We start from the raw sequence: 57,671 nt of genomic DNA on the forward strand, positions 1-57,671 counted from the left end.
ATGCGCCGTTTCCTAGAAGATCAAGAAAACTTTATGGAAATTGAAACCCCCGTATTAACCAAATCTACCCCCGAAGGAGCAAGGGATTATCTCGTACCTTCTAGGGTAAACGAAGGACAATGGTATGCTCTTCCCCAGTCTCCCCAATTATTTAAGCAGTTGTTGATGGTGTCAGGATTTGACCGTTACTATCAAATCGCCCGTTGTTTCCGTGACGAGGATTTAAGAGCCGATAGACAACCCGAATTTACTCAGCTTGACATGGAAATGAGTTTTATGACCGAAAATGAGATAATTGAGCTTAACGAGGCTTTAATTTGTCATATCTTCAAAACTGTCAAAAATATTGATTTACCCCGTCCCTTCCCCCGTCTAACCTACGCACAGTCCATGGATAAGTATGGGTGCGATCGCCCTGATACCCGCTTTGGTTTAGAATTAGTGGATGTATCCGACATCATGAAAGATTCAGGATTCAAAGTCTTTTCTGGCGCTATCAAAAACGGCGGTATCGTCAAAGTATTACCCATCCCCGAAGGTAACGACAAAATTTCTAACGTCAGAATTAAACCGGGTGGAGACTTATTCACCGAAGCCACCATTGCAGGGGCAAAAGGTATCGCTTACATTAGAGTCAGAGATAACGGCGAAATCGACACCATTGGCGCCATCAAAGATAACCTCAGTGACGAACAAAAACAAGAATTGTTGACTCGCACAGGGGCAAAACCGGGGCATCTTCTCCTCTTTGGGGCAGGGGATATTCCCACAGTAAATAAATCCTTAGATCGTTTACGCTTAGTAATAGGGGAACAATTGGGCTTAATTGATGAGGATAAAATGAATCTCGTCTGGATTACCGAATTTCCCATGGTGGAATGGAATGCTGACGAAAATCGTTATGAAGCCCTTCACCATCCCTTTACTGCCCCTAATCCCGAAGATTTGGACGACTTAGCCACCGCTAGGGCTTTGGCTTATGACTTAGTGTTAAATGGTATTGAAATCGGCGGGGGTAGTCTGAGGATTTATCAGCGAGAGGTACAGGAGAAGGTATTTAAAACCATTGGTTTATCGATGGAAGAAGCCCAAGAAAAATTCGGTTTTCTCCTCGAAGCCTTTGAATATGGTACTCCTCCCCATGGTGGTATTGCCTACGGTTTAGATCGTCTGGTAATGTTATTGGCAAAAGAGGATTCTATTCGGGATGTCATCGCCTTCCCCAAAACTCAACAGGCTAGTTGTTTGTTAACCGAAGCACCTTCCATGGTTGATAATAAGCAACTTAAAGAGTTACACGTTGCTTCTACCTATAAGCCTAAATCTTCAAAAGGAGAATAAAAATTAATTTTCCCTCACCCCCAACCCCTCTCCCAAAAGGCGAGGGGCTAATTTTTTACCCTAAATCATTAGTTTTCATGTAATTTAATAACCAATTCGCCATGGTGGCGCGACGGGTTTCGAGGGGGCTAAATTCCCCTATTTTGTAACCTTGAAATCCTAAGTCTTCTTTGAGGAGTTGTTTATTTTCTTTGGGAATAGAGCGAGTTAATTTTACATTGGGGGGGCGATGGGCGATAAAGTCTGGGGGTTGAGGGTATTCGGTGCGCCAAGATTCTTCTACTTCTGAGTTATCCCATGTGTCGGTTTCTTCGTCATATTTATAACCTAGATAATGCCATATTAATTGGTTACAGGTGCGATCGTCTATTTTTTTGTTTAAAATATCCCAGATGGTTTCTTTTGTTAATGGTGGCAACATAAATAATTACTTTTTTTACCCACAGGTTTAGTATTCTGCAAATTAATTATACAGCTATGGAGTAAGGGCGATCGCCTTTAACAGACAGTACAAATATACTTTTCATATTCTGAAATTTATTTATTCCTTTACCGATATTCTTAAGCTATTCATTCGTATATATAATTAAATGATGCGATGATATATATTTTTTGTAAAGAAGTAGAAATAATAGTGGGTAAATTTTGGAGAGTAAAAAAATTAACCATCGTGCCGTTTTACTTCAGTTTATGACCTGGATTACCAGGGGGATGCCGATGTTTCTGTATTCGTTTCCGAGTACATGCTCGGTTTACTGCAACGAGAACTCAATCAGTATCCAAATTTTTCAAGTTATAGATCAAAAAACTTGATAAGCAGTCACCAACACGATAGCTAATTCTCTCACCATGATAATCAATTATCTTCAGAATCTCAACCTCAATCAATTATTCATGGGGTTAGTGAAAAATATTTTATTATATTTAACCATTGAGACTCACCCCAATTTTACTAATATCCACGGCATAACCTGCTACTACTAAAAAAACTTCATCAGCACGGTGTCCTATTTGACGGGTTAAACTACCAAGACGATTACGAAATAAACGACCCAATTCATAGGCTGGAATTATTCCCCATCCCGTTTCTTCTGCTACTAAAATAATCTTATTATTACTATTAATTAAACTGTCTAATAATTGCTCTACTTGTTGTTCCCAAATAATGTCATTTTTTTCGATAAAATTTGCTACCCAAGTTCCCAGAGAATCTATTAAAATTAATTGATTACTATGACATTTATCAAGAGCTTTTGGTAAATCAAAAGGTACTTCTAAACATTGCCATGATTTAGGTCTTCTTTGCTGATGAATTTGAATTTTTGTCATCCATTCAGTATCAGATTCTATTTTTTGAGCGGTGGCGATATAAACAACTTGTTGGGCTTGTTTTTTGGCGATAGATTCTGCCCATTCACTTTTTCCGCTACTGGCTGCCCCTGTTACTAAAGTAATTTTTGTCATATTACTATAAAAATTTATCTTGAATTAATATAGTCTCGCCTTCTTTTTTATTTAAACTTTCTTCTAATAGTGAATTAATCAAACTATTTATACTCATACTATTTTTTCGTGCTAATTTTTCTAAACCAGGACTTACGTATTTTGACGAATTTTGATTGTTTTAGCGATCGACGTTTAACAAAAACTAAAGGTTTTTGAGGATGCCTGCATAAGTTCTGTAAACGTTGGTATCAATTTTCTGATATTTCTGAAGCAATCTTATTTTTACTTTTACTTCCACTGAAAGGCTCAGGAATGGAAAAACCTTTATTATATAAAGCATCAATGGTTTCTTGTAAAGCATCAAAACCATTTTTTATGGCTTCTTCAGGGGTTTCTCCATCAGAGATACATTCATTAAAATCAGGAAAAGAGATTAAATACCCACCACCTTCTTCCTTGCTTAAAAGTCTAATTTTAAAGGGGTATGAAAACAAATTATTCATAATACTAACTATCTAAAAAATCAATAAATTTCTTAATATAAATGGGTTTGATTGGACGATGTGCAGGGATGGGTAATGTTTTACCATCATTCCTGATAAAAACCACATGAGAAGTTCCTTTCTGTCTCCATTCTACACCATAGTTTTGTGCAACAATTTTGACATTTTCAATACGCCAATCACGAGGATTGATTTTCATTTTTGCCAGAATTTTGTCTGCTTTACTCATTATTTGTCTTTGTTAAAATATGTAAAGAGATTGTTTTAAATTTTATCCATCATCAATTCTTAACATGGTTGCACATTGTCTCTTGCCAAAATTAAAGGATTTGCCCTCGGATGCGGGGGTTTATTTTATGCACGATCGCACTGGGGAGATATTATATATAGGTAAGGCAAAAAATTTACGCAAAAGGGTATCATCCTATTTTGCCCCTTCCCAACGCCATAGTAACCGTATTGCCTTAATGGTGTCTCAGATACGGGATATTGATTTTATCGTCACCGACACAGAAGCCGAGGCATTGGCGCTTGAGGCGAATTTAATTAAGCAACACCAACCCCATTTTAATGTGTTGCTCAAGGATGATAAGAAGTATCCTTATGTGTGTATCACATGGTCAGAAAAATATCCTCGTATTTTTATCACCCGTAAAAGAAGGATAAAAAATAAGAGCGATCGCTACTATGGGCCCTATACTGATACAAGGGGATTACGCCACACCCTCGATTTAATTAAAGGTAACTTTCCCCTACGACAACGCCCCAAGCCATTACATAAAGATAGACCCTGTTTAAACTATGATTTGGGAAAATGCCCTGGAGTATGTCAAAACCTTATTTCTCCCCAAGATTATCACCAAATTATCGAAAAAATTGCCCTTATTTTTCAAGGTAGAACAAACGAACTAGTTAGTCAATTAAAACAACAGATGGAAAGGGCGGCAGAAAATCTTGATTTTGAAAAAGCAGCTAAATATCGAGATCAAATCAACAGTTTGGAGCAATTATTTGCCACTCAAAAGGTAGCTTTACCCGATGATACCATATCCCAAGATGCGATCGCCCTTGCCCAAGATGAACAACATACCTGTATTCAATTATTCCAGATTAGGGCGGGGCGTTTGGTAGGTAGATTAGGCTTTTATACCGACAACGGCATGGAAACCGAAGCAGGGGAGATATTACAAAGGGTATTAGAGCAACATTATCAACAAATTGAACCCTTAGAGATTCCTAACGAAATTTTGGTACAACATCCCCTAAAGGATGGAGAAATGTTGATGGAATGGTTAGGGGAAAAGACAGGGAAAAAAATCACCATTACCAATCCCCAAAGGCAAATAAAAGCCGAATTGATCAATATGGTGGAAAAAAATGCTTACATTGAACTAGAAAAAACTCAAAAATCAGCCCTAGCTAATCTGGAAGCTATGGAGGATTTAAGCCATATTTTGCATCTACACCACTTTCCCAAACACATCGAAGGGTATGATATATCCCATCTCCAAGGCTCTAATGCAGTGGCATCTAGGGTGGTATTCATCGATGGGCAACCTGCCAAACAATATTATCGTCATTACAAAATTAAAAACCCCACCATCACCATCGGACATTCCGATGATTTTTTATCGTTGCAGGAGGTGATTAGACGACGTTTTTCGGGTAACGACCCCCATCCTGACTTAGTTATGATAGATGGAGGAAAAGGGCAACTCTCGGCGGTGTGTGAGGTATTGGAGGAGTTGAAACTGATGGAAAAGGTGAAGGTAATTAGTTTAGCAAAAAAAAGGGAAGAAATATTTTTACCCCGACAATCCCAGCCTTTGCCCACGGATGCGGAACAAGCAGGGGTACAATTATTAAGAAGGTTAAGGGATGAAGCCCACCGTTTCGCTGTCACTTTCCACCGACAACAACGATTAAAGGCCTCTAGGCGATCGCAACTTGACCAAATCTCAGGTTTAGGATTTGAACGCCAAAAACGTCTTCTCGCCCATTTTCACTCGGTGGATTACATCAGAGAAGCCAGTGTAAAACAGATTCAAGGGGTGGATGGTATCGGGGCTAGTTTAGCTCAAAATATTTATGATTACTTTCATCCTAGCTAGGGGGATGGGTAATGAGTCGTAAATAGTGATGGAATAGGATAAACAGAACAAAATAAATTAGAGTAGGATTATCCATTATCAATGGTTCCAGAGAATTTTAAAAGAAAGTAAAAAAAAATTGCCTATTTCCTTGACACTACAAAATAGATTCGTTATATTAATATATGTGCGTTAAACGAGAGTTAAGAAAACTTAAGTTAAATGTAAAACCTAAGCCCCCATCGTCTAGAGGCCTAGGACACCTCCCTTTCACGGAGGCGACAGGGATTCGAATTCCCTTGGGGGTATGTAAAAAACGGGAACTAACTCAGTGAGTTGGTTCCTATTTTGCTTTTGTGCAAAATTAAAGGCGATCGCAAAGTAGTAGACTATGTTTGATCGCACTTTAAACGCTTTAAATCTTTGAACATACTTTTATCTTTATATTGGGCAGTATACAATAAAATTGGTACAGCTAAAGCGAATTTATTTGGCTTATTATGGCTATGTATTTACAAAAATTATTACAAGAAAAGCGACAACAAATTTTGCAGTTAGCGGATAAGCACGGGGCTTTTAATGTTAGAGTGTTTGGTTCGGTGGTAAGGGGAGAGGATACCCCAGAAAGTGATATTGATTTTTTGGTTGACTATGACCCAGACAAAACAACTCCTTGGTTTCCAGGGGGATTATTGATGGATTTGCAAGAATTATTAGGGCGTAAGGTAGATGTTTTAACGGAAGATGGAATTAGTGTTTTTATTAAAGAACAAATTTTGACGGAGGCTCAACTTCTATGAGTACCGATAAAAATTTAGTTTATTTGCACCATATATTAGAATGCATTGAGGCGATCCAAACATATACATATCAAGGACGAGAAGACTTTCTGAGCAATAGTTTGATACAGGATGCGGTGTTACGGCGTTTACAAATTATGGCGGAATCAACTCAACGACTTTCAGATGAATTAAAAGCTCAAGTGCCAAATGTGGACTGGAAAGCTTTATCGGGTTTTCGAAATATTTTAGTTCATGATTATCTCGGTGGAATTAGTTTAAATAGAGTTTGGAATGCGATTGAAAAGGATTTACCCATTTTAAAGCAACAGGTGAAATTAATATTACAAAGATTTCATTAAAACAACTTAAGAAGATGAAAAACGATCGCACTTAGACACACTTCACATCCTTATTATGACTAAAATATATCCGCAGGATCAGCATCTTTTAATTTTCTAACGGCGATCGCCCCTGAAATAAAACACATAATAATAGTTAAAATCAAAACTGTCGTCAGCCGAGAAAGTTTCATTGCCAAAGGTAAAGCCGTAGCTGCCCTGGTTAAACTATACAAACCAGAAGAGATTAGAAAACCAGGAATAAAACCCAAAATTGCTAAAATTATAGCCTCCTGAAACACCAACACCAAAAAATAATTATCCCCATAACCCATCGCCTTGAGGGTAGCATATTCAGGTAAATGATCCGACACATCCGCATATAGGATTTGATACACTATCACCGTACCCACCACAAAACCCATACCAGCCCCCAAGAGAAAAATAAAACCAATGGGGGTACTATTGGACCAGTAACCCTGCTCAAAATCCATAAATTCCTCGTGGGTGAGTACCCGAACATCAGCCCCCAAAAATGAATCTAACTTACTTTTTACCGCCAAAGGATCTGCATTTTCTTTTAACTCAATTAAACCAATCTCAATATTACCGCTTCGGCGCTCAGGAAAAGCCCGTAAAATATTAGTATCACTGGTAATCACCGTACCATCTACTGCGAAGGATGGGCCAAGGGAAAATAACCCATGTACCTTAATATTACGATTATTTATCTCCGTTTTTACCTCCCCTTGAGTCTCATATAAATCCCTAACCCTGCCAAACTCTGGACGAGAAGCCACATCAAATAGAAAAGTATCCGCCAACTTGATTTGATCTAAATTTTCATTGACCAAGGGTAAATCTAAAATAGAATGGGAAGGATTAAAACCCATGGCCATAATTGTTCTCACTTGACCAGTTTCAGGGTTTTTCCAATCACCCAAGCTAATATAAATCGGTGAAACAAATTCTACTTCCTCTAGTTGCAGTGTCTGATATAAACCTCGACGGGAAAAAGGTTTCATTAAGTGTATGGCTTCGGATTGGGGGCTAATAAGTACCAAATCTGCTTCTATTTTTTCATGGATAAGAGTAGCACTATCCAACAAAGCCCCTCGAAAACCTAACTGCATAAACATTAATATATCTGCAAAGCCAATTCCTGCCAAGGCAATCAGCAATCGCATTCTTTCATGGCTTAGTTGTAACCAAGCTAGGGGAGTTTTCACTATTTCACACTATTATTTTTTTCAAAAGATGTCGGTCATAATTATTTATCGTTAGATTGCACCTTAGACTACCTACGAATTGATAATTAATGGTTGATATTTATGATATATCATCACTATCTATTGTCCACCCGTAATGTTGGAATATTTCGATAAAATCCCTGTGGGCGATCGCTTCAGGGTCTATGGGTACATACGTAGGAATATTTGACAGTTTTTTCTATTTATGGAGGATTGATAGAAGACGTGACCTTAGTAAACATGATGTACGAAAATATACTTAATAAAAAATTAAGATTCTCATACTAATTACTATTTCAATAACGGGACTAAATATTAGTAACAAGCTAGTTAAGATGTTCCCCTCGGTTACTACCCAAAAAAAGATAGAAAAAGAAAGCTATATGGCAATAAATCTTAAAAAATCTTGCTTAAGTCGCAATTTAATTGGTTTTTGTTTGCAAAATGTCTAATATTAGCTAATTTAGTTAAATGCACTACTATTTGACTTTAAATACAATTACAACAATCAATATTATTGTTAAGTATTGTTAAATAATGATTTTGTTATTTTTAATAAACTTTATCTTAGCCTCATAAATCCTTCAAAACTTTATCTCATCTTTACAAAATCGAGTTGACATTTTGTTTTCTACCTGTTAAATTTGTACATAAATACACTTAAGTACACGCAAGTAAGAAGTAGGTACTAATTAAATTTATCACTTAAGCGATTACTGAAAGGGTAGAACGAATTTTTTAAATATACATACAAGGACATAAAAGATAATGATTAATAATAATTTAGGCAAGTATCTAGCGGTAGGCTCTCTAGCGATTGGTAGTACATTTATGGTTACTAACACAGTAAATGCCGCGGCACTAGAAGGAACTGTTTCAATACAACCTTTCACCTTGGGCGGCATAACTGTTGGTGGAGTTGCAGCAAATGCTAGTCCTGGAGGGGTTTTACTAACATATACAGGTGTTGATGATCCCTTTGGTAAACCTATTACAGGGTTTGAATTTTTACCATCAACAACTCCTACTGGATTCGGTACTGCCCTTCAGTTTAATGGAAGTGGCGATTTTGCTAGTTTTTTCAATCACAGAGGCTTAATTAGAAATGTAACCACTGCTGATTCTCTTGCGTTTCTTGCTGAAGAAACAGGTGGACCAGACTTTGAAATTTCTGACTTTTTAAGAATATATAGTGAAACTACTGATGACAATTGGAATACTTTGGAATATACGTTTGCCCTAGATTCAATTTCTTTACCTGAATACACTTCAGTAGGTGTAGGCGGACAAGATACAACAATCAGCTTGAATTTTAATGGCAGATTTATAAATGCTGATGATAATAGTGAAAGTTTCGGCTCTTTTACCACTGCTTTAACCTTTAATGGTGACAACCAAGCGGAAGTTATTGCATTACTTTCTGATGTTAACAATCCATACGAAGCTCCTAGTTGGACTGCTGATGCTGTGGTGTCTGCTGCTACCGTTCCTGAACCCTCTGCCGTTGGTGGTTTGATGGTCTTTGGTCTTCTAGGCTCCATGGTGGGTTTGAAAAAAAGAAGAGAAAAAGTTTTAAATTAACAAAAATAAAAACCCTCCTGACAAAGGAGGGCAAAGCCATCATCTATTCTGGGGAATAACGCCCCGGAGAAAGAATATTATTAGGATCGAGGGTACTTTTTAACTGTCGGAGCAGTTGATTGTAACTATCTTCCCCCTTCGCCATGGTTTTCATGGAATGGATACCTAAACGATAGGGGTAATAACCGCTACTGGTGAGTTTATCCATCAACTCGTCATAACATTCCAAAGCTCGTTGATCTTCTCCTTGTATGTCTCGATCATAACCAATGGAAATGACACAATCGAGTACCCTTTCCGTTAACAAGGTGATGGACTGTTGAGGCTCGAACCCGTATTTGAGTAGAGTTTCTCTTACTATCTGGTTAATTTTTGCCCCGTGCTTTCCTAACAAGGGAGCTACAGGGGCGCACCAGATTAAACCGCAACCATCCCTATCAGGATCTGGATTTTCTGGGATAGGTGTTTTTTTGCGCCAATAGGTACTAGCTAACTGGGTACTGGTAGGCACACCTTTCATTAGGCCATAAACAGGGTGCATCAGGTCTAATAGTTCTGGTAAATGAGAACCTGTTATTTTTTGGAAGGGTTTGGCAATGCCATCGGCAATTTTTATGGTGCGGTCATCCAAAAACTGGATTCGGCGGACTTTTCCCTTGAGGGCATTATTAATTAATCTTTTCGCTTCCGCAACTTGTTTTTTCGTTCCGTAAATACCCCCCGAACCATTCCACGCCCCAAAATCCCAATCCTTGGCAAACTGATTTAACACTTCATCAGGTAAAGGGGTAACGCCCTTGGCTTCCTCCCAAGGATATTGTCGCAAAGCACACAAGACCTTGTAATTATTGCCGATATGTACCGCACTTTTAATGGTGCCATCTAGTCTGAGAGGGCGTAGAGCATCAATCAAATCCGCCAATTGATCATCCCTTTCGACACTAAAGAAAAACGCTTCAAAATATTCTGGGGCAGGCATTAACCAAAAAGTCATCTGCGTAACAATACCAAAGTTAGACTGGGTAAAAAGTCCATCTAAATAAGGACCTAATCCCCAACGATATACAGGGGCTGCTGTGGCGTTCTCAAACTTCCCAAATCCCGTATGAATAATTTCCCCCGTAGGTAGTACCACTTCCATGCCACAAACTTGGGCAAAATGATCACCGTAGGGAGTATGCCCAAATCCCCGTTCCATGGTATTCCCAATGAGACTACTTTCCACGGAAGAAGCGTTGCAGTCTAGCCAAAGATTAGATTTTTTTTCCTGTAAAAATTCATATAGTTGTTGTTGAGTAACCCCTGGCTCAATGGTTACATAGCCTAATTCCTCATTAAAGTCGATGATTTTGTTCATCTTTTTCAGTTCCATTAAGGCACAACCATCTCCCGTAGGTACTTTTGATCCATAGCCCCAATTTTTGCCAGTGCTAACAGGATAAATAGGAATTTTATGCTCATTTGCGATGTGTAAACATTTTTTTATTTCTTGACTATTACTAGGGCGTAATACAGCACAAATTTTATTGTCAGTTAAATATGTGGCGGTTTCTTTTTTTTCTAAAACTGTGTCGGTCGTGATAATATTTTCTTCACTTAAAATGCTTGTCCAAGAGGCGATCGCTTGTTTTTTATCCATAAAATTCTCCATTTAAAATATTAGTGCAATCATCCATTTTTATATTAGCTTGTATTCTTTGAAATAAATTATAAAGATAAATATCTTTGCTAATGTTATTAATTGCTTCGGAAGTATTTAATAGAAAAAGTCTTCTTTTTCCTTTAAACTCCATAATTTCTCCACAAAAATAAGAATTTAAGCCATACAATTTTAACTGACGAGATAATCTTGGCTCCATAAGACTAATGGCATATTGCAAATTCAAATCAGAAACAATACTCGTCACAGCTAAATAAAGTGTGAGAGGAATAATTGATAAACTGCGCCTAGTAAATTTATTATCATACTGATTAAAGTCACCAGAATAAATAGTTTGTTTTTGGTTCCACTGGCGAAAATGACTAAGTACGGCTAAACGGGAAACTTCTCCAAAATAAGATCTAGGAATACAGTTAAAGTCAAGAAAGTGTTCATCACAAATGCGTTCAAAGGGAAATCGTTGCTGAAAACCATCTGAAGACAGAACCAAGCGCACACAACCAATGTAAATGTTTTTGGGTTTATACCTAAGTAATAAATGGATTGAACAGGAGTCATAAGCATCTTGTTCTAATTTATCAGGAAATTTACTTAGGGGTTCATACTTTAATTCTTGGCAGTAAACTTGATAACGAATACGGAACACTTCTTCTCTCAGTTTAGGTGTATTTGCAATGCAAATATCAAATTGTTGAGAACTATATACGAATCTATGATCTAATAATAGAGGTTGATTTGGCTTTATAGCTTTTATATTTAGACTCATACTAAGTTTACGAATTTATTGTTAAGCTGAACAAAACTGATAACAGATATTGTCTTTTATAGTAGCTTGTATTTTTTTAAATAAACAATAAATCTCCGTATTTTCACTGAAGCCATTCAAAACTTCTTGTCTTTCCAGGGTGTATGGACCTCTTTTACCATGAAAGTCAACAACAGTACCAATGGGACGAGCAATTAAGCCACTCATGCGTAAATGCCTAGCCAGTCGAGGTTCCATTAAGGTGACAGCATGACTAAGCCCCAAGTCCATGCCAAGGCTTGTGGCGGCTAAGTAAAGTCCTAAAGCGATTACGGAAGAACGTCGTCTTTGCTCTCTAATCTCTTCTTTACTTCTATTTTCAAAAACAATTAAACCACTGGGGGTATTTTGTTCCCCTGACCTTTTTCTAAATTGGGAGATTACTGCTAGTCGAGAAATCTCAGCAACATTTGTCCTCGATATATTTTCAAAATCAAAGGTATGGTTATGACAAATACTTTCAAAAGGAAAACGATGATCTATATCATTGGTATTAGATAAAACCAGACGTACACATCCTGCATAAATTCCCGTTGATTTATGTTGCAAAATACAATGAATAGAGCGATTATCGTAAGAATCTTTTTCCATAAAATCAGGAAAATTTTCTACGGGTTCATAGCCAAGTTCTTGACAATATACTTGATACCTAATTCTGAATACTTCTTCTTTTAATTCTTGGGTATTTGCTACAAATATATCAAAATACTTAAAAAAATGTTCTCCTAAGCCAATGCCGTCCATAATTTATTTTAGGTGATTAACATTTTTGATTATATCTTTTTTTCCGTACTAAGTAAGTATTTTTATTTTTTTTTCTCAGTAATACATATTAATTTTGAATAAAAATAAGTGATAATACTTAATAAAAATAGATAAAGACTAGAAGAAATAATTTTTCACTCAAAGATAACAATAAAAAATTGTTTTATATGAAAAGTTGCATTAAGTTTTTGAATTTTAGGACAGTTTTTCATTCAATAAATTTGTAATGACATACCACTTCACATTTGCATTTTATGCACCATGATAAATTTTGAACGATCGCCCTGAGTCCATTAAGTAATACAATGTAAATAGAAACAATCCCACACAAGGCGAGGTTGTACATAACTTTTCAGCGCTCTTTTAACCTTTTCTAACCCTTCTACTATTTCTTTATTCCGTTGTTTATCCCAGTAAAGACATTGTAGATAGTCCGCTAACCATAGCTGAGTTTCTAATTCCAAACTGTCACTAATTTCCTTGGCCAGATGAAATCCCTCAATCGCCCCTAAGGGTAATTGTGATAACCTAGAAAGTAGATCTGATGGTATTTCTAACAGCTTAGTGCGATCGCCCATCGCTTTCCCCGGAGAGCCTTGAGCCAACTTTACTAACTGAGGATATTCCAACACATCCGCCGCATTTTGCCTCTGCAATACATAAGCCAAATCATCCTCACTGAGGCGAGAAAAAGGAATCATCTGACAACGGGATACAAGGGTAGAAAGAATGGCATCCACACTGGGGGCTATTAAGATAATGGTAGCTCTCCCCGGCTCCTCAAGGGTTTTTAATAAAGCATTCCCCGCCGACTCTGCCATCAATTCCGTATCCTCGATTACCACCACCGAGCGAGGGGCTTTGAGAGGGGGACGACCTAAAAACTCACTGATCGCCCTTATTTGCTCAATTCTGATTTGTGGAGCATTTTTTCTTTTTAAACCCTGCTCCTGAGCTTGGGAGGCGGTAATAAGTTCACCTTTTTCGGTGTATGTAGGCTCTACCCAAAGGAAATCGGGGTGGTTTCCTGCCTGTATTTTTTGCACCATGGCGGCATAATCATCTTCGGGGCGAATCATCAGCATCTCCGCAAAACACCTCGCCCCATATCCTTTACCTACACCCTTCGCCCCTACAAACAAGTAAGCAGGGGCAATACGATTAATGGCGATCGCCCTTTCTAACAATTCTACAGCTAAAGGTTGTCCAATTAATTTTGCAAGGGGTTTCATAAATAATTGATAATTAATAGTTGATAATTGATAATTAATTTAAAGTGAGAGGGTAATTTTGCAAATGATTATAAAATATTAACCATTGCCCATTCCCTATTCCCCATTAAAATGTCTTCACTCACAGAGTCTCTAAAAAAATACTTCGGTTATGACAGTTTTCGCCCAGGGCAGGAAAAAATTGTCCAAGATGCGATCACCCATAAAGACCTTTTAGTTATCATGCCCACGGGGGGCGGAAAATCGCTCTGTTTTCAGCTTCCTGCCCTCTTGAAGCAGGGTATAACCATCGTCATATCCCCCCTCATATCCTTGATGCAAGACCAAGTCACAGCCCTACAAGACAACGGCATCGGGGCAACCTACATCAACAGCACCCTCAATTATGAAGAAACCAGAATCCGTCAAAGGGACATTTTAGCAGGAAAAATCAAACTCCTTTACCTCGCCCCCGAAAGGCTTGTTAGCGATACATTTCAACCTTTTTTAGACACAGTAGTTCAAAAAATAGGTATCTCCGCCTTTGCCATCGATGAAGCCCATTGTATCTCTGAATGGGGTCATGATTTTCGCCAAGAATATCGTCAGATGAAATACTTGCGTAGCCAATATCCCCGAGTGCCAATCATTGCCCTCACCGCTACCGCCACAGTTAGGGTACAACGGGATATAATTCAACAGCTAAACCTGCGCAATCCTCAAATTCATCGCTTCAGTTTCAACCGTCAAAACCTTTACTACGAAGTACAGCCAAAAGAAACCCGTGCTTATAACCAACTACTCCATATTATCCGTTCTCACCAAGGTTCTGGTATAGTTTATTGTATCAGTCGCAAAAGTACCGAAGAAATAGCCGAAAGACTCGCCAGAGATGGGGTTAGCGCCCTTCCTTACCATGCTGGATTAAGTGATAAAGTGCGATCGCAATATCAAACCCGCTTCATCCGAGACGATGTCCGCATCATGGTAGCTACTGTTGCCTTTGGTATGGGTATCAACAAACCCGATGTCCGTTTAGTAGTGCATTACGACTTACCCCGCAACATAGAAAGCTACTATCAAGAATCAGGCAGGGCAGGGAGAGACGGCGAAAAAGCCAGTTGTATTCTTTTATATAGCCGTGGTGATAAACAAAAAATAAACTACTTTATCAGACAAAAAACCAACCCCCAAGAGCAAAAAATTGCCTATGCCCAACTAGCCAAAGTCATTGAATATGCAGACACAAACTATTGTCGGCGCATCCCCCAACTAAGTTATTTTGGTGAAAAATTTAAAGGTAATTGTGGTAACTGTGATAACTGTCTAAATCCAAAACCCATAGAAGATTGGACTATTGAAGCCCAAAAGTTTTTATCCTGTGTTTATCGCACTAATCAACGGTTTGGAACTAAACATATCATAGACGTTTTGAGAGGTTCCAGGGATAAAAGAATTTATGAATATGGACACCATTTATTATCCACTTATGGTATAGGAAAAGATCATACCACCGATGAATGGAAAAATCTTGCCACCTCCCTCGTTTATCAAGGGTTAGTAAGACAAACTAGCGATGGATATAATATTCTTAAAATAAACGATCAAAGTAAGAAAATATTAAAAGGAGAAACAAAAGTATATGTTGCCGTTAAAGGCAAAGCCGTAAAAAAAGCATCGAGAGATTTAAACTCCCAAGCCGTAGAAGTAGAAATTTTACTCAATCAACTCAAAACATTACGTAAAAAATTAGCAGATTTAGAAAATATTGCTCCCTATGTCGTTTTTCACGATTCAACCCTCAAAGTAATGGCACAAATGCAACCCGACACCACCGCAAAATTTGCCCAACTTTCGGGGGTAAACGACTATAAATTGCATAAATATGGCGATATATTTATCTCAGAAATTAGAACATTTATCCAGCAAAAACAATTACCTTTCCAACTGCCTACCAATACCCAAATGAAAACCCTACAACTATATCAACAAGGGCTAGGTATTGCTGACATCGCCAAAGAAAGGGGTTTATCTGTTACTAGCATTGTCTCCCATCTCAGTGAATTAATAGAATTGAATCAACCTGTTATAGTTAATGATTTTGTTAAAACAGAGAAACAAAAGGTTATCCTAGATATCCTCAAGAAAGTAGGTAATCAGAAGTTAAAAGAAATTAAACAACATTTACCTGATGAATATACTTATGATGAGATTAAATTGGTTAGGGCATGGTTTAAAAGAATGGAGAATGGATAATTAAACTTATTTGTAATTAACATCTCTTTAATAAAAGTTTTAAGTAAGTAGGCATAATTAAATCAATTTAGGCAAGGGGTTTAAACCCCTTCTTCATAAGAGTCTTAATAAAATAAGAGCTATGATTAATTTTGCTAACCTACTTAACCCCTTGCTATCAAATTAATTTTTATAAAAATAAACTTAATTTTAAAATTAATCTTTGTAATAAATACTAAAAAATAATTCATAATTTTTGGATATGGAAAATATATTATTAAATAGATACGAAATCATAAATCATCTGGGTACAGGGGGTTTTGGTGAGACTTATCTAGCCAAAGATTTACATAGCCCTACTCAAAAAAGAGTAGTGGTAAAATCCCTTAAGCCAATTCATGACAAAAATAGGTCAGAATTAATCGAAAAACTATTTTTAAAAGAAGCCTCTACCTTAGAAGAATTAGGGGAAAATTCTAAACAAATTCCTACCCTTTATGCTTACTTTCATCATCAAGATAGATATTATCTAGTACAAGAATATATACAAGGAAAAAGCCTTAATCAAATAGGTATTATTTCTCCTGATAAGTGTAAAGAAATTTTGCTTTCTTTTTTAGAAGTATTGAAATATATTCACAGTCAAAATATTATTCATCGAGACATCAAACCAGAAAATATCATCATCAGAGAAAAAGATAACCTGCCCGTGTTAATTGACTTTGGGGCAGTTAAGGAAAAAATGGGCAGTTTTACCACCCCTAATGGCTCTATTGTAAGTTCTGTAATCGTTGGTACAAGAGGCTTTATGGCACCTGAGCAGGGTTTGGGGCGCACGGTTTTTAGTTCCGATTTATTCGCTCTTGGGTTAACCATAATTTACTGTTTGACGGGTAAATCTCCCATGGAGTTTCCTTCTGATACCCTAACGGGGGAGTTACAATGGCAGGATTATATCCCTAATTTAGAGTCTGGTTTTCGAGAAATTTTGGAAAAAGCAACTAAAATAGATATTCCTAGTCGTTATGGTAATGCAGAGGAAATGTATCAGGATGTGTTGACTGTTATGGGGGAAGTTTCTCCCCTGTCGATGGCTATGGCATCCCCTATCATTGCCCCAACCCAGTTATCTTCTCCTTCTGATACGTTACTTAAAACTCAGGTGATAACTCCTCGAGTTGAGGATGATAATTTATCGGATTCTTCTTCCAGCAATTTTCTGATGGTTGTGATGTTTAGTATGGTAGTTTTTTTGGCTTTAATGGGAGGTTTTTTTCTTGCCCAACCTAGGCAGGATAATCAAGTTGTCGTCGAGGAGACGGAGGGAGAAGTTGAGGAGGAAAAAGATTCGCCTATGGATATGGAAAGGAAAAATACAGATACAAATCCAAGGGAGGAAGAAAACACTCCCATCAATCCTATTACAGAGGAAATTCCTGAAGAAGATATTGAGGAAGTAGAATCTCCCCCTGCGGAAATTAATCCTCCTGAAGAAATTAATCCTAATCCCCCCATAGAAGAAACTCCTCCGCCAGATACTACTCCTGTACTATCTGAACAAGAAGCAAAACAGACTTTACAGTCATTGTACTCCTATTTGTCTGCAAAACAGTTTGAAAGTGCGATCGCCCTTTATTCCCCATCCATGCAAAGTCAATTTAGACAGAGTTTTTTTGAACAATTTGATAAGGTAACAGTGGAAGATTTAAGGATAACTTCTCAATCCTCCCAATCCATAACCCTTGTGGGTGATAACACCTATTATTATCCTGATGGTACAACCCAAAGAGAGCAAAGAAACTATACTGTAACTACCATGGATGGAGTGCCTCAAATTACCTCTTCTCAATTTTTACAAGTTACAAAACCAAGAGAATAACCTCAAATATTTTTATAGTTAAAATTCATTATCAAGAAAAATTTTGATGAATACCTACCAAGAAAGGAATCTATAAAAGAATTAACAAGTATTTTGAGAACAAATCCTTTAAACTTAATATATATCAAGTCGTATAGTGGGTACTTTTGCCATGGATATAACTTTCTCTTTTTCTTTTTGGAGTCAACTAAATAAATTAAATGCTCAAGAAAATAATTATTTATTAAATAAAATTAGAGAAACCATCACCACAAATATCTCCCCAGACGACTTATCTTCCCATGTTACCCATGAGCAAAAAGTTATTATAAAAATTGATTTAACCGTAAATTATTCTCTTATTGGTGTTTTCTTACCTTCTGCAAAAAATATTAAATTAATCGGCTTTTTATCTTCACAAACCATTAATTTAGAAAATTATTCCTATCATCACAAAACTATTAAAGTTACCTCAGAAATAAACCAAAAACTAGAAGACAATATTATCGATGCTATCGATTTTGCTTTCAATTTGAGTAATTCTTTAATAGCTAATACAACCTCAGCCATAGATGACTTTTATTTAGATGATTTAAAACTCGATACATCCAAGTTTAATCCCGTAATCTTATCAAAACAACAAAAAGAATTTATAGAAAACAATCATAGTTTACCTATTTTTTTATCAGGAAATAAAGGTACAGGAAAAACAACTCTTTCTTTATACCATGCCCTACAAAAAACTAATGACTATCAACATGATGCTGAATGTAAGATTATTTATCTTACTAGCACCCAAAACGAACAAAAAAAATTAACAAATTTTGTTAAAAACCTAAGTACCCACTCTTCTAAGCAATTACAAATAAAAGATTATCATTCTTTTACCAAAACATTTGCATCCGAGAAAGAATTAAAAAGTAAAAATCAGTTTTTAGCCCAAAGACAAATTACAGAATACAAATTTAAAGAATATTTTTGTAAAGAGCAAACCATTGAATTCATTGACATTAATTTACTCTGGAAAGAAATACATCAATTAATAAAAGGTTCCAGCAAATCATTAAAAAATAGTCAAGGTTTAATTAGTTATAATGATTATTTAGCCCTTAGAAATCAGAGTTTATTCCCCCCAAATAGTAATTTTAATTATATTTATAAATATGCTAATAACTATCAACAATGGCTAGAAAATAACAATTATTGGGATCAAATTGATTTAGTACAATATATTTTAAAAAAATTGCCTGACAACTATTTAGGGGAATATAATGTAATTTATGTGGACGATGTACAAGAATTAAGTGAAATTGAAATTCAACTTATATTTGCATTGTTAAAAATAGAAAATAAACAAGACTACATTCCTCAATTATTTATGACAGGAGAAGATTATTCCTCTTTAATTAGAGGTAGTTTTAATTGGGGTAGAGTCAAAAAAATTGCCATTGAAGAATATTTAAAATCCCCCCAATGGAAAACAATTCGTCCAACCCTTGAGCCTAAGTATATAGATTGTAATTTTTGCACTAGCGATAAAATAAATAATCTTCTCAATTTTATTATGGCATTAGTTGTAAATAATCAAATGGATGAAGATATTAGTTTTCAGAGTAATTCTTCTTGGTTAATAAATAATTTTAAACCTTTAGTTGTTTCAGGTGTAGAGGAAGAAATATTATCTCAGGGTAATCGATTGGGGGCGGCAAATGCTGTGGTAGTAAAAACTTTGGCAGAAAAGGAAAATTTGACTCGTTTATTTCCTCAAGATAGCGAAAGAGTTTTGATGGTAAATGAAATTAATAATTTGCAGTTTGATGGGGTTTTAGTATGGAATTTTTTTGAGGGTAAGGAAAATTTATCTTCTCAAGATTTGTTGGAAGATAAGGAATTTTATCAAGATTTATTTATTGCTCTCAATGGTGCGAAAAAACAACTATATTTTTATGATAAAAGTGATGTTGCTTTTTGGAATCACAGTGAATTAAATAATGTTATTGAGTTGGGCTACCCTACGGAATTAGAGCCTTTTTTCTCGGAATGTGACGAAAATTATATTAATAAGACCATCGAAAATTATTTACAAATAGGTTCTTATAAATCTTATAAAATTTGTAGTCAAATTTATTTTCAAGCTAATGATATTTTAGGGGCGGCAAAAATTGAGGCTTTACTAGAAGAGGTAAAGGGAAATTGGGGCAGGGCAGGGGATATTTGGAATAAGTTACTTATTTTTGATGAGGCTATTCGCTGTTGGAATGAGGTTGATAGCAAGTTGTGGGAGGCGAAATGGGCTACGACTAAGCCAGAAAGTTGGAGTCAGAGGGGGCTATATTTTGAGCAGAAAAGAGATTTTGATTTGGCTAATTTTTGTTATGAAAAGGCCAATGATTTTGCTGGAAAGTTACGCTGTTTTGAGGCTAATGATGATTGGGAGTTGGCAGGGGATAAGTGTAGAGAGAAAAATTTGTTATCTCAGGCGGAAAGTTATTATGGTTTGGCGGATAAATATTATCAGGAAAAAAATCAATTTCAATCTGCTGTAAAAATGTGGACGAGGTTGGAAAGGTTGGATAAGGTTGCCCTTATTTGGGAGAATTTGGGGCAGTGGGAAAAGGCGGGAAATTGTTGGCAGAAACAGGGGGATATTCAACGGGCGGCGGATTGTTGGCAAAAGGCACAAAAATGGTCTGAGGCTCAAAAATGTTGGTTAGAGTTGGAAAAATGGGAAGATTTGGCTTTGTCTTATGAAACTCAAGGGCAGTGGGTATCAGCGGCGGAGGTTTGGCAAAAACAAGGGGGGTTACAAAGGGCTGCTTTTTGTTATCAAAATGCGAGTGAGTGGGCTTTGGCGGAGGGTTTATGGCGAGATTTACAGTGTTGGGGTTATGTGGCGATCGCACTTCAGCAACAAAAAAAATGGTCAGAAGCGGCTTTGATGTGGGAAAAAACCAGCCCTTACGAATTACAAGCCCTCTGTTATGAAAAATTAGAAGAATGGGGTAAAGCTCAAAAATCATGGTTAAAAGCCAATAATTGGAGTAAAAGTATCCTCTGTATCGAAAAACAACAAAAATGGGAAGAAGCAGCCGAAAGTTGGGAAAATTTAGGGGCATGGGAATCCGCAGGAAAATCATGGGAAAAAGCAGGGGAAATGGAAAAAGCTGCGTTATGTTATGAACAAGGTAACTACTGGCATCTGGCCGAAAAATGTTGGCGTATATTAGAAGATGAAAGTGCGATCGCCCTTACCCTAGAAAAACAAGAAAAATGGGCATTAGCAGGAGAAATCTGGCAAGAATTAGCCCAATGGAAATCCGCAGGAAAAGCATGGGAAAAAGCAAAAGAAATACAAAAAGCAGCCCTAGTTTATGAAATGGGAAATCACTGGCGAGAAGCCGAAGAATGTTGGCGCATCCTCGGTAACGACACTAAAATCGAAGCCGCCGTCAAACAACAAGGCACATGGGAAATGGCCGCCCACGATTGGTTAAAATCAAATCAAATTGAACAAGCTGCCCTCTGTTACGAAAAATGCCAAGACTGGGAAAGGGCTGAAAAATACTGGTTTCAAGCCAATAACTACGAAAAATTAGCCGAAGTATGTGAGCAACAACAAAAATGGCAACAGGCTGCCGATGCCTATCTCAAAAATGATAACCCAGAAAAAGCCGCTCTATGTTACGAAAAATTAGGAGACTGGGAAAATGCCGCCCAATGTTGGCAAAAATCATGGAAATGGGAACAATTAGCCCGAGTTTGTGAACAACAAAAGAAATGGAAACAAGCCGCCGATGCTTGGGTAAAAGCCGACAACCTAGAAAAAGCCGTAACCTATTATGAAAAAATCCAAGACTGGGAAAACGCCGAAGAATGTTGGCGAAAACTCTCTAATTGGGAAAAACTAGCCCACGTGTGTGAACATCAAGAAAAATGGGAAGAAGCCGCCCAACTTTGGACATTTCTCAATAATTGGCAAAAAGCAGCCCTTGCTTGTTTAAAAATGGACGACATCCAAACCGCCATCAAATACTATGAAAAAGGCAACTATACCCAAGAAGCCAATCAACTTAGACAAAAACTATAATAGTTTTATTCCTATGACAAAAATCTGATAATGTCCCCCTTGCATAATAAATAACTGTAATTTATCCCTATTCTTTATTCCTTTACTCAACAATAATTCCCCCTCAAAAACCCCTCTAGCCATGAAAAAATCTGTTATTTTCCTAACCCTAATTCTCAGTATTTTCCCCTTTCCAGTGAAAGCAGAAAACATCGCCCATCTTAGTCAACTATTAAGGACAAAACAATGTCAAGAATGTGATTTAAGCCAAGCAGGTTTAGTCATGGCAAACCTTTCTGGGGCAAACCTCGTGGGGGCAAACCTCGTGGGGGCAAACCTCAGCCGTGCCAATTTGACAGGGGCAAACTTGAGTTATGCTAACCTCACAGGGGCTTCTCTCCATGGTGCTAACCTAGCAGGGGTAAACCTCACAGGTGCAATTTTAAATCAAACCGACTTAAGAAATGCAAGGGTTATCGGTGCAACCTTTGAAAATACTGACTTAAATAATGCCCAGATAGATGGTATCGTAGGAATATCAAATGATGCCTTTTCCGCAGAGCAATTTTTTAGTTGGGCTTTAGCAGAAGACCGTCAGGGGAACTATCCCCAAGCCCTAAACCATTATAATACAGCTATCGAACTAGATCCAAACATGGCATCGGCATATCTAGCCAGAGGAATTATTAGGGCTCGTTATGACCGTATGGATATAGCCCTAGAAGACTTTACAAAGGCTCAAACTATTTATACCATAGAAAATAATGAAGAAGGCTTCACCCTTGCCAGTCAGTTTATGGAGTTAAGCCAAGCCAAAATAGAAAACCCCCGTCAACCCCTAGGGGGAAATCAGGGTAGTCCTAGATTTGTTCAAGCCGTGAGTGGTGTATTACCATTCGTATTTAGATTTTTTGGGTTTTAACCTTAATCAATGTACCAACTTTAGGAATAATGCTATATTAATATCAAGTTCGCCCAAATCTTTGGGATAAATATTCTTGTTTATTAACCAACTAATTAATAACAAATTTTCCGAACTTAAATACACTGACAAACTAGCCAAAACAGTCAAAAAAAATGAGTTTTTCAGGTTTAGCCAATCAATTCTTGGGTCATATCAATTGGCAAAAACTTGCGGAAAACTATCAACAACAAAATAGATATAAATTAGCTGAAAAGTCTTATATATATCAAGCAAAAACCGAAAATACAGGAATACCCAAAATTCCCCATGAGTTAAACCTCAGAGACTATCAAAAACAGGCGGTTATTAATTGGTTAAAAAATCAGGGTAGAGGTACATTAAAAATGGCCACAGGTAGCGGTAAAACCATCACAGCCCTTGCTGTTGCCACAGAACTTTATCAGCAAATAGGTTTACAAATTTTACTCGTAATATGTCCATTTCGTCACTTAGTATTACAATGGGCAAAAGAAGCAGAAAAATTTAATTTAATTCCTTTTCTTGCTTTTAATAGTGTCAATAATTGGCATAGCGAACTATCAACAAAACTATATAATATTAATAGTTCAAAGACAAAATTTTTAACCATTATCACTACAAATTCTACTTTTATTAGTCAAGGATTTCAAACCCAGTTGCCCTTTTTTCCTGAAAAAACTTTAATCATTGGAGACGAAGCCCATAATTTAGGTAGTGCGAAATTACAAAGCCTTTTGCCCAAAACCATTGGTTTAAGACTAGCCCTTTCTGCTACCCCCGAAAGGTACTATGATGAACATGGCACCGATGCCCTAATTAGTTACTTTGGAAAAGTATTACAACCAGAATTTACCCTTGGTGATGCCATCAAGAAAAAAGCCCTTGTTAGCTACAATTACTATCCTATCTTTGTGGAATTGACAGAATTTGAGGCAAAAAGATACACCCAACTCACAAAAAAAATCGGTTGGGAATTGTCAAAGGATAATTCGCCCCATAACCGTCATCTTACAGCCTTATTAGTGAGACGATCGCGCTTAATTGGTACAGCAAAAAATAAATTAACCGCCCTCAAAGAATTAATGAAGGAAAGAATAAACACCCATAGCACCATTTTTTATTGTGGTGATGGAAAAGTAGAATATGAAGGAAAAACAGAGAGACAGCTAGAAATTGTTACCCGCATTTTAGGTAAAGAAATAGGCTACCGAGTAAATATCTATAGTGCCAATACTCCCCTCACCGAAAGAGAAACCATTAAACAACAACTGGAAAACAAAGAATTACAAGGTATAGTCTCCATCCGTTGCCTAGACGAAGGTATCGATATACCCAGCATCAAAAATGCAGTCATCCTCGCCAGTAGTAGTAACCCCCGACAATTTATCCAAAGAAGGGGTAGAGTATTACGCCCCCATCACAGTAAAAAAGAAGCCAATATATTCGACATGATAGTTATTCCCCCAATCCTAGATAGAGAAACATGGGAAATAGAAAAAAGCCTCCTCAAAAAAGAAATCAAACGATTTATGGAATTTGCCAACCTAGCCAATAATGCCGACTACGCCAAAGAAAAACTATTCCACCTTCAAAATCACTTTGATGTATATTGAAAATAACCTTTAATCAAAAGCAATCCTTAACACCAGCCTCTTTTTCACTTCTTTTCTTCTTTACGCCTTGGCGAGAAAAAAATCAATGTCACTTGCTACTCCAACCACCTATCAACTATGTCCTTACAAATTTTAGTCTCCGATGATGACTCAACTATTCAGCATTTAATCAAAGATTGCCTTGAGTTACAAGGTTACTCGGTAATTTTAGCTAATGATGGAGAAAAGGCTTTATCCTTGGCCATGAAATACCATCCTCACTTATTAATCTCAGACATCAAGATGCCCCATAAGGATGGTTATCAGTTGGTGCAAGAATTACGCAAACTTCCTCCTTTTCGTTTACTACCTGTTATTTTCCTTACTCATCAGCACACCATGGAGGCAAAAATTAATGGTTATCAGGCGGGGTGTGATGTGTATTTAGCCAAGCCTTTTGAGCCTATGGAATTAATTGCTATTGTAAAACATCTCCTGGAGCGATCGCAAGTTATCCAATCAGAAAGACTATTTACCGAGCATAACAACTCATCTATAGATAATAATAACAATTTCTCCTCTCTTCATCTCACCCACCGAGAAAAAGAAGTTTTAGCCTTGATTATTGAAGGACACTCTAATATACAAATTGCCCAACAATTATATCTTAGCCCCAAAACCATCGAAAAATATGTCGCCAATCTTCTCAAAAAAACAGACTCTCAAAACCGCACCGAATTAGTTTCCTTCGCCTTTAAAAATAACCTTACTCACTTTTAAAAACCCAAAAAAAATCCCCCATCCATAGACAGGGGAAAATTTGAGTTAGTTAATAAAGATTAACGTACACAACCTTGTAAAGTGTCAGCTTCAATAGGCTTAATGAAGTATAAACCAATAAACTGAGCGGCATTAGAAGCAAATAAAGGTATTTTGCGTAAAACCTTGATAGGTGCAATGGCTTTAGAATCATCAATAGCCCTTAGTTTTTCACAATTGCTAAAGCATTTTTCGAGCTTGTCATAAAACTTGGGATTTTTAACATCAAGAGTGATGGGGAAAACTCTACCCGCAGTCTCGTTGGTTTTCTCGATAACAGTTTTGTCATACTCCCTAGCATCCAAGCCAATGGAAGCGTAAAAACCAGAGCGATGTAAATCATTGAGATACATGGTGGCAAACACAGATAACAAGAAGAAACGACACCATAGTTTCGCTTTCCAATCATTCAGAAACTCAGGTTTAGCTTTTAATACCGCGTCAAAGAAATCTCCATGGCGGTTTTCATCTTGACACCAATTTTCAAAGAATTTGAAGATGGGATAGATGCGACTTTCGGGATTTTGCTCTAGGTGACGATAAATAGTAATATAACGCCAGTAACCGATTTTCTCGGATAGATAGGTAGCGTAGAAAATAAACTTAGGTTTGAAGAAAGTATATTTACGACTCTTGGTTAAAAATCCTAAATCGAGGGATAAATTAAAATCAGTTAAGGCTTTGTTGAGAAAACCAGCATGACGGGCTTCGTCACGAGACATTAAGTTAAAACCTTCTGCCAAGAGAGGATTGGTATGTTTTAAACGTCTGCCTAACTCTTTGTATAGTAAAAATCCAGAGAATTCCGCAGTACAAGAGCGCTCTAAAAATTCTACAAATAAACGACGGGTTTCGCCATCAATATGCTCCCATGATTGCTCAAAGTCAGCATTACGCACAAAGTGATGACGGTTATAGTCTTGTTTAAACTCGGCTATGATAGCTCTTAACTCGTCTTCATTAACGCTGATGTCCATCTGGGCCATCTCGTCGAAATCTGTGGTGTAAAAACGAGGAGTCAAGATTGTTTCTTTGGCTGGGGTTTTAATTCCCGGGCGTAGCTCGTCAAATTCTGGTTTTTGAACTGTTGTTACCATAATTTTTTGATTGAGACAGTATTCTTGAATTTATATGTAATATTTTAATTCCTTCCTCAGTTTAACAGACCTAGTACTATATATTTTCGTTAAGTTTATTAATAGTTGTTACAAAAATATTAATTTTTCTATGGTTACTCTTGACGTTTATTAATTTTTGTTGGTAATAATTCATAATCTGGGAAATGGGGAATGTTAATAATGTTTAGGCGTTGCTGAATAAGGGTATGAAATATAATCCAATAAATTAGAATATTAAAATATTATCACTGTTGCCTGTTCCCTGTTCCCCGCCCCAATGAAAAATAAAGTCCAAAATCAGCAATACCTAAACTAAACTTGTTTGATATAGGCGATCGCACTTAACCAAATGAGAGTTTTATCGGTACCATCTTCTAATATACAAATACAGTTTTCATCTTGCCAAAGAATTTTGCCCTCGGTGCTTTGATTAGTAGTCAGTCCAATTTGAACATTAATTTTATCCTTTATAAAGACTTGAATTTGACGTACACTAGGAAGACCAGTATTAAATGTAGGCATCTTTTTTTATCTACTTGAGCGAAAAAATAATTATGCAGTTTAGCAAATATCACGGATTAGGTAATGACTTTATTTTGATCGATAATCGTCAATCTGATCAACCCCTCGTTACCCCCCAAGAAGCAGTACAAATGTGCGATCGCCATTTTGGTATCGGCGCCGATGGAGTCATTTTTGTATTACCCTCCCAAAACCATTGTGATTATACCATGAGAATCTTTAACTCCGATGGTTCTGAGCCTGAGATGTGCGGTAACGGGATTCGTTGTTTTGCCCAGTTTGTGACGGAATTAGAAGGCAAAGAGGAAGTAGGTAGAACATATCCTATTCAAACTTTAGCAGGTACCATTACCCCTACCATCAAGGGTGAAGGCATGATTCGGGTAGATATGGGTGAGCCTGAATTAACCCCTGCCAAAATTCCCACCACATTAAACCAAGGGGGAGAAAAGGTTGTCAGTGAATCCCTAAATGTGGCAGGTAAATCATATGATGTCTCCTGTGTGAGTATGGGAAATCCCCATTGTCTGGTATTTGTCGAAAAAGTAGCAGACATCGAGTTAGAAAAAATTGGCCCTTTATTTGAAACCCACGAGGTTTTTCCCCAGAAAACGAATACGGAATTTATCGAAGTAGTACGCCCTGATTACCTCAAAATGAGAGTCTGGGAAAGGGGTGCAGGAATTACCCTCGCCTGTGGTACGGGGGCTTGTGCCACGGTGGTGGCAGGAGTTTTAAATGGGAAGTGCGATCGCACTTGTACCGTAGAATTACCAGGGGGATGTTTAGAAATCGAGTGGAATCAAGAAGATAACCATGTATATATGACAGGGCCTGCATTGAAGGTTTTTTCAGGCAAATATGTAACCTGAGTTCGGGATAAGATTTTCTGGGTTCGGCAGGGAATGGGCAATAGGCAACAGGCAATATATAAGAGATAATAAAACAATTATCCATTACTCTTCTAGGGTTTTTCGGGCGCGGCGAATCAACTCCTCGGGGCTTAATTCTGCCACAAATTCTCGAAAAGCCTCCATTTCCTGCTCATCAGCTTCCCTATCCACAGGAATAGAAGCATCTAGCACTACTTCCTCCATCACCCAGATGGGGCAACCTTCCCTCACCGCAATAGCAATAGCATCACTAGGACGACAATCGATATTTTTTTCTTTCTTGCCCATTTTTGTACATAGTAGAGCATAAAAAGTGTTATCCTCAAGGGCATTAATTACCACTCGGTCTAGTTTGACATTCCACACATGAAAGATATTTAACATCAAATCATGGGTAAGGGGGCGAGGGGTTGGTTGTTGTTCTAAGGCTGCAATGATTGACCTTGCTTGATCCTGTCCGATGTAGATAGGCAAAGCACGGCGCTCGGTAGCGTCTTTTAGTAGTACGATGGGGCTACGACTTACTGCATCAAGGGCGATCGCCGCTACTTTCATTTCAATCATTATATACTATCTCACTATAATATGGGCTTTTTACCATTACCTCCGAGGGTGAGGTTGTTATTATCTTATCACAGTTTTTTGATTTAATAACCCCATGAGGGCTTTATTTAAAGGATTGAAATTAACTTTTATAATTAGTTTTAATAGATAATTTTATTGGAAAATAAAACAACTATGATTCGCTTAATTAATTGTCGTCTAACGGAATATAAAACCTTAAAAAATATCACCATTAATAATAATATTATTACCCATATATGTGATAGTAATACGAAGGATGAAACAGACAAAACTATTATAAACTCCATTGATTTAAAGGGAGATTATCTTTCTTTGGGAGGAGTAGATTTACAAATAAATGGGGGTCTAGGATTAGCTTTTCCTGATTTAGCATTACCAGATATAGAAAAACTACATCAAATATGTGCTTATTTATGGTCAGTGGGAGTAGATCAATTTATGCCTACTATTGTTACCACTTCTGTAGCTAAAATTCGCCAATCCTTAGAAGTAATTAAGACATTTAAAGAGTGTAATAATAAAGGGAATGAAGCAGAAATTTTAGGGGTTCATTTAGAAGGACCATTTTTAAATGTACAAAAAAAAGGCGCCCATCCTCAAGAACATTTATTACCACTAAATTTAGACAACATAAAAAAAGTTTTTCATAATTACGGAAACATCATCAAAATTATTACCCTTGCCCCAGAATTGGACTCAGAGGGGGATATAATTCCTTATTTGACAGATTTGGGGGTAATAGTTAGTTTTGGTCATTCCATGGCGACGGCAGAGGACGCAAAAAGAGGTTTTGATCAAGGGGCGTCCATGGTTACCCATGCTTTTAACGCTATGCCTAGTTTACACCATAGAGAACCAGGTATGTTAGGAGAGGCGATCGCCCGTACTGATGTTTATTGCGGCTTAATTGCGGACGGAAAGCACGTTTCACCCACCATGTTAAAAGTCATTTTACAGGCCAGTAACTATGAAGAAGGGATATTTTTGGTAAGTGATGCCCTTGCCCCCATAGGCTTGGACGATGGTATTTATCCTTGGGATGAGCGCACCATCGAGGTAAAAAACGGCACTGCTACCCTGCCAGATGGCACATTGTCAGGTACTACCCTACCCCTATTCATAGGCGCTCAAAATTTGATAAGATGGGATATTTGTACTATACAAAAGGCGATCGCCCTTGTCACCGATGCTCCCCGTCGGGCGATGAAAATGCCCACCATAAAAGTAGGACAGAAAGCCAATTTGATAAGATGGCACCATAATCAAGACAAAAAATCATTGACTTGGGAGAGAATTTCCACCAAGTTTGACGAAGTTTAGAAAAACAATAAAAACGCTATGATAAAAATAGATAAAATCATAAAAAAAAGACCATGAAAATTATCAAATCTTTAGGTCTATTGATAGGGATAGGAACAATATTTAACCTTAGTATTGTCAAACCAATGTATGGACAAGAATTAAATCCATCTCTTTCTCATAAGCCCATAAATTCATCCACCATTTTGGATTCTAGTCATCAGGACAAAAACTTAGTAATAGCCCAAAATCATCGTCCTAATAGGGGTTTAAACTCTCAACATCCAACCTCAAGATATAGTTATCCGAATAGAAGACCAGAAACTATAATTATTATTGTTCCCAGTAGCAATGATCGTATTGATTTTTTCAATGGTAATCTAAGAAGAAATAGTAACTATTGGAGAAATAATAATATTAATCAAAATAATAGTTATTATCCCTCCAGAAGCATCGAAAGTAGAAGGGTTAATAATATTAATATTAATTCCGTTAACTTCAATAATAGTGGTTTTAGAAGGGTTGAAACAAAGTGTGTCCATAGACAATTTCAAACGGTATGGGCAAATGTTCATTGCAATATGAATCATCCTTCCTTTAAGTGGAGAAATATTTATGTTGATTAAGATTAGAATAAGTACTATCCATTTATTTTCACCGAGGTTTAATAGAAAAACGGATTTACTATTAACCTTTCCCTTCAAACAAACTTAATATTATTATTTTGATACCTTTATTTTGATTGTGGTCTAGTTTGATATAAATGCGATCGCCCCTACCCCTCACTGCACCATCTCAAACAACAAGTCCCCCGAATTTGCAGGGGATTCAGGGGGATCAAAAACGCCATGAGATCCCCCCTAACCCCCCTTGGTAAGGGGGGGACAAGAGTTATATTAAGCGTAAAGGCGATCGCCATAGGCTAGAGAACAAGATAAAATAGAACAAAAACAGACCATGACAGACTTTTTTCTGCCCTACAACCAAAAACTAATCCCAAGGGCAAAAGAATTAAGAAAAAACATGACCCCTGCCGAAAAAAAGCTATGGTCAGAATACCTCAGAAACGCTCCTCTCAAATTCATGCGCCAGAGCCCCATAGATAACTTTATCGTTGACTTTTACTGCGCCCAAGCCCGACTCATCATCGAAATAGACGGCGAAATTCATCAACAAGATAACGCCATCATCTACGACAAAGAAAGAACAGCTATCCTCGAAAGTTACGGCTTAAAAGTAATCCGATTCACCAACCACCAAGTATTAAACAACTTCCCCCAAGTCTGTAACACTATTCAAAAACACTTAATAAGAAAAAGTCCCCCTTATTAAGGGGGATTTAGGGGGATCAAACCCAGCGCCTCAGCCACCACAAAAGAACCCTTCAGGGGATCCCCTAACGCCACAAGATCCCCCCTAGCCCCCCTTGATAAGGGGGGAACAAGATAACTCCCCTCGCCCTGTGGGAGAGGGGTTGGGGGTGAGGGCAAAAAAAATTTCCCCCAAGGTGATCGATCCATGATCAAAACTGGGTAACTTATGATTAACAGAAAAGAAAAAACTTTTAAAATAACTCTCACAGGAGAAACAGCCATGAAACCAGAAGTAACCTTAAAATATTTATCCTACCTCCGCAACAAAAAAGACCAAAACGAAGGTTTTACCCTCATTGAACTCTTAGTAGTAGTAATCATCATCGGTGTACTAGCCGCCGTAGCTCTCCCCAACCTCCTCGGTCAAGTTGGTAAAGCTAGAGAAACCGAACTCAAAAACGCCGTAGGTACTGTAAACCGTTCTCAACAAGCATACCACTTCGAGCGTCAAGAATTTGCTGATGATATTGCTTTCTTGGGTGTAACAATACCTGATCAATATATTGATGAGACTGGTATGAACATCACTGCTGGTGCAGATACTGCCAGTAACTTCAGCACAAATACCGATTCTGCTGCAGATGGAACCCGTGCTTTCGCAGGTTTTATTAGCCACGGTGGAGGAGAATTTGATCAAGTCCTTTGTCAAAGTAATGAAATTATTGACTCTTTGGGCGCTCTGAGTGCTCTTTCCTGCCCAACTACTGCTGCAGAAATTAAATAGTAGTTTTTGGACTATTGACTTAGTCTGAAATTAAATAAAAATAAATAAGTAAATCTAAAAACCTGAAGTTCAACTACATTGAACCTCGGGTTTATTTTTTTATCGTACACCTACAACCACTAATTTTCCAGAAAGCAGAGGATAAGTTTTAAGCTCAATTTGGGTAAAATAAAAACAAGATAACCCCCAGAAAATGCTTATGTCACAACTACTTTGGAAGATGATGCTCCGTAATCATCACAACCCTGAACAAAAAGGCTTTACCCTCATCGAACTCCTTGTGGTGGTGATTATCATCGGAGTTTTAGCCGCCGTTGCCCTGCCCAACCTTTTGGCGCAGGTGGGTAAGGCCAGAGAAACAGAAATGAAAAATGCCCTCGGCACCGTAACCAGATCCCAAATGGCCTACCATTGGGAAAAACGGGTTTTTTGTTGTGGCAGTGCCACCTCCGACCAAATTTTGGATGCCTTAGGTGCAAACATTAATAGTAACTATATCAATAGCTGGTCTTTTGACACCTCCAACCTTGCCAACCAAATTACCTTCAGCGTCACCAACGATGACTGGGAAACCGATGGCACCAGGGGGCTTTCCGCAGGAGTCTTTTTTGACATCGCCTCCCAAGATACCTATCAATCTATCATTTGCCAAAGTTTTGACCCCAGCGCCACCACCGCCGAACCCGTCACCACCGATCCATTTTGCGGAGCCAATGCCTATCAGTTAAGATAAGTAAAAACAAGGACGTTGCTGATTTTAGATATGATTTCTCGTTAAGGAAGGGAACAGGGAACGGGGAATAGGGAACGGTTATAATATTTAGAAGTCTTAGTTTTTAGCATAATTCAACTATATTTCATACCATAATTAAGCAATGCCAAAACAACCATGAAACGTTTTCGCCATCTTTTATTCCCTACCATATCAATTATCATTTCTTTATCGGTCATTGGCTATCTACAAATCCCCATCGCCACCCAAACCACCCCCACCATCACCGAAGAAGAAGCACGCCGACAAGAAGAAAAAGATCGCCTAACCATCCGTTTCCTGCGCACCCTGCCCGATTTTGGTTTTAATAACCTCGTGGCCAACTGGACATATCTACAATTTGTGCAATATTTCGGCGACATCGCCAGAGACACCACAGGCTACAGCCTCAATCCCGAATACTTTACAACCTTTGTCGAAAAAGATCCTCGTTTCATCGCACCTTATTTTATCTTTGCCCCCGCCACCACCCTCTTTTCAGGCCGCCCCGATGTCAGCGTAGATTTAATGGGCAAAGGCTTAGAAAGCATACAACCCCAACAACCCCAAGCCTACCAAGTTTGGTATTACAAAGGTATCGACGAACTTCTATTCACCAGCCAACCACGACAAGCCAAAATATCCTACCAAATGGCGGCCCAATGGGCAAAATACCACGACACCCCCGAAGCCCAAAATCTAGGGCAACTAGCCCAAGATACCGCCAACTTCCTCGAAGAAAACCCCAACAGCAACAAAGCCCAAGGCGCATCATGGATGAGCATCTACACCAACGCCCGAGAAGATTCCGTCAGAGAATTAGCCCTAGAAAATATTGAACGCTTGGGGGGTGAATTAAGGGTAGAAGGTAATAGGGTAACATTAACTTTTCCCGAAGAAAAATAAACTCCCACTTATCCCCATCAATAAAATATGTATAGTTGGCATCCTTCCATCATTGATTTACTAGAAGAAAAAAAATATTCACAAATAATTGATCATTACCAAGAAATTATCAACACAAAGCCTGATAATGTCATTAACTATTGGTATTTAGGATTAGCTTATTTATTAAATCAAAACTTAGAAAATGCCCAAGCTACTTGGTTATTCTGTTTGTCTAATGTAGAAGAATCTGCATACGATCAAGCCATAGAAACCCTTAAAAATATTCTTGAAACTGAAGCACTCCGACAATTATATTCTAGTAATTATTCCCTAAGTTTATTAATCCGACAACAGATAGAAGATCTTGACGAGACTGATGTTAATAATCAACTACATATTATTAATTTGGAGCTACTATTAGATGATTTTAATATAGAAAATATTTTACATTATGACATTATCAATAAAATAAAAAATAGCGCTCCTGATACTCTAAATTTATTACTACTTTTAACTATTTTAGAAGATATTTTAAAAAAATATACCCATGGTTTAAGTGTATTATTAGCAGAATCAATTTTACACTATTCCCAAGGTAATCAAGAAGTAGTAAATAAAATAAAAGGTGTAGCTATATTCATGGGAGAAGAAAAAAATCATCTTAGTTATGCTATTGATTTGTTAGAAGTTTGTCATTATTTTAATCCTCAAGATAAAAGTATTTTTATTCATCTTAATAAATTTTATGAACGAGTAAAAAACTATGACAAACAACTGGAAATATGTCAAAAATATTACCATCAAGCTAATACTTATATAGATAAACTTAGTAGTATTAATTGCTTATTATCTTATTATCGCACCATGGGAGATAGAGATAATTTTGCCCAGTTAGTCGGGGAACAAAGTCAATTATATGAACAAATAGAAGCAAAAATAGATAGTTTAAAAGACGAACAAAATAAAGAGATTATCATCATAGGAATAATTGACTTTTTTTATTGTCAGGATTTGCCACAATATAACCGTAATTTAATTAATAAAGTTGCTCAAGTTTTTCAAGATATTAATAAACCTTGTTATCCTAATTTTGTTTTTCAATACCAACATCAAGAATGCCTATTACCTCCCAAAATTGAAGCAGATCAAGGGCAATGTTATCCTTTAAAATTAAGAATAATAGAACCCAAAAAAGTTTTAAAAATTGGTTATATCGCCCATACTTTTAATAATCATGCCGTAGGTTATATTTCCCGTTGTTTAATTCGTAATCACGATCGCACCAAGTTTGACATCAATCTTTACATGACTCAGGGCAAAATCGATGAAATAACCACCAAAGACTTTCAACCCTATGTTTCTCAAATATTTAGGGGAAATAGAAATGTCAGGGCGTTAACTGAAAAAATTTATGACGATGACATCGATATTTTAGTAGATTTAGACAGTGTAACTCAAAACTTAACCTGTACTGTTATGGCTGTAAAACCAGCACCAATTCAGGTAACATGGTTAGGTTTAGATGCCAGTGGCATACCCAATATTGATTATTTTATTGTTGATCCCTACGTTTTACCAGAAAATGCCCAAGAATATTATCAAGAAAAACTATGGCGTTTACCCCATAATTATTTAGCCATTGATAACCTTGAAATAGGAGAAAAAACTTTAACCAGAAAACAACTTAATATCCCCGATGATGCAGTTATTTATCTTAATATGCAAAATGCCGCTAAACTTAATTCCCATATTGTTCAAATGCAAATGGAAATTATCCACCATGTTAAAAATAGCTATCTTCTTTTTAATGTGAGAAAAGATGAAAATGTCTTAAAAAAATATCTTTATTCCCTCGCCCATAAGTTTCAAGGGGTGAAAGATAGAATCAGATTTATTCCTAGTTATCCTCCTGCTATTTATCGGGCAAACTTAGCGATCGCAGATATAATCTTAGATACTTACCCTTTTAATGGTGCCGTAACCGTTTTAGATAGTCTGTGGCAAAATATCTCCCTAGTAACAAGGGTAGGGCAACAATATCACGCCCGACAGGGTTATAGTTTTTTAAAAAATTTAGGTATAGAAGAAGGTATTGCTTGGACTGACCAGAAATATATAGAATGGGGTATCAAATTTGGTAATAGTGGCAAATTAAGAGAGAAAATTAGACAACAATTACAACAATCAAAATTTAATTCTAGTCTATGGAATACTGAACAATTTACCAGAGATATGGAAAAAGCCTATCAACAAATGTGGCAAATTTACTTAAAAAGTATAGGGTAATAAAAAAATAAAGATGAAACATCACTATCAGCAATGGTTATCAAAAGTCACCCCAGAGGATTTTAGCCCAAATTATCATAATTTAATAGATTACTATCTAAGGGCGATCGAAACAAATCCCGATATAGTTACTAATTACTGGTATTTAGGATTAGCTTATTTATTAGATGAAAATTTAACCCAAGCCCAAGAAACATGGTTTTTTATCTTCGCCCAAGCAGCAGAAGAGTTACAACCATATTCCCAAGAATTATTAGAAATACTCAATTTAGAAGCCCTCAGACAAGAAAAATTATCCCATACCAAACTCCACTTATTAATTTGCCAACAAATAGCAGAAATTGACCCCGAAAATATTAATAACCTTCTTACAGTTGTTATCCTACAAATAAAATTACAAGAGTTTGAGATTAACCAATTAGAAGAATATAATCTAAAAGAATTAATCGCTACAGCAGATAAAGATAGTATTGATTTTGCCCTCATTCTTGATTTTATTCCTCATATCTTAGAATATCCTTACGAACAAACTGTTTTATTAATCCAATCAATCCTGACATATACCCAAGGCAATGAAACAATAATCACTGAAATTGTTAATCTCGCCACCGACATAGAAAGAAAAAAACAATACACTATTTATGCCATTCGTTTACTAGAAGTTTGTAACCTATTTCCCCATCAACAACTAGATATTTATCGCAACCTATATAGTTTTTATAAAAAAACCAAAGACATCGACAAACTTATCGCTATTTGTGAACAATATCGAGATAGAAGCCATAATTTCTCTGATAAACTAGAAAGCCAGAATTTACTACTTAATACCTATCTCACCGTCGCCCAATGGGATAAAGCCTTAATCTTAGCTGAACAACAGTACCAATTATATGAAGATATAGAAAATCATATCGAAGACTTAAAACAATCTCAGAGTAAAGATAGTTTTATCATTGGTGGCATTAACTTTTGGTATCTCAAAGATGATCTTAGCTATAATCGTAAGCTAATCAATCAAACTGCCAAAATATTTCAACAGGTTAATCAATCAAATTATCCTTCATTTACCTTCCATAAACCTCAAAAAAAAGAAAAGCTAAAAATAGGCTATCTCGCCCATACCCTAAAAAATCATTCCGTTGGTTTTCTCTCAAGATGGTTAATGCTTTATCACGATAAAGAAAACTTCGATATACATTTATACATGAATCAAAATCGTGAAGATGACATCACCGAAAAATGGTTTAAACCCCACGCCTCAAAAATAACTAAAGTTCAAAAAGATACCCGTAGTTTAATTAATGCTATCTACGATGACAAAATCGATATTTTAGTAGATTTAGACAGTTTAACCTTAAATAGCTCTTGTTTGGTAACTGTGGCAAAACCAGCCCCCATTCAAGTGACATGGTTAGGCATGGATGCTACAGGAATACCAAATATAGATTATTTTATTGCCGATGATTATGTAATTCCGCCCCAAAGCGAACAACACTACCAAGAAAAAATTTGGCGATTACCCCATACTTATCTGGCGGTGGATGGTTTTGAAATGGCTAACCCTACTTTAAAAAAAGCTGATTTAAACATTCCAGAATCTGCCGTTATATTTTTAAATGTGCAAAATTCTGCAAAACTCAATCCCCATTTGGTTAACCTACAAATGCAAATTATTAGTCAAGTAGAAGATAGTTATTTGATTTTTAAAGTAAAACAAGATGAGACAAGGTTAAAAAAATATATCTATGAATGTGCTGATAAATTTGATAATGTTCAAGATAGATTAAGATTTATTCCCTATGATGAAACCGTAGAACTACATCGGGCAAATCTGGCGATCGCAGATATTTTCCTCGATACATATCCCTACAATGGCGCCACCACAACCCTCGAGGCACTATGGGCAGAAATCCCCACTGTGACTAGGGTAGGAGAACAATTTGCCTCCCGCAATGCTTACGGATTTATGATGAATGCCAACATTCAAGAAGGTATTGCGTGGACAGATGAAGAATACATAACATGGGGTGTAAAACTAGCGAAAAATGAAAATTTAAGGAGAGACATTAGCTGGAAATTAAGGCAATCTAAACGAAAATCTCCCTTGTGGAATAGTAAACAATTTACCAAAGAAATGGAAAACGCTTATCAGCAAATGTGGCAAATTTATCTCGAGGAGAATCAATAAATGTTTAATGTTGATAATAGTATTGATGATTTTTTACAAAATCAAAAATATCAAGAACTACAAGAACTTTTAGAAAAAAAAGTCGAATTAGAGCCAAATAATTTAATTAGTTATATTTATTTAGGTTTAGTTTATTTTCTCCTCAATCAAAAAGAAGAAGCCCAAGCAACTTGGTTTTTAATTCTCATGGCAGAAGATGAATTTGCCTCAACAAAATTAATAAAAATTTTAGACCAAGAAGCACACCGACAATGGAAATTTAATAATTATCAACTATCCTATAACTTAAGAGAAATTATCAAAGATAATAATCCATATCTAGTCAATAATTTATTATTAATGGCAGAATTAGCGATTAACTTAAAGATAATTAATAATGATTATTTAGTCAATCTATCTTTAGTAGAAGCCATTAAAAATACACACAAAAAAGATATAGATACAGATATTTTATCCTCTGTTTTTGCACAAATTTTAGACTTTCCCTTTTTAATTAATATTGATTTAGCTGCCGCTATCCTTGAAAATCAAAATGGAGATAAAAAATTACTCCAAATTATTTCCGATAAAGCCTATAAAGTTGGGCTAGAAAATAATTACTTATACTATGGTGCAGAACTGACAAAAATTTGCTTAGAATATCAACCTGATAATTTACCTTTAATAAAACAAATATATAAATGCTACGATGGTGCTGAAGATTTTCATAAATTAGAAAAAACAGCCTTAAGTTTTATTAAATATAGTACCAATGACCTAGAAAAATTATACGGTGTTTATTTATTAATGCGAGGAACTATTCAAGCAGGAAAATGGAATAACTATTCAAAGATATATCAAGACTATTTCTCTTTACTATCACAATTAAACTCCTATGAAAATAATAACAAAAATGAAATTTTTGACGGATATATAGAGTATATGTTAGTTTCTATCTGTCACTTTCTATTCTATTTTAATGATAGTCCTCAAATTAATCGAAAAGTCATTAATCAAGTATCGAATTTATATCAAAAATTAACAAAGAAACGTTATGGAGAACTATTAGCAAATTCTCCTCCTGTAACAAAAAATATTTCTAAACAGAAAAAACTAAAAATAGGGTTGGTTTCCGAAGCTCTTAGAGTCAATTGTGTAGGAATTTTAAGTCGTTGGCTTATAGAATATATGGATCGAGATAAATACGATATTTATGTATATAAAGTAAAAGGCAGAGAAGATTTTTTTACCAATGAATGGTTTAAAAATAAAGTTACTCAATACTATTGTTTTGATGAAATAAAAGACACCTATGAGCAAATCAAGAAAGATGAAATAGATATTCTCATGGAGTTAGATTGTTTTACCAATAGTTTTACCAATGCTTTAATGACATTAAAACCAGCACCCATTCAGGTTAGTTGGTTAGGCTTAGATTCTACAGGGATACCAGCCATTGATTATTTTGTAGTGGATTCTTATGTGTTACCTGATAATGCCCAAACTTATTATCAAGAAAAAATATGGCGTTTACCCCATACTTATATTGCTGTTGATGGTTTTGAAGTAAATACTCCATCTTTAACAAGAGAAAGTTTAGGTATCTCAGACAGTGCCATTATCTATTTGAGCTTACAAACAGGTTTCAAAAGACATCCTGACTACATTCGTTTGCAAATGAAAATCTTACAGCAAGTTGCTGATGGTTATTTTCTGGTTTCGGGGTATAGAAATGAATGGAGTATGAGTAATATTAAAAATTTATTTACAGAAATAGCCCAACAAGAGGGGGGAAATCCCGACAGAATTAAGTTTTTACCCTATATGCCGTTACAAGATTATCGAGCTAATTTGCTTATCGGCGATGTAGTTTTAGACACATATCCTTTCAATGGTGCAACCACAACCCTAGATGCTTTATGGTTAAATATTCCCCTCGTCACTAGGGTAGGGCAACAATTTCATGCCCGTCAGGGTTATACATTTTTACAAAATTTGGGTATCACTGAAGGTATTGCTTACACTGATGAGGAATATATTCAATGGGGAGTTAAGTTTGGTACGGATGAAGAATTAAGAAAAAAAGTATATTGGAAATTAAAGGAGTCGAAAAAAACTTCTCCTTTATGGAATGGTAAACAGTTTGCCAGAGAAATGGAAAAGGCATATCAACAAATGTGGGAAATTTATCTTCAGGAAAATCAATAAATGACAAATTATCAACAAAAAATAGAACAGCTTTTAGGAGCTAAAAAATATGTAGAGTTAATTTCTTATTTAGAAGATAATATCGAGTATATTTCCCAAGATAAGTTAGGTATAAATCTATTTTGGGATGTAGTTCCCCAATTATTATTAACCCAAAGACAAAAAGCCTTAAGTCTGGTAGAAAAAGCAATTAATTATGTCAATGATATTGATGAATGCGTCAAGAAACTTGATCATGTTTACCAAAGATCAAAAAGTAAATTTCCTGATTTTTCTCTTCAGTTATTAGAACTATGTATAAACATAAAACCCAATGATCTTTATTTAGAAAAAAATCTTGTTTGGCATTATATATTACTTGGAGATTATCAACAGGCCTTAACTTTAGCACAACAAATATATACAAAAGCAGATAATTTAGGTCTGAAAGTTTACCTTCACTATTTAATTTTTGAAGTGATAACTGCAGGGGGAATGTGGGATATTCTTCCCCAATATTTAGAAGAATTTAAATTGAACTTATATAAAACCATTGAATCTCAAGTTGCTCCAAGATTTATTGAAGATGTTTTTGTAAGTATTACTCCTCCATTAATAGCAAGAGAAGATAATCTATCTCAAAATAGATTTTTACAAAATAAAATTGCTGAATTATTTACCAAAGAAACTAGAGCTAAATATTCATCTTTAATATTATCTTTATCGAAACAAAATCAAGTAAAGAAAGACAATATAAAATCAACAAAAAAGTTAAAAATAGGATATATTTCCAGTGCTTTGCGTCATAATCCTGTGGGTTATTTATCTCGTTGGTTGTTGAAATATTATGATCGTGATAAATTTGAGGTTTTTATTTATTTAATGAGTGACGATGAAGATGATATAACTCAACAATGGTTTTTTCAAAATGCTACTAAATATCGCAAATTTCCCATTGCTAATATTCCAGAAATAGTTAGCCAAATTAGTCAAGATGAATTAGATATTTTAGTGGATTTAGATTGTTTAACTAATCATAGAACTTCTCAAGTAATGACTTTTAAGTTAGCCCCTATTCAGGCAAGTTGGTTAGGTTTAGATTCTACGGGGATTCCTACCATTGATTATTTTATAGCGGATTCTTTTATTTTACCTAATAATGCCCAAACTTATTATCAAGAAAAAATTTGGCGTTTACCTAATTGTTATCTTGCGGTTGATGGTTTTGAAAGTGCCACACCTAAATTATTATCAAAGGTAGATGGGATAGTAAATGAAAATGCGATTATTTATTGGACAATTCAAACAGGATGGAAAAAAAGTGAAAAATCGTTAAGATTACAACTAAAAATTTTAAAACAAGTTGATAATAGTTATCTTTTTATTCAATGTAATGGTAATGATAAAAGTATTAGAGAAATTGTACAACAAGAGGGAGTGGACGTAAATAGAATCAAACTTTTGCCTTTTGTACCTCTCCTCAATTACAGAGCTAATTTTTTCTTAACGAATATTCTATTAGATAATTATCCTTTTAATGGGGCAACTAGCACTCTTGATGCTTTATGGTTAAATATTCCCCTTGTCACTAGAGTCGGTGAGCAATTCCACGCCCGTCAGGGTTATACTTTTTTAAAAAATTTAGGTATCACTGAAGGTATTGCTTACACTGATGAGGAATATATTCAATGGGGAGTCAAGTTTGGTAAGGATGAGGAATTGAGAAAGAAAGTATATTGGAAACTGAGACAATCTAAGAAAACCTCTCCCCTCTGGGATGGTAAGCAGTTTACTAGGGAGATGGAAAAGGCATATCAACAAATGTGGGAAATATATTTGAGAGAAAATGCAAGTTAAATGCCTCTTAGCTTATTCTTGATATAATTATTTCCATGCCGGGATTGAAATCAATCTAAAAGAAATATGTTAACCTTACCTCGTAAAAAATTTGCTATCGAAGAATATCATCAAATAATCACATCGGGCGTGTTGAAAGAAGATTATTTAATTGAGTTAATTAATGGGGAAATTTTTGAAATGTCACCAGTAGGATTTAAACACGCTTCTTGTGTCAAAAAAATCAATTATTTATTTGCAGAAAAGTTAGGCTCAAAAGTTATTATAGGGGTACAAGATCCGATTAAACTTAATAATAATTCTGAGCCACAGCCTGATATTGTTTTATTGAAACCTCGCAAGGATTTTTACGCAAATGACCATCCTACCGTTGAAGACATTTTCTTATTAATTGAAGTGGCTGATAGCAGTATAGACTACGATCGCACCTTTAAAATACCTATCTATGCAGAAAATAAAGTTCAAGAAGTGTGGTTAGTGGATCTCAATCAAAACCTATTAGAAGTATATCAAAATCCCCAGAAAAACTATTATCAGAATATAACAAAACTCTCTTCTGAAGATTCTTTAACCTTGAGTCAACCAGAAGCTATCACCATAAAACTCGATCGCATCTTGTTTTAGTTACTTCATTAGAATGCGAACTTTTTGAGGCAATCATTTGATTAGACTCATCAAACGCCAATAAAATTTTTATCTTATTATTTTATGGATAATATTAACAATTTTGACATCCTCAAATTTTATCAAGAAGGCAAAACAGTTCAGCTAATTACTACTTGTGAAAAATATATTTCTTTTTATCCTGATGAAATAAATAATTATTGGTGTTTAAGTGCTGCTTATTTATTAAATAATCAAATAGATATGGCTCAATCTATATGGATGTCGGTGTTGTGGGAAAGTGATGATATAGACAAAACAACTCAAGAATTAGTATATTTTATCCACAAATTAGCAAGAGAATTAGTTATATCAAATTATTATCAAGAAGCTAAATTATTTTATGAACAGTTGATCACTTTAGATGAAGATAATTTACTCAATTATAAATGTTTACTTGATTTAAATTTACAAATAAATAATCAAGAAGAAGCAGAAATTATTTTTAAGCATCTAATCAATTCTAATTATTCAGATCATGCTATTTATTTAGAATATGCTCAATTTTTAGCGAAACAATATCGTCACGAAGAACTATTTTTAATCTTGAAGCAAGGTATTAAAAAATTCCCTTTCGAGCAAAATTTATATTTGGCGATGGTTCAATTTCTTAAGAATAATGGTAGGGCAAAAGAGGCGATCGCCTTTGCTGAACAAGGTTTAAAATTAAATCCTGATAATATAATTTTTCAGTTAGAAAATGCCAAAATATTACCAATTATTTATGAAAGTGAAGAAGAAATAGAGTTTTATAGAAAAAGATTTACTGAGCATTTAGATAATATCTCTCAAAATTTGTGTCTAAAAAATGAAATGGAGAAAAAAATTGCTTTAACGGCTATTAGTTTAAGTACAAATTTTTATCTTCAATATCAAGGTAAAAATGATCTCAAGATTCAAAAAAAGTATGGCGATTTATTAGAAAAAATTACTAAAGCTAATTTTGCTACAACTAGCAAATATAAAGTAAACAATGATAAAAAAAGAAGAATTAAGATAGGTATTATTTCTTGTCATTTTAGAGATCATAATGGAGCTAATTGGGCATTAGGATGGATTAAGTCTTTAGATAAAAACAAGTTTATTATTAATTGTTACTACTTAGAAATTACAGAAGATTATATAACAAAAGAATTTATCAAATATAGTGACAATTTTTATTTTTGTTCATCAGACTTGAAAACAACTATAGAAACAATTAACAAAGATCAGTTAAATGTTTTAATTTATACAGATATAGGAATGAAACCTATTACGAATATTTTGGCAAGTATTCGTTTAGTATCAATTCAGTGTGTTACTTTTGGGCATCCAATTACTTCTGGTTTATCCACCATAGATTATTACATATCCAGAGAGTTAATGGAAACGGAGAATAGTAAAAATTATTATACAGAAAAGCTCATTTTGTTACCAAATAATGGTTTTTATTTAGAAGATATAAATTTACCAAAAAAAGTGACAAACAGAGAAACATTTGGTTTTGATCATAATTCTATCCTTTATTTATCCACTCAATCTTTATTTAAATATTTACCACAATTTGATTATATTTACCCTGAAATTGCTACTCAAATTCCTTTAGCTAAATTTATTTTTATTGAATTCCCCATTAGTAAATATGTTAATCATTTATTTAGAAAAAGATTAAAAAAAGCCTTCGCTAAATATCATTTAAACTATCATGACTATTGTATTATTTTACCTCGTTTAAATGAAGAAAAATTTATGAGTTTACATATGGTGGGAGATATTTTTTTGGATACATTTACTTGGTCAGCTGATAATACTTGTAGATTAGCTGTTAGTTGTGATTTGCCCGTTGTAACTTATCCAGGAGAGTTTATGAGAGGCAGACATTCTTACGGAATTTTAAAAATGATTGATGTGAAAGAGACTATTACTTATTCAGAAAAAGAGTATATCGAGATGGCGATAAAACTAGGAAATAATTTGCAATGGAGACAAAAAATAATTAATAAAATGAAAAAAAATAAACATAAATTGTTCTATGATTTAGATTGTATTCAAGGATTAGAAAAATTTTTGACGAATATTGTTACCCATGAAATTTAATGTAGAAAAATGAATCAAAAATCTGCCATTGAAACATTTTTAGAATGTGACAATTATAATGAATTGGTTACTTTTTATGAACAAAAGCTAGAAAAAAATTCAGAAAGTTATGTTAATTATATCTATTTAGGTCTAGCATATTTATTAAATGAAAATCAACTGGAAGCACAGACAACTTGGTTTTATCTGTTCACTCAAGAAAACCCAGAATATTTTGATGTACTAATTACAGTTTTGGATCAAGTAATCGTAGGTTTGATTAATTATAATCGCTTTAACCCCGCTGTTTTAGCATATGGAAGTTTAAGGGCGATCGCACCTCATTACAAACAATTACAGTTAAAATCCAATAATCTTATTAAAAACTGGATTGAAGAAGCCATAAAATTAAGTAAAAATGGTTTACTTAACGACGCTAAACATCAATATCAATTAATTATTAAATTTGAAGATAATCAAAGTTATATATGGCAAGACTTATCTTTAATTCATTATCAATTATCAGAATATATACAGGCTTATCAAGCTATTTTACAAGGGATTAATTCTGAACCTGAAAATTATCTTAACTTCTATTATGGAGCAATATTTTTAGAAAAAGTTAATAATATTGAAGATGCAATAAAATTATATCAACAATCTATTAAATTAAATCCTAACCATCTGGATAGCTATAATAATTTAGGAAATCTACTATTAAATAATAATCAAATAAAACAAGCAGAAAAATATTATCTATTAGCATTTAATGTTGATAATAAATACTTTGGTACTTGCCTTAATTTAGGTAATTTATATTTAAAAAGTGATAGAATTACCTTAGCCTTAGATTATTATAATCAAGCTCTAAAAATTAGCCCAACTTATGAAAACTTTTTGTGGATAGTTAACAATATTCGCTCTTTTAATTATATTCAAGAATCTATTAATTTTGCTCGTCATAATTGTTCTTTATTGCCTTACAATTTATTTGCTTCCCTAGAGTGCGATCGCATCTTACCTTTTGTATATCAAAAAGAAGAGGAAATAAATAATTATCGCCAGAGTTTAACAAGATTTTTACAAAAAATATCTGAGATAAATTTAGATATAAAAAATAATAGTTTATTTGCTTTACAATTAATAGATACTCACACTAACTATCATTCACATTATCAAGCTCAAAATGACCTAGAATTACAAATATTGTATGGTAATTTCATTCATAAAGTAATGACAATTAACTATCCTAGCTATTGTCAACCACTTAAAAAAAATAAACATCCAGAAAAAATAAGAATAGGTTATATTTCTTACTGCTTAAGATCCCATGTTGTGGGCAAATTATCCTTAGGATGGATAAAATATCATAATCAAAATAAATTTGAAATTTACTGTTATTATTTGGGGGATTTTTCTGAAGATAAAATAACCCAAGAATTTAAACGGCATAGTAAGAAATTTTATCATTTTAAAGATGATACTAATATCGAAATTATTGCTCAAACAATAAAAGATAATGAGCTAGATTTTTTAGTATTCTTGGACTTAAGTATGTATCCCAGAATGTCTCAATTAGCAGGATTAAATTTAGCTCCGATTCAATGTGTTACTTGGCTTCACCCTATCACATCAGGAATTCCTACTATTGACTATTTTATTTCTAGTGAATTAATTGAAAAAAATAATACTAATAATCATTACTCAGAAAAATTAATTAAATTACCTAATCTAAGCATTTATTATTCTTCAAAAAACTCAGAAGTAGATAAAGATAAAGCTAAATTTAACTTGAAGCATGAAAATATTATTTATATTTCTTCTCAATATTGTTCCAAATATTTACCACAATATGATTATGTCTATTCAGAAATAGCAAAAAAAGTAAAACATTGTCAATTTGTTTTTATTCATCCCAGAATTAATAATAACAACGATAAAATTACGCCTCAGTTATGGGAAAGAATTAAACAAAGTTTTAGTAACTATCAATTAGATTGGCAAGATTATTGTATATTTTTACCGACTATTAAAAATTCCAAAGATTACAAACAGTTATTAAAAAGTTGTGACATATTTCTTGATACTATTGGCTTTACAGGATTTAATTCTACCCTCGATGCTTTAGAGTTTTTCTTACCTGTTATTACCCATTCAGGTGAATTCTTCCGCACTCGACAATCAGAGGGTATTTTAAAAATGATTCAAGTGACAGATACTGTTGCTGATAATGTAGAAGATTATATAATAAAGGCGATCGCCCTTGGTACTAATAATGAATTAAGACAAAAAATAAGTGATAAAATAAGGAGAAATATTAATTTATTATATGAAGATTTAACTTCGGTTAAAGCCCTAGAAACCTTCTATTTAGATACCGTCAATAATAATTGATCAAAACTAAAAATTACAGTTCCTCAATTCCAATTAGAGTATTATATTTATCCCATTGTGAATACACTGGGGGATATTTTTAATATCGAGCCATTGATTAATCTATTCAAAAAAATAACTTTTAATAATAACCCATGGATAGTCAAAAATTTTTACAACTGATTCCCGAAATATTTGATTTTGATAATCTTGAATCTATCGAAGCGAAAAAAGTTCAGATAGCTTCTATTTTAAATAAAGTTGATAGTGCTATTAATCCCTATATTTTTTTGTTACTTAATACCGCTATTAGTTGTTTAGAAGAAAACGAAATATATTGCGAAATATTAAAACAATCTAGCACTACTTTAATTCCTATTTTAGAAAGTAATCCTCAATTAATGGCCTACGGAATTATTGATAATGAAACTATTAATATTGATGATGTTAATTATACCTTTGAATCATCCAACTATAGTGATCAAGTTTGCATTTATGAAGGAGATGTGACAAGTTTTTGTGAAGATTTACAGTCTTTAAATAGCGAAGATAAAATAGGTTTATTTCACCTAAATGGAAATAGATCTTATCGAGAAATACTGTTAGCTTTAATGAATATCAGACCATTATTAGCAGAGGAAGCCTTTATCATAATTTCTCAGACAGAAAATGAAGCAACAAAAAATGCTATTTCTGATTTTCACAACTTTAATAATAGTGACAATATTCACGAATTATTAGTTGTCAGTCCAGAAACAAAATCTTATCATTTCATGGAGCAAGAATTAGTAATTTTGCTGTATCGAAATAATGTAATTAGTAAACAAATTAAAAGAATCAATAACGCAGGATTAACTAAACTTGATCAGGCAACAGAAAATCATAAAAAAACCCTTCTTCATGTGGGTTGTGGTCCTTCTAATCCTAATGCTTTACCCCAAGATTTTCGAGGAGACGACTGGGTAGAAATTCGCTTAGATATTAACCCTAACGTACAACCTGATATTATTGGTACTATTACTGATTTAAGCGGTGTTCCTGATAATAGTGTAGATGCGGTTTATTCTTCCCATAACTTAGAACATATCTATAATTTTGAAGTACCCATCGCCCTTGCTGAATTTAAAAGAGTTTTAAAAAATGGCGGTTTTATCATGATTACTTTACCCGATATACAACAAGTTGCAACTCATGTCGCTTCGGGAAATTTAGAGAATCCCCTTTATATTTCTCCTGCCGGACCTATTTGTGCTATTGATATTTTGTATGGTTTAGGTACAGCTTTAGCAAGAGGTAATTACTATATGGCACACAATACTGGTTTTACTCAAGAAACTTTGACCGAAAAAATACTAAAACAAGGTTTTCACGATGTAAAGGTTACAAAAGGTCAAAATCTCGACTTATGGGCAAAAGGTTATAAATAGTTATTACATTTATGCACAATCAAATTTAATTACCCTATTGATCATGAAGTATAATGAAAAAGTTTGCGATCGCCCTTATTAAGTCAAAACTTCACCATAAATGTTTGCTAGAAACTCAGGAAGCGATTCACTATACCTTACAAGATATGGGTTTCGACAGCATTTTAACAGATAATTTGGCACAGTGCGATCGCCAATATATCATTTTGGGAGTTAATAATTTACTTTACCCGAATCAGATTGAATTACCCCCTAATTCAATTATTTATAACCTTGAACAAATCTACCCCCAATCCCCTTGGATACAATCAGGTTATCTCGATTACCTATATCAATATCCTATCTGGGATTACAGTTTATCAAACATCGCCCAATTAAGAAAATGGGGTATTAACAAAGTTCAACATTTACCCATAGGCTACCATCCCTGCCTAACGAACATTCCTCAAAATGATAATCAAGATATTGATGTGTTGTTTTATGGCTCAATTAATGAACGTCGTCAAAAAATTATTGATAGTTTAGAAGCAAAAGGAATAAAAGTTAAAGCACTTTTTGGAGTTTATGGAAAAGAAAGAAATCGTTATATTTCCAGAAGTAAAATTGTTTTAAATATGCACTTTTATGAAGCTCAGGTTTTTGAAATCGTTAGGGTATCTCATTTGTTAGCCAATCAAATTTTTGTGATTTCTGAAAGAAGCAGTAATTCTGAGGAAGAAAAATATTTTCAGGGAGGTTTAGTCTTTTGTCCATATGAAAATTTAGTTTCTACTTGCCTAGATTATTTAAGCAGAGATAAAGAACGAGAAATTATTTCTAAAAATGGTTATCATTTATTTAAAGATTGTTCATTAAAAGAATACTTAAATCCTTTAATTAACTCTATTTCTCATAATAATAACCACCAGTTTATTAAAGATTTTTATCGTAAAAATCAGGCCAAAAATGCTTTTCATCAAGGTAATTATCAAGGGGCGATCGCACTCTATGAACAAAGTTTACAAATTGATCCAGACTGTTTAGAAAGTAATGTTTATCTTGCTTTAGGCTTCTTATATAATGGAGATGACCTAACCGCAGAATTAATTTTATATTCATTTATTGATGATAAAGAACAGAACGAGTATGAATTACACTTATTACAAGAAAAACTAATCCAAATACTACGTCAAGAATTAAATAAACATTTACAATCAAATAATCAAAAATTAGTAGATAAAATTAAGGTATATATTAACAGTTTATTATTTTAAATAGGGATGGTAATTATTATAATATGAAATATATAGCATTTTTTATAATTATGAGATACATTTATTATTCTCAAGTCCCCCTTATTAAGGGAGATTTAGGGGGATCATTTTGTACCCCGTAACCATGATAATTGCTATATTACAATTTCTATATATCATAATTAAAATGTTTTGAAATTAAACTAAAACTATTTTACAACAATGGAATATATTGAATACGACTTTCCTAATTATCTTAAATTGATTGATCAAGAAATAGACAAAAAAACTTATCTACCCGTAGTAGGAAACATTTATCTTGAAGTATTAAGCACCTTTCATGAAATATTAAATCCGCAAACTTATTTAGAAATAGGAGTAAGTCATGGCGATTCATTAAAGTTTGCAAATAATAGAATTATTGGAGTTGATCCTAATCCTAAAATTACCAATAATAATCAATATCTTATTCATCAGAAAACTAGCGATTTATTTTTTCAAGAAGATGCAGATAATTTATTTCAAAAAGAGAAAATAGACTTGGCATTTATTGATGGAATGCACTTATTTGAATTTGCCCTTAGAGACTTTATTAATACGGAAAAATATAGTCATAATAATAGTTACATATTAATTCATGATATTTTGCCCCGTTGTTTTTCTGAAAGTAGTCGAGCTAGGGTTACAATAGACTGGACAGGAGATATTTGGCGTTTAATAATAGGTTTAAGAAAATATCGCCCTGACTTAAATATAACCATTTTAGACTCTTATCCAACAGGTTTAGCTATTATTACGAACCTTAATCCTGAGTCTCAATTTTTAGTAGATAACTATGATGATATAGTAGAAGAACTATCAAAAATTAGTGCATTATCTTTTATCAAAGCAAGAGATTTAATTATGCATACTTTTTCCACCGAATTATATTTAATGAATTTTGCTTTTGAAAATACTTTATAAAATTTGAGTTATGAAAATTTTGTTTATTTCTCAAGGAAATTTACCAGAATATCAATGCGATTCCCTTTTTCACGGACTACGTTTACTTTTTGGAGATGACATAGTAGATGTAAATAAAATTTCGTATATGTATAAAAGTTTTCCAGAAGAAGCGAAAAAAAAATTATATGGTAGAGGATTTACTTTATATGGTTTATTAGAAGATATTTCAATTGATAGAACAAATATAGAATCAAAAATTATTAAAAAATATTTTGACCTAATTATCTATGGCAGTATTCAAAGATGTCAAGATTATCTACCTTTAGTATTGAATATTTATAGTCCTGATAAAATTTTTTTTATCAATGGAGAAGATCAACCGACAAATTTAAATTATCTTTTAACAAGGGGAAAATATTTTAAGCGAGAATTATATCAAGAAAATAGGTATTTATTTCCCATCCATTTTGCTATTCCAGAGGAAAAAATTATTAAAAATATAGATAATTTAGAAAAAATAAATTTTTTTGCCCCTTGTAATCCAACAGATAAAACTACTTATGTTTACGATACAGAAAAAGCATATTATCAACAATACCAAGAAAGTTTTTTCGGAATTACTATGAAAAAAGCAGGGTGGGATTGTTTACGACACTATGAAATTAGTGATCAAGGATGCGCCCCTTATTTTCTTGATATTAGAGAATTACCGTATCTAACTATGCACAGATTTCCTCGTTATGAGGTTTTAAAACTAATGCAAATTGCTGACCATTATTTAGAAACAGAAAGTTTAGATTTAGACAACTATTTGACCAGTTTTGAAAGTTTGTTAAACTATACAAAAAAGTATTTAACCACAAAAAGTCTAGCACAATATCTTGTAGAATTTATTTAATATCAAACAATACTATATTTAGTAAATAAGACAATTATATAAAATAAAATATAAATAACTTATCCTATAAATTTTTACAGAAAAATAAGAGAAATAATGTTTCATAATTGCTCCATATAAATCCATTTATTCCCCAACTTTTTCAACCAAAATATATAGAAAATTTTCCAATCTAACAATAACATTAATCAACTCATCATAAGCCAATTCCATAGACTTTGGTTGTAAAGAAACTAAATCATTTGGCTGAATAATTAACCAACGTTTAACTAACTCCTCTAAGGTAACATTATCTTTTTCCCAAAGAATAATTAAACAACTAGCAATATCACTTTCGATGTCAATATTTCCCTTAGCAGGAAACGAAATATAACGATTAAAAAGAAAGGATTGTTTAGTTTTAATAGCTTTTAATAAGTCCTCTTTTATTTTCTTATATCTTAAGCGAGGATGTAAAGAAATTTTAGCTGTTTCCCAATCTTTTTTATCCCAATTAATCACAGGATTTATAGAAGATTGAATATTATTATTAATACACCAAAAATCAATTAAACGATGAATAGGGTTTAATAATTCATAAAGAGACAATTCCTCTTCATGGGAAACCTCCCCCAGACCCAACTCCCAAATATCGGGTAAGCTATCAGGATTCTGAAATAAATCTCGAATATTCCATTTTCTCCACATTACCATACTCAAAAAACTCAAATGGGAAGACTTTAACATCTCTAATACTTGAGGAATAGTAAACCCTTTATCCCCTTGTAAAAGATAGTTAACTAAAATAGATTGTTTCTGTTTTTGAGGAGGTAAAGCCATGGAAGCAAATTTATTTTTCCATAATTGCTTCGCCCCCACAGAATCATTTAAACTATTGAAAGTTTCTTTTACTAACTCAACTTCTAAATCATCTGGGTTACTATCCATTAAACCCATATTTTTAAATAATTTTTGTAACCTAAAAAAGTTAAACCTTTGATAATAACTATGAAAATTAACCCTAATAATTCCTTGCTCATTAAGTAAAGATTGAAATAGTTTTAATACTTTTTCAGCATCAGGTAATAAATAAATAACTTCATCACAGTTAATATAGTCAAAACGATAATTTAATTTGTCAATATCTTCTATGGAAAGAGCATAAAATTCGGAGTTAGTAAAACCATGATGATTTAATCTTGTTTTCGCAACTTCTACAGATTTTGGAGATAAATCAATCCCGATAATTTTTGCCCCCGGATTGGCATAAGCTAAAAATAAAGAAGTCCATCCGCTACCGCATCCTGCATCTAAAATAACTTTATCCTTAGTATCAATTATTTTTTGTTGGGATAAATAATAAGAGGTGGTTAAATCATGAATAAATAAAGTGTCATAATATTCTTCGGGAGATTGTTCGATGGGAATTTGTGGATAGGGCAGATTGTCATATTGTTCCTGTAATGATTTTGTGTTGTCTTGATTCATATAATGAAATTTAAAAATTAATAGTTATTTTTTAGTTTTACCACGAACTAATTATAACAATTAGGTCTATGCAAAATGACATAATTTTTATAAATATGGATTCGCTTTTTCTATTGAGTAGAACAATTAAATATTTTAAATACTTAATTTATCCTTAACTAATCCTCCTAGACTTTGCCACTGATCAAGAGTAAAATTTACAAAATTAATATGTAAATTATCTGATAATTCTACTCCCTCACTTAACATTAAATTCATGGCTATTTCTGAAAAAAACAAGCCTACTTCTTCTTGATCTGCATTATTAAGATTAACTAATAAAGTGTGACTTTCTTCTTCAGAAAGATTTATTAATACTTGAGAAATTTCTGAGGCTAATTTTTCTTGATCCGCCTTCCAATCAGGAAAGATAGCATAGTTATTACCATTACCATTAATAGTAACTAAATCCTCAAGATTAAGTTGATTAATGATTTCTTGACTTTCATTTTCAACGGTTATTTTTGCTGTTATTTTTGGGAGTAGTTGACTCCATTGTTGTTCATTTAAGTTATTAATTAGGGCAAAGTCTAAGATGTTTTCTAAGTCTAAATCTTCCTCCATCATCAAATTCATGGCAATACCAGAGAGGAATAAATTAGCGTCTTCTTCGGTGATGCCTGTGGTGTCAATAACGAGGGTTATTATGCCCTCACCCCCAACCCCTCTCCCAGAGGGCGAGGGGAGATTTGATCCCCCCCAACCCCCCTTACTAAGGGGGGAGTATTCGGCTAGGGTAGTGATAAGGTTGTATAATTCCTCGGTTAATGTTTCTTCATCGGTTTGCCAGTCAGGGAAGATTATATAGTTAATTGCTGTTAATTTGATTTTATCAGTGAATTTCTCTTTTAAGATATTTTGTCTTTCGACATGGATAGTAAAAAAATCTGTGTATTTATTAACTGTAAATTTTATATGAGGGTATTCTTCTCTCAAAATAATAGAAATGTCTTGCCAACTATGATCATCGCTGGAAATGACTGTAAAATATTGTTTATTTCCCTGTAAAAACAAGTCTATATTGATTGATTCTATAATTAGAATATCATAGTTATTATTATGTTTATCATTAGTAAATTTAACCTTATGTAAATTCTTTGAAGTCCCAAGATATTCTATAAGTTTTTCAAAATTATAGGGAATATAATTAAGAATGGATACCGTTATTCTTGGTAAATCTAAAAAATCTTCTACGTAACAATTAAAAAATTGAATATCAATAAAAATTGTCAAATTTTCTGTATATTTATGAATATATTGTACAGTTTGATATATTTCTATTCTTTTTTGTGCATATTGAGATTCGGAAAAAGAGTTGATTCTTTGAATTAAATTGCTATAGTAAATTTCGTTTATGAATTTTTCTTCTAAAATGTTTTCTAAATTTTCTTTATGTTTTTCGGGAGCGTAATTTTCTAAATATCTCTGATAGCTTCTTTTTTTATATTCTTCAATTAGTTCGGGATATTGGAGAAAATATTTAATTTTGTTGATTAATTGTTCAACATTCTCAAAAGATTCATATTCTTTTCCTTCCTCTAATAACAGATTCATTCCTGCTTCTTCTGCAAGGGTATCTGTTAACAAAAAACCACCTGCAGAAATAATCTCAAAAAAGCGTAAGTTTAAGTCTCCATTTAAGCTAATATTTAAGGAGATTTGGGCTTGAGAAAAGGCTTTTAATGAGTCTCTTTGAGATAGTCTTCCAGACCAAAAATTTGGTATTTGTTGATGTAAATATTCAAGTATTGCTTTTCTTCGGGGATGAAATTTACTAGCTTGTCCAACAAAAATTATTTTATTTGTAAAAAAATCTGGTTCAATGGTAGAATCCTCAAAGTCAATGATTTTTAAATCACCTTGAGGAGGATTGAGAAATAATCCGGGTAGCCAGTATAAATTAGGGATTCGAGCAAGGTAATAATACCAGAGATGATGACGTTTATGATCTGTGATGTAAAAGTCATATTCTTCTGATTTAGCATACTCTATCATTCTTTCTAAGGGTTTTACACCGTGTTGAGTATCCCCTAAAATTAGTATTTTTGGGCAATCTAAGGCTTTGACATTACGAGGAATTACGTTAAAAAATGAATCGACTTTGGCAATAAATAAATCTGGTTGCCAATTCGGATAGTTTTCTGTCAGTATTTCTTTTACATCATAAGATGTGCCTATAGGCAAATTAATAATTTTATCGGCTTGATCTGGGTAACTGGTAATATAAATTTCATCACGGGAAAAAATGGGATGTCTTTGACATTCAACATAAGACCAATGATGCGAGTAAAGTATTTTTTGTTTTGATAAATCCATTGGAAAAGAAATATTAACAATTTATTTTATATGTCTAATAATTATAATATTGTTAAGCATAAAAGGTATTACTATATTTTAATTATATAAATATTTTTCATATGTTGTGAACAAATAAAATTATTTTCAATAAATAATATCAATAGTAAATATATGCTATATAAAGAAAGAGCAAATAAAACACAAATTAATGCCATATTAGTAATCTTTAAACAAAGAGTTATTAATATTTACAAAGAAAACTTGAGCCAGTTAATTTTATTTGGTTCAAGAGCAAGGGGGGATGCTAAACAAGATTCAGACATTGATATTTTAATAGTTTTGAAAAATGTTAATCAAGATAAAAATAAATATGAAAAAATGATTAACTTAGTTTCTGATTTATGCTTAGAGTATAATTTTTTAATTAGTTGTGTTTATATTAGTGAATCTCAATTTAAGAGCGAAAAAAGTCCTTTAATGATTAATATTCATAAAGAGGGTATATTCTTATGAAGAATGAACAAAAATTACTGTTAGAAAAAGCTCAGGAAAGTTTAAGAGCATCTAAAATACTACTAGAAAATCAATTACCAGATTTTGCAGTGGCAAGGGCTTACTATACAATGTTTTATATCGCAGAGGCTTTTTTACTAAAACAGGACTTAACTTATTCCAGTCATAGTGCCGTTATTGCAGGATTTGGACGGGAATTTGCTAAGACAAAACGTATTCCCGTTGAGTATCATCGTTATTTAATCGAAGCACAACAGAAGCGTACTGAAGCTGATTATAATTTAAAACCAAATATTACTTTACAGGAAGCAGAAAATATTATTAACAAAGCCCAAAATATGCTTGATTTTACTAACAATAATATCGATATTATTTAATGTTTAATTCTTTAATTAGGGTTTGATTTTCATGGTTAATTTTTAGTTTTTTGGTAATGAGAGGTGTTAAGATTTGCCATTCTTGCTCTGTCAAATCTCCCAATAAGGATATATTAATATACTCAGTTAAATATAATTCATATTCAAATAAGAGACTCATGGAAATTGCCGAAAATAATTCGGTGGCATCTTCGGGTAAGATTCCAGTGATATCAACTAAAAGAGTAATAGGCTTTTCTGGAGGTGTTTCCATTAATTGAAGGATAACTTCTAGTAATTCCTCGCCGATTTCTTCCTCAGAAATTGACCAATCGGGGAAAACAATTAAGTTAGTTTTACGGATATTTAATTTTTGGATTAATTGTTCGGCTTTATTTTTCTCGATACTATCTTTAATAATTGACCATAGATTATTTAAACTTTGTTCGAGGGAAAAATATTGTTCTATTCTTTTTCTTCCTGCTTCTCCTAATTTTTGAGCTAATTCAGGATTTTCAGCTAATTGAATCATATACTCCGCCATCCCGTCCACGTCTCCTTCATCGACTAAAAAGCCTGTTTCTCCCTCTATAACCACATCTTTGATTCCTGCGTGTCGGGTTGCTATTACAGGAATACCAGTGGCAGATGCTTCTATGACTGAGTTGGGTGTACCTTCTGAGTCTCCATAACTGGCGGTAACGGAGTGTTGCACAAATGCCCTTGCTTGTCGCATTTTTTCGGCTACTGCTGATTGAGGTAGAGAACCAGTAAACTCAATATTTTCGTAAATACCTAATGATTTGGCTAACATTTTACAGGATTCTAATAATACTCCCTCACCAATCATGATTAATTTAGCTTCGGGATATTGATAACATACTTGGGCAAAGGCAAGAATTGTTAAGGTAGGGGCTTTTTTATCAACAAAACGTCCAACAGTAATGAAGGTTAATGGTGGTTGTTGAGGATTGCATTGTTGAAATAGAGATAAATTGACACCATAGGGATTATAGTATAGTTTTTCTTTTACTGCCCCCAATGATAATAGTTGTTGTTCCATGTGTCGTGATACAGCAATGGTTGCCGATGCTTTTTGAAATAAATTAGGATAATATTTACCACTATTTTGTAATTCCCCATGATGGTAGGCATCAAAACCGTGAAAGTGAACAATTAAGGGTATATTTAGTTCTTGGCAAATATCCATGAGGGCAACCCCTACTCGTCCATATTCTGCTAAGATTGCGTCAACTTGTTTTTCAAGGAGAAATTGTTTTAGCTGTTCTCTGTTTTGTTGTAGGGGGAATGAGATACCGGGGATGTTAATGATTTCCGCAGGTAAATGATTGATATGGTTATGAATAAAGGTTTCTGAGTAGGCATTGGGGTTGACATGGGCTACAACAACGACATATTTATCACTTTTTTTGGGTAATTGTGACTGATTATTTGTGGGTGTGTTTTTTA

46 protein-coding genes, 1 tRNA gene and 1 other RNA gene (2 of these 48 cut by a window edge) are annotated in these 57,671 nt (G+C 34.2%); 32 read left to right on the forward strand and 16 right to left on the reverse strand.

Features of this window, described 5'->3' with window-relative positions:
* Positions 1-1,341, forward strand: the 3' portion of a protein-coding gene (gene aspS, locus AA637_RS13990; RefSeq protein ID WP_446683258.1) for an aspartate--tRNA ligase. Its footprint begins 456 nt before the window's first position; 1,341 of the gene's 1,797 nt are visible here — the last part of the coding sequence; its start codon lies off the left edge, out of view; it ends in the stop codon at positions 1,339-1,341.
* Between the two features lie 55 nt (positions 1,342-1,396).
* Here aspS and AA637_RS13995 read toward each other — a convergent pair whose 3' ends face one another.
* The 5 genes from AA637_RS13995 to AA637_RS14015 form a co-directional block, all read right to left on the reverse strand.
* Positions 1,397-1,762 (reverse strand): DUF1823 family protein, encoded by a 366-nt coding sequence (locus AA637_RS13995; protein ID WP_446683259.1) that lies wholly within the window; start codon positions 1,760-1,762, stop codon positions 1,397-1,399.
* A gap of 237 nt (positions 1,763-1,999) precedes the next feature.
* Positions 2,000-2,182: non-coding RNA, 6S RNA (gene ssrS, locus AA637_RS14000), on the reverse strand.
* Between the two features lie 83 nt (positions 2,183-2,265).
* The gene (gene cobU / locus AA637_RS14005; RefSeq protein WP_446683260.1) at positions 2,266-2,805 is read right to left on the reverse strand and encodes a bifunctional adenosylcobinamide kinase/adenosylcobinamide-phosphate guanylyltransferase; all 540 of its coding nucleotides are present in this window, start codon (positions 2,803-2,805) and stop codon (positions 2,266-2,268) included.
* Positions 2,806-3,035: 230 nt separating this feature from the next.
* Entirely contained in the window at positions 3,036-3,290 is a 255-nt protein-coding gene (locus tag AA637_RS14010) for a type II toxin-antitoxin system HicB family antitoxin (protein WP_446683261.1), read from the reverse strand.
* Between the two features lie 4 nt (positions 3,291-3,294).
* Positions 3,295-3,519, reverse strand: coding sequence for a hypothetical protein (locus AA637_RS14015; protein ID WP_446683262.1), 225 nt, complete (start codon positions 3,517-3,519; stop codon positions 3,295-3,297).
* A gap of 64 nt (positions 3,520-3,583) precedes the next feature.
* Here AA637_RS14015 and uvrC point away from each other — a divergent pair, with 64 nt between their 5' ends.
* The 4 genes from uvrC (at position 3,584) to AA637_RS14035 (ending at position 6,521) form a co-directional block, all read left to right on the forward strand.
* Positions 3,584-5,401 (forward strand): excinuclease ABC subunit UvrC, encoded by a 1,818-nt coding sequence (gene uvrC / locus AA637_RS14020; protein ID WP_446683263.1) that lies wholly within the window; start codon positions 3,584-3,586, stop codon positions 5,399-5,401.
* Between the two features lie 214 nt (positions 5,402-5,615).
* Positions 5,616-5,688: transfer RNA gene (locus AA637_RS14025), tRNA-Glu, on the forward strand.
* 198 nt (positions 5,689-5,886) lie between these two features.
* A complete protein-coding gene (locus tag AA637_RS14030) occupies positions 5,887-6,180 on the forward strand; it encodes a nucleotidyltransferase family protein (RefSeq protein ID WP_446684611.1) in 294 nt (97 codons plus the stop codon).
* Between the two features lie 23 nt (positions 6,181-6,203).
* Complete coding sequence (locus tag AA637_RS14035) at positions 6,204-6,521, forward strand: HepT-like ribonuclease domain-containing protein (RefSeq protein ID WP_446683264.1); 318 nt, start codon at positions 6,204-6,206, stop codon at positions 6,519-6,521.
* Positions 6,522-6,580: 59 nt separating this feature from the next.
* On the opposite strand, the gene devC is transcribed toward AA637_RS14035, so the two are convergent.
* On the reverse strand, positions 6,581-7,729 hold the full coding sequence (gene devC, locus AA637_RS14040) for an ABC transporter permease DevC (protein ID WP_446683265.1): 1,149 nt from the start codon (positions 7,727-7,729) through the stop codon (positions 6,581-6,583).
* Positions 7,730-8,518: 789 nt separating this feature from the next.
* Between devC and AA637_RS14045 the strand changes: the two genes are divergently transcribed.
* Positions 8,519-9,331, forward strand: coding sequence for a PEP-CTERM sorting domain-containing protein (locus tag AA637_RS14045; protein WP_446683266.1), 813 nt, complete (start codon positions 8,519-8,521; stop codon positions 9,329-9,331).
* A gap of 43 nt (positions 9,332-9,374) precedes the next feature.
* On the opposite strand, the gene AA637_RS14050 is transcribed toward AA637_RS14045, so the two are convergent.
* The 4 genes from AA637_RS14050 to AA637_RS14065 all read right to left on the reverse strand — a co-directional run bounded on the left by AA637_RS14050 (position 9,375) and on the right by AA637_RS14065 (position 13,793).
* Positions 9,375-10,970 carry an FAD-binding oxidoreductase gene (locus AA637_RS14050; RefSeq protein WP_446683267.1) on the reverse strand — a complete coding sequence of 532 codons (1,596 nt, stop codon included), beginning with the start codon at positions 10,968-10,970 and terminating at the stop codon, positions 9,375-9,377.
* Positions 10,963-11,757 (reverse strand): PEP-CTERM/exosortase system-associated acyltransferase, encoded by a 795-nt coding sequence (locus AA637_RS14055; protein WP_446683268.1) that lies wholly within the window; start codon positions 11,755-11,757, stop codon positions 10,963-10,965. The genes AA637_RS14050 and AA637_RS14055 overlap by 8 nt, the downstream gene beginning before the upstream one ends.
* 21 nt (positions 11,758-11,778) lie before the next feature.
* The gene (locus tag AA637_RS14060; protein ID WP_446683269.1) at positions 11,779-12,540 is read right to left on the reverse strand and encodes a PEP-CTERM/exosortase system-associated acyltransferase; all 762 of its coding nucleotides are present in this window, start codon (positions 12,538-12,540) and stop codon (positions 11,779-11,781) included.
* A gap of 314 nt (positions 12,541-12,854) precedes the next feature.
* Positions 12,855-13,793: a DNA polymerase III subunit delta' gene (locus AA637_RS14065; protein WP_446683270.1), complete on the reverse strand. Its 939-nt coding sequence runs from the start codon at positions 13,791-13,793 to the stop codon at positions 12,855-12,857.
* A gap of 111 nt (positions 13,794-13,904) precedes the next feature.
* Between AA637_RS14065 and recQ the strand changes: the two genes are divergently transcribed.
* The 6 genes from recQ (at position 13,905) to AA637_RS14095 (ending at position 25,246) form a co-directional block, all read left to right on the forward strand.
* Complete coding sequence (gene recQ / locus AA637_RS14070) at positions 13,905-16,028, forward strand: DNA helicase RecQ (protein WP_446683271.1); 2,124 nt, start codon at positions 13,905-13,907, stop codon at positions 16,026-16,028.
* A gap of 241 nt (positions 16,029-16,269) precedes the next feature.
* Complete coding sequence (locus AA637_RS14075) at positions 16,270-17,886, forward strand: protein kinase domain-containing protein (RefSeq protein ID WP_446683272.1); 1,617 nt, start codon at positions 16,270-16,272, stop codon at positions 17,884-17,886.
* A gap of 151 nt (positions 17,887-18,037) precedes the next feature.
* Positions 18,038-21,952 carry a tetratricopeptide repeat protein gene (locus AA637_RS14080; protein ID WP_446683273.1) on the forward strand — a complete coding sequence of 1,305 codons (3,915 nt, stop codon included), beginning with the start codon at positions 18,038-18,040 and terminating at the stop codon, positions 21,950-21,952.
* A 121-nt stretch (positions 21,953-22,073) separates the two neighbouring features.
* The gene (locus AA637_RS14085; RefSeq protein WP_446683274.1) at positions 22,074-22,853 is read left to right on the forward strand and encodes a pentapeptide repeat-containing protein; all 780 of its coding nucleotides are present in this window, start codon (positions 22,074-22,076) and stop codon (positions 22,851-22,853) included.
* 155 nt (positions 22,854-23,008) lie between these two features.
* The gene (locus AA637_RS14090) at positions 23,009-24,487 is read left to right on the forward strand and encodes a DNA phosphorothioation system restriction enzyme (RefSeq protein WP_446683275.1); all 1,479 of its coding nucleotides are present in this window, start codon (positions 23,009-23,011) and stop codon (positions 24,485-24,487) included.
* 117 nt (positions 24,488-24,604) lie between these two features.
* The gene (locus AA637_RS14095) at positions 24,605-25,246 is read left to right on the forward strand and encodes a response regulator transcription factor (RefSeq protein ID WP_446683276.1); all 642 of its coding nucleotides are present in this window, start codon (positions 24,605-24,607) and stop codon (positions 25,244-25,246) included.
* Positions 25,247-25,305: 59 nt separating this feature from the next.
* Here the strand turns inward: AA637_RS14095 and acsF are convergent, their stop codons facing one another.
* Positions 25,306-26,382 carry a magnesium-protoporphyrin IX monomethyl ester (oxidative) cyclase gene (gene acsF, locus AA637_RS14100; protein WP_446683277.1) on the reverse strand — a complete coding sequence of 359 codons (1,077 nt, stop codon included), beginning with the start codon at positions 26,380-26,382 and terminating at the stop codon, positions 25,306-25,308.
* A 333-nt stretch (positions 26,383-26,715) separates the two neighbouring features.
* Positions 26,716-26,925, reverse strand: coding sequence for an Hfq-related RNA-binding protein (locus AA637_RS14105; protein WP_446683278.1), 210 nt, complete (start codon positions 26,923-26,925; stop codon positions 26,716-26,718).
* Between the two features lie 32 nt (positions 26,926-26,957).
* Here AA637_RS14105 and dapF point away from each other — a divergent pair, with 32 nt between their 5' ends.
* Positions 26,958-27,797 (forward strand): diaminopimelate epimerase, encoded by an 840-nt coding sequence (dapF, locus tag AA637_RS14110; RefSeq protein WP_446683279.1) that lies wholly within the window; start codon positions 26,958-26,960, stop codon positions 27,795-27,797.
* A gap of 84 nt (positions 27,798-27,881) precedes the next feature.
* Here the strand turns inward: dapF and AA637_RS14115 are convergent, their stop codons facing one another.
* A complete protein-coding gene (locus AA637_RS14115; RefSeq protein ID WP_446683280.1) occupies positions 27,882-28,382 on the reverse strand; it encodes a bifunctional nuclease family protein in 501 nt (166 codons plus the stop codon).
* 174 nt (positions 28,383-28,556) lie between these two features.
* Here AA637_RS14115 and nagA point away from each other — a divergent pair, with 174 nt between their 5' ends.
* The 17 genes from nagA to AA637_RS14200 all read left to right on the forward strand — a co-directional run bounded on the left by nagA (position 28,557) and on the right by AA637_RS14200 (position 51,528).
* Positions 28,557-29,723: an N-acetylglucosamine-6-phosphate deacetylase gene (nagA, locus tag AA637_RS14120; protein ID WP_446683281.1), complete on the forward strand. Its 1,167-nt coding sequence runs from the start codon at positions 28,557-28,559 to the stop codon at positions 29,721-29,723.
* A 53-nt stretch (positions 29,724-29,776) separates the two neighbouring features.
* Positions 29,777-30,328, forward strand: a complete 552-nt coding sequence (locus AA637_RS14125) for a hypothetical protein (RefSeq protein ID WP_446683282.1) — start codon at positions 29,777-29,779, stop codon at positions 30,326-30,328.
* Between the two features lie 331 nt (positions 30,329-30,659).
* Positions 30,660-31,034, forward strand: a complete 375-nt coding sequence (locus AA637_RS14130) for an endonuclease domain-containing protein (RefSeq protein ID WP_446683283.1) — start codon at positions 30,660-30,662, stop codon at positions 31,032-31,034.
* A 207-nt stretch (positions 31,035-31,241) separates the two neighbouring features.
* Positions 31,242-31,799 carry a type IV pilin protein gene (locus tag AA637_RS14135; protein WP_446683284.1) on the forward strand — a complete coding sequence of 186 codons (558 nt, stop codon included), beginning with the start codon at positions 31,242-31,244 and terminating at the stop codon, positions 31,797-31,799.
* 199 nt (positions 31,800-31,998) lie between these two features.
* Positions 31,999-32,532: a type II secretion system protein gene (locus AA637_RS14140; RefSeq protein WP_446683285.1), complete on the forward strand. Its 534-nt coding sequence runs from the start codon at positions 31,999-32,001 to the stop codon at positions 32,530-32,532.
* Between the two features lie 156 nt (positions 32,533-32,688).
* Positions 32,689-33,456: a hypothetical protein gene (locus tag AA637_RS14145; protein ID WP_446683286.1), complete on the forward strand. Its 768-nt coding sequence runs from the start codon at positions 32,689-32,691 to the stop codon at positions 33,454-33,456.
* A 27-nt stretch (positions 33,457-33,483) separates the two neighbouring features.
* Entirely contained in the window at positions 33,484-35,724 is a 2,241-nt protein-coding gene (locus AA637_RS14150; protein WP_446683287.1) for an O-linked N-acetylglucosamine transferase, SPINDLY family protein, read from the forward strand.
* Positions 35,725-35,737: 13 nt separating this feature from the next.
* A complete protein-coding gene (locus tag AA637_RS14155) occupies positions 35,738-37,912 on the forward strand; it encodes an O-linked N-acetylglucosamine transferase, SPINDLY family protein (protein ID WP_446683288.1) in 2,175 nt (724 codons plus the stop codon).
* Positions 37,913-40,099 carry an O-linked N-acetylglucosamine transferase, SPINDLY family protein gene (locus tag AA637_RS14160; protein WP_446683289.1) on the forward strand — a complete coding sequence of 729 codons (2,187 nt, stop codon included), beginning with the start codon at positions 37,913-37,915 and terminating at the stop codon, positions 40,097-40,099.
* Positions 40,100-41,935, forward strand: coding sequence for an O-linked N-acetylglucosamine transferase, SPINDLY family protein (locus AA637_RS14165; RefSeq protein ID WP_446683290.1), 1,836 nt, complete (start codon positions 40,100-40,102; stop codon positions 41,933-41,935).
* Between the two features lie 66 nt (positions 41,936-42,001).
* On the forward strand, positions 42,002-42,559 hold the full coding sequence (locus tag AA637_RS14170) for a Uma2 family endonuclease (RefSeq protein WP_446683291.1): 558 nt from the start codon (positions 42,002-42,004) through the stop codon (positions 42,557-42,559).
* A gap of 243 nt (positions 42,560-42,802) precedes the next feature.
* Positions 42,803-44,674 carry an O-linked N-acetylglucosamine transferase, SPINDLY family protein gene (locus AA637_RS14175; protein ID WP_446683292.1) on the forward strand — a complete coding sequence of 624 codons (1,872 nt, stop codon included), beginning with the start codon at positions 42,803-42,805 and terminating at the stop codon, positions 44,672-44,674.
* A gap of 9 nt (positions 44,675-44,683) precedes the next feature.
* Entirely contained in the window at positions 44,684-47,047 is a 2,364-nt protein-coding gene (locus tag AA637_RS14180) for an O-linked N-acetylglucosamine transferase, SPINDLY family protein (RefSeq protein WP_446683293.1), read from the forward strand.
* Positions 47,048-47,181: 134 nt separating this feature from the next.
* Positions 47,182-48,453, forward strand: coding sequence for a class I SAM-dependent methyltransferase (locus AA637_RS14185; RefSeq protein WP_446683294.1), 1,272 nt, complete (start codon positions 47,182-47,184; stop codon positions 48,451-48,453).
* Between the two features lie 53 nt (positions 48,454-48,506).
* The gene (locus AA637_RS14190; RefSeq protein ID WP_446683295.1) at positions 48,507-49,706 is read left to right on the forward strand and encodes a tetratricopeptide repeat protein; all 1,200 of its coding nucleotides are present in this window, start codon (positions 48,507-48,509) and stop codon (positions 49,704-49,706) included.
* 201 nt (positions 49,707-49,907) lie between these two features.
* Positions 49,908-50,648 carry a class I SAM-dependent methyltransferase gene (locus AA637_RS14195; RefSeq protein WP_446683296.1) on the forward strand — a complete coding sequence of 247 codons (741 nt, stop codon included), beginning with the start codon at positions 49,908-49,910 and terminating at the stop codon, positions 50,646-50,648.
* A gap of 10 nt (positions 50,649-50,658) precedes the next feature.
* On the forward strand, positions 50,659-51,528 hold the full coding sequence (locus AA637_RS14200) for a hypothetical protein (RefSeq protein WP_446683297.1): 870 nt from the start codon (positions 50,659-50,661) through the stop codon (positions 51,526-51,528).
* A 126-nt stretch (positions 51,529-51,654) separates the two neighbouring features.
* On the opposite strand, the gene AA637_RS14205 is transcribed toward AA637_RS14200, so the two are convergent.
* On the reverse strand, positions 51,655-52,995 hold the full coding sequence (locus AA637_RS14205; RefSeq protein WP_446683298.1) for a class I SAM-dependent methyltransferase: 1,341 nt from the start codon (positions 52,993-52,995) through the stop codon (positions 51,655-51,657).
* 135 nt (positions 52,996-53,130) lie between these two features.
* On the reverse strand, positions 53,131-55,350 hold the full coding sequence (locus AA637_RS14210; protein ID WP_446683299.1) for a glycosyltransferase family protein: 2,220 nt from the start codon (positions 55,348-55,350) through the stop codon (positions 53,131-53,133).
* Positions 55,351-55,503: 153 nt separating this feature from the next.
* Here AA637_RS14210 and AA637_RS14215 point away from each other — a divergent pair, with 153 nt between their 5' ends.
* Both AA637_RS14215 and AA637_RS14220 read left to right on the forward strand, forming a co-directional pair.
* The gene (locus AA637_RS14215) at positions 55,504-55,845 is read left to right on the forward strand and encodes a nucleotidyltransferase domain-containing protein (protein ID WP_446683300.1); all 342 of its coding nucleotides are present in this window, start codon (positions 55,504-55,506) and stop codon (positions 55,843-55,845) included.
* Positions 55,842-56,222 carry a HEPN domain-containing protein gene (locus tag AA637_RS14220; protein ID WP_015219047.1) on the forward strand — a complete coding sequence of 127 codons (381 nt, stop codon included), beginning with the start codon at positions 55,842-55,844 and terminating at the stop codon, positions 56,220-56,222. Before AA637_RS14215 ends, AA637_RS14220 begins: the two co-directional genes overlap by 4 nt.
* Here AA637_RS14220 and AA637_RS14225 read toward each other — a convergent pair.
* Positions 56,215-57,671 carry the final stretch of a glycosyltransferase gene (locus AA637_RS14225; RefSeq protein ID WP_446683301.1) on the reverse strand. 1,639 nt of this gene lie beyond the right edge of the window, so the window shows 1,457 of its 3,096 coding nt (coding positions 1,640-3,096); its start codon lies beyond the right edge, outside the window — the gene reads right to left on this strand; its stop codon occupies positions 56,215-56,217. The genes AA637_RS14220 and AA637_RS14225 overlap by 8 nt on opposite strands.

The sequence above is a fragment of the Cyanobacterium sp. HL-69 genome (genome assembly GCA_002813895.1).
Taxonomy (GTDB): domain Bacteria; phylum Cyanobacteriota; class Cyanobacteriia; order Cyanobacteriales; family Cyanobacteriaceae; genus Cyanobacterium.

Coding starts and splice junctions, on each gene's coding strand:
- AA637_RS14080 (WP_446683273.1), top strand. CDS start 18,038: ATGGATATAACTTTCTCTTTTTCTTTTTGGAGTCAACTAAATAAATTA.
- AA637_RS14135 (WP_446683284.1), top strand. CDS start 31,242: ATGATTAACAGAAAAGAAAAAACTTTTAAAATAACTCTCACAGGAGAA.
- AA637_RS14045 (WP_446683266.1), top strand. CDS start 8,519: ATGATTAATAATAATTTAGGCAAGTATCTAGCGGTAGGCTCTCTAGCG.
- AA637_RS14170 (WP_446683291.1), top strand. CDS start 42,002: ATGTTAACCTTACCTCGTAAAAAATTTGCTATCGAAGAATATCATCAA.
- AA637_RS14165 (WP_446683290.1), top strand. CDS start 40,100: ATGACAAATTATCAACAAAAAATAGAACAGCTTTTAGGAGCTAAAAAA.
- AA637_RS14190 (WP_446683295.1), top strand. CDS start 48,507: ATGAAAAAGTTTGCGATCGCCCTTATTAAGTCAAAACTTCACCATAAA.
- AA637_RS14150 (WP_446683287.1), top strand. CDS start 33,484: ATGTATAGTTGGCATCCTTCCATCATTGATTTACTAGAAGAAAAAAAA.
- nagA (WP_446683281.1), top strand. CDS start 28,557: ATGATTCGCTTAATTAATTGTCGTCTAACGGAATATAAAACCTTAAAA.
- AA637_RS14185 (WP_446683294.1), top strand. CDS start 47,182: ATGGATAGTCAAAAATTTTTACAACTGATTCCCGAAATATTTGATTTT.
- AA637_RS14055 (WP_446683268.1), bottom strand. CDS start 11,757: ATGAGTCTAAATATAAAAGCTATAAAGCCAAATCAACCTCTATTATTA.
- AA637_RS14115 (WP_446683280.1), bottom strand. CDS start 28,382: ATGATTGAAATGAAAGTAGCGGCGATCGCCCTTGATGCAGTAAGTCGT.
- AA637_RS14195 (WP_446683296.1), top strand. CDS start 49,908: ATGGAATATATTGAATACGACTTTCCTAATTATCTTAAATTGATTGAT.
- AA637_RS14090 (WP_446683275.1), top strand. CDS start 23,009: ATGAGTTTTTCAGGTTTAGCCAATCAATTCTTGGGTCATATCAATTGG.
- AA637_RS14125 (WP_446683282.1), top strand. CDS start 29,777: ATGAAAATTATCAAATCTTTAGGTCTATTGATAGGGATAGGAACAATA.
- AA637_RS14010 (WP_446683261.1), bottom strand. CDS start 3,290: ATGAATAATTTGTTTTCATACCCCTTTAAAATTAGACTTTTAAGCAAG.
- acsF (WP_446683277.1), bottom strand. CDS start 26,382: ATGGTAACAACAGTTCAAAAACCAGAATTTGACGAGCTACGCCCGGGA.
- AA637_RS14095 (WP_446683276.1), top strand. CDS start 24,605: ATGTCCTTACAAATTTTAGTCTCCGATGATGACTCAACTATTCAGCAT.
- AA637_RS14155 (WP_446683288.1), top strand. CDS start 35,738: ATGAAACATCACTATCAGCAATGGTTATCAAAAGTCACCCCAGAGGAT.
- AA637_RS13995 (WP_446683259.1), bottom strand. CDS start 1,762: ATGTTGCCACCATTAACAAAAGAAACCATCTGGGATATTTTAAACAAA.
- AA637_RS14085 (WP_446683274.1), top strand. CDS start 22,074: ATGAAAAAATCTGTTATTTTCCTAACCCTAATTCTCAGTATTTTCCCC.
- AA637_RS14180 (WP_446683293.1), top strand. CDS start 44,684: ATGAATCAAAAATCTGCCATTGAAACATTTTTAGAATGTGACAATTAT.
- AA637_RS14175 (WP_446683292.1), top strand. CDS start 42,803: ATGGCTCAATCTATATGGATGTCGGTGTTGTGGGAAAGTGATGATATA.
- AA637_RS14075 (WP_446683272.1), top strand. CDS start 16,270: ATGGAAAATATATTATTAAATAGATACGAAATCATAAATCATCTGGGT.
- AA637_RS14210 (WP_446683299.1), bottom strand. CDS start 55,350: ATGGATTTATCAAAACAAAAAATACTTTACTCGCATCATTGGTCTTAT.
- AA637_RS14065 (WP_446683270.1), bottom strand. CDS start 13,793: ATGAAACCCCTTGCAAAATTAATTGGACAACCTTTAGCTGTAGAATTG.
- AA637_RS14140 (WP_446683285.1), top strand. CDS start 31,999: ATGTCACAACTACTTTGGAAGATGATGCTCCGTAATCATCACAACCCT.
- uvrC (WP_446683263.1), top strand. CDS start 3,584: ATGGTTGCACATTGTCTCTTGCCAAAATTAAAGGATTTGCCCTCGGAT.
- AA637_RS14220 (WP_015219047.1), top strand. CDS start 55,842: ATGAAGAATGAACAAAAATTACTGTTAGAAAAAGCTCAGGAAAGTTTA.
- dapF (WP_446683279.1), top strand. CDS start 26,958: ATGCAGTTTAGCAAATATCACGGATTAGGTAATGACTTTATTTTGATC.
- AA637_RS14130 (WP_446683283.1), top strand. CDS start 30,660: ATGACAGACTTTTTTCTGCCCTACAACCAAAAACTAATCCCAAGGGCA.
- AA637_RS14215 (WP_446683300.1), top strand. CDS start 55,504: ATGCTATATAAAGAAAGAGCAAATAAAACACAAATTAATGCCATATTA.
- AA637_RS14145 (WP_446683286.1), top strand. CDS start 32,689: ATGAAACGTTTTCGCCATCTTTTATTCCCTACCATATCAATTATCATT.
- AA637_RS14205 (WP_446683298.1), bottom strand. CDS start 52,995: ATGAATCAAGACAACACAAAATCATTACAGGAACAATATGACAATCTG.
- cobU (WP_446683260.1), bottom strand. CDS start 2,805: ATGACAAAAATTACTTTAGTAACAGGGGCAGCCAGTAGCGGAAAAAGT.
- AA637_RS14200 (WP_446683297.1), top strand. CDS start 50,659: ATGAAAATTTTGTTTATTTCTCAAGGAAATTTACCAGAATATCAATGC.
- recQ (WP_446683271.1), top strand. CDS start 13,905: ATGTCTTCACTCACAGAGTCTCTAAAAAAATACTTCGGTTATGACAGT.
- AA637_RS14160 (WP_446683289.1), top strand. CDS start 37,913: ATGTTTAATGTTGATAATAGTATTGATGATTTTTTACAAAATCAAAAA.
- AA637_RS14050 (WP_446683267.1), bottom strand. CDS start 10,970: ATGGATAAAAAACAAGCGATCGCCTCTTGGACAAGCATTTTAAGTGAA.
- AA637_RS14030 (WP_446684611.1), top strand. CDS start 5,887: ATGTATTTACAAAAATTATTACAAGAAAAGCGACAACAAATTTTGCAG.
- AA637_RS14060 (WP_446683269.1), bottom strand. CDS start 12,540: ATGGACGGCATTGGCTTAGGAGAACATTTTTTTAAGTATTTTGATATA.
- AA637_RS14015 (WP_446683262.1), bottom strand. CDS start 3,519: ATGAGTAAAGCAGACAAAATTCTGGCAAAAATGAAAATCAATCCTCGT.
- AA637_RS14105 (WP_446683278.1), bottom strand. CDS start 26,925: ATGCCTACATTTAATACTGGTCTTCCTAGTGTACGTCAAATTCAAGTC.